Source organism: Nitratireductor aquibiodomus, assembly GCF_900105565.1.
Taxonomy (GTDB): Bacteria; Pseudomonadota; Alphaproteobacteria; order Rhizobiales; family Rhizobiaceae; genus Nitratireductor; species Nitratireductor aquibiodomus.
The window spans coordinates 3,204,637-3,262,307 of record NZ_FNSL01000001.1 but is presented as its reverse complement, the minus strand read 5'-3'; the positions used below and the strand labels follow the sequence as shown (position 1 = coordinate 3,262,307).

The following is a 57,671-nucleotide window of genomic DNA, read 5'->3' as shown; positions in this document are numbered from 1 at the left end:
TCCGCGATATGGTTCCAGTTCGGGTCTGCGATCATGACCGGCACATCCATGTCGCGCAGCTTGCGCGCCAGATCGATGGCCCATCTCGGCCCGCCGGCAATCAGGAGCCCGGGCTTGTCAGCGCTTTTCAGGTTCAGAAGCGAAGCCAGCGGGCCGAGTGTGAAACCGTGTAGCACGATCGTTGTGACAACCACGGCGAAGGTGAAGGACACCATACGGTTTGCATCGGCGATCCCTGCATCTGCCAGGGCACCGCCAAACAGGCCCGACACGGCGACGGCCACCACACCACGCGGCGCGATCCAGCTTGAAAGCGTGCGCTCGGCAAGGGTCGCGCCGGATCCGACCGTTGCGGTCATGATCGCCACCGGGCGCACAACAAAAAGAACGGATCCGACAAAGAGAACCGCGCGCCAGTCGAGGCTTAGGAAATCCTCGACGGTGAGCGAGGCCGTGAGCAGGATGAATATCCCCGAGACCAGGAAAACCGTGATCGTCTCCTTGAAACGCCGCATCTCGGCAAGGCTCGCAATGCGGGTGTTCGCCAGCACGATGCCCATCACCGTCACCGTCAGAAGCCCCGCCTCCTCGAGCACGAGATTGGTCAGCGCATAGGCCAGGAGCACCGTGGCAAGCAGGATCGGCGCCTTGAGGAATTCCGGCACAACACCGCGCACAAACGCCCAGTGGATGGCCCGCGCCGCCAGATAACCGCCGGCAACCGCAACGACGAAAGCTGCGGCCACCACATAGGCAAGGCCCCCACCCTGATGCTGCCCGATCAGCACGAGAACGACCTCAAACGCGACAACGGCAAAGAGCGCCCCGATCGGGTCGTTGACGATGGCCTCCCATTTGAGCAGCGAGGCCGGGCGCGCGGCGAGCTGCGCCTGACGCAGAAGCGGTGTGATGACGGTGGGGCCAGTTACCACCAGAATGGCGCCGAGCACAACGGCTGTCGGCCACGAAAGCCCGCCGATATAGTGTGCCGAAAGCGCGGTCATCACCCAGACCATCGGGCCACCGATGATGATAATGCGGCGCACCGCGGTCGAAGTCTCACTGATCTCCTTGAAATTGAGCGTGAGCCCACCCTCGAACAGGATAATCGCGACCGCAAGCGAGACGAGCGGACGGTAGATGGTGCCAAAATCCTCGGTCGGGTTTACGAACCCGGTGGCCGGACCGGCGAGAACGCCGGCGAGCAGCAGAAGCACGATGGCCGGAAGACGCAGCCGCCAGGCGAGCCACTGCGCGCCCATGCCCATCACGCCGATCAGCGCGATCTTCAATCCGATGTCATGCATGGAGCAAATCCGTTTATCCGAGAAAGACTGGGGCAGCCGGGCGGCCAATGAGCATCATGGCAACAATAGTCAATCTTCCGGCTCCGGTCGCGGATCAATTGCGGATACGGGAGAAATCAAAGCGCGTTGCCGAAATATTCAAGCCGCAGCTCTTCGACGGCACCGCTTTCCTGGAGACTGAGTATTTCAAGCGTGACCGGCGTCGTCAGATCGCTCTCGAGAGGGAAGGCGAAGCCGTACTTATTGGGATGGAACAGGCTGCCGACGACTTCCATCTCCTGCTGGGGATGGACATGCACATAGTGCTCAAGGGTTGGTGCATCTGCCACGATCGCCTCGATCCGGCCCGCTTCAAGGGCCGCAACCGCTTCCCCCAGCCCCGGGTAGGAGTGCGTTCCGATACCGATCTCGTTCAGATAGTCCTCCGACGCGCTTCCGGTGAAAACGCCCGATGTTTTGCCGGGCAAATCGGCCAGGGACGTGACGCCCTGCTCGATTGACACCGCCGTCATGACGCTCGTCACGGAAGAGGTGATGTAGGCAACAACCGCGACACCGAAAACCATCCAGATTGCCGACCAGATGCGCCCTTGCCATCCGAACAGATTTTTCCGCGTGGCCTTTCCGGAGGTTGCGACCGACATGACCTGGTAGAAGCTCTCTGCCAGGCCCTCGCGCCAGCGCCGGGGAAAATCCCTGTCAAATCTGCGGTCGAACAGGGTGATGAGAATGGTCGCCAGAACGATGACGAACGCAAGCCATGCATAGGCGCGCAGATGCCCGGCATTTCTTAACCCCGTTATGACGCTCTGAATGCCGGCAGACCCGCTTTCCGGCACCATGATGCGCAGACCGGTATCGTACCAGGGCTGCGTATAGGACAAGATTCCCGCACGCTTGTGCGTGATCGTCAGGTTGGTAACGGCGGCATCGACCTGGCCCGTACGTGTGGCCTCGACCAGATCCTTCAGGTTTGTAAATGCCACATAGCGGGTGGCGAGGCCCAGCTTTCCGGCGACGATCTCCCAGAGATCGATGGCCATGCCGTCATATTTCCCCGACTCCTCGCTAACGAAAGGCGGGCTGACATAGACACCCACATCGACACTTCTTCTCCCTTCGTCTGCACCGGCATCCGCCTGTGCCTGCGCCTTCTGCCCCGCTCCAAGCATCAATGACAGGCAGAGAAGGGTGAGAAACCCAAGGGAGCGCGATGTGCGGGCGGTGGAGACAGACGAAATCCGCAACCTGTTCTCCACGTCGATTTCGGGATGATGGGAATTCAGGAATGACATGAGATGACGGCTTCTCTGGTTCAAATCAGCAAATGTCCACTGGACATGACCCTGCGCATCTGGGGTCAGGCGGTGACGACTGTCCTGCCTATGGTGCAAATCATATGTCCGGCTGCAACCCCGTCATGGCAGTCTTTTGTCCGCAGCCCTGTGGAACGGTGCCAGATTTTCCGTCCACCGCGGTCGGCTCGCATCCAGCCGTTGCAATGCCATTTAATATGACTATAAAACTCCAATTAATTTTCAAAAGCAGGATCTCTTCATGACCACGCATGGTTCGTTCCGCGCACAGTTACGCCTCCCATTCAATCCGGAAAAGCAGTTGCTGGAGGCCTTCGCGGCAGGCGATGTAGGGGCGGTGGTGGAGGAAACCACGACGGGATGGCAGTTACAGCACTCCCTCGGGCGCATCGCCCTAAAGCCGCAGTCTTCTAGCATGGACATCCTGCTTGACGCCGAAGACCGAACGTCCCTCGCCTATCTTCAGCTCGGAATCACCCATCGCCTGCAATCCCTCGACAAAAACCTCGATCTTGACTGGCAGAGCGACAACACACCCGGCATGCTGCTTCCCTATTTTCGGGAGATGCGCGTCGTCTCCGCGGAAAACCTGACACCCTTCATGAAACGGGTCCGCCTTGCGGGGGAAAACCTCGCGCGTTTCGCACGTGGCGGCCTTCATATGCGGCTTCTGTTTCCTCCCGCCGGCACCGCCAACCCTTCATGGCCCTGCATCGGCAAGAACGGTGAAGCGATCTGGCCCGACGACGAGAACAGGCCGGTCGCCCGCGTCTACACGATCAGGGCAATCGACGTGGACCGGGGGCATGTCGATGTCGATATGGTCCTCCATGAAGGTGATGCCTATCCGGGCGCTGGCTGGGCCGCGCAGGCGAAACCGGGCGACATTGTCGGCATGACGGGCCCCGGAGGCGGCGAGGCGCCCGAGGCGCACAGGCTGGTGCTCCTCGGCGACGAGACCGCCCTGCCGGCAATTGCCCGCATTCTGGAGGGGCTGTCCAGCCAGACGAAGGCGATCGTTCGCGTGGAGATTGCCAACCAGTCCGAAACCCAGCCCCTGGCGACACGCGCGGAACTCGATCTCGAATGGCTGGTGCGCGATGACCGAGCAGCCGGCAGCACGACGCTTCTGGAAGAAGCGGCGAAGGCGTTGCCCATCAAAGGTGACGACCCCGACCTCTTTGTCTGGGCCGGATGCGAATTCTCCGCATTCAAGGCCATACGCGGCCATCTGCGTAAATCGCTACGGCTGCCGAATGCGCAGCATCTGGTTGTGTCCTATTGGCGACGCGGTGTGGCTGGTGTGCATTGAGCCGCAACCAAAAGCAGAGGGAAACCGTCTGGTGGGACGGTTTTAAGTTGACTCGCATTATCAGGTAAAAATATATAGCACCGCTATTTAAAATCGCGGATGAGATCAGATATGCGCAGGTCCAGTTCCTCTTTACCCACCAGCCGTCTGGCGGCAGCACTGCTTTTGTCAACGGCGCCCATATTCACTGCACATGCACAGGACAGTGCGGAGAAAAGCACCACTTTGGATCGTCTTGTGGTCGAGGGTGACAGCATCTCCGCTTCACCCGTTGGGCCAGATGACGGGTTCGTGGCAGATAACAGCGCCACAGCCACCAAAACGAACACGCCGATCGACCGCGTGCCGCAGTCGATCTCGGTTGTCACCCGCGACCAGATGGACATGCAGGGTGCCGACAGCGTCGGCGCGGCGGTGCGCTATACGCCCGGCATCCGCAGCGAGGCGTATGGTGCCGACACGCGCTATGACTGGTTCTTCATGCGCGGGTTCTCGGCCCAGGCCCGCGGTCTCTATCTGGACGGCCTGCAGCTGCGCTCGCAGGCTTTCGCCAATTTCCGCGTTGAGCCCTACGGCCTCGAGCGCCAGGAAGTGTTGCTCGGACCGAGCTCCGCACTGTTCGGGGCGGGAAGCCCGGGCGGGCTCATCAATCTGATTTCCAAGCGCCCGCAGGAAGACACGTTCTATCGCGCGTCGGTCGCGGGCGGCTGGCCAAAAAAAGGAGAGGTCGCCCTCGACCTCAACGCCGCCCTGCCCGGCCATGACGGGGTCTATGCCCGTTTCACTGCGCTCGGCCGCCTTGGCGAAACGCAGGTCGATCATGTCGATGACAACCGGCTCTATCTCGCCCCTTCCATAACCTTCAAACCGCAGGCGGGAACCGAACTCACCATCATGGGCAAGTTCCAGATGGACCGCACCGGCACGGTGACGAGCTTTCTGCCCTACGATGCGACCGCGCGCCCGGCTTCCTTCGGGCGCATTCCGACCGACTTCTTCAGCGCCGACACGAATTTCGACCGTTACGACCGCAATCAGATGATGCTCGGCTACGAGTTCGAGCACGAATTTGAGAACGGCCTGAAATTCTCGCAGGATTCGCGCTATTCTTACATTTCAACCGAATACGAAACGCTCTATGGCGTGGGCCTCGTGAGCAGCTACCTGCCGGGTTACCCCGACAATTTGCTCGCCCGCCAGGCGCTTGCCACGGATGACAGCATCGGTGCCTTCCAGACCGACAACCGCATCGAAAAAACGTTCGACACGGGCCCGGTAGGTCACCAGCTTCTGGCCGGCCTGGACTACCGTTACGAGGTCTTCGACAACCGCTCCGGCTATGGCGACGATCCGAGCGGAAATTTCTACATTATCGACATTCTCAATCCCGTTTACGGGATCAACGTCCAAAGACCCGCCTACTCGACGGATTCGACCACGCGCTCGCACCGCGTCGGCCTTTACGTGCAGGATCAGATTGCGCTGACCGACCGCCTCGATGTGACGGCGGGCCTGCGGCACGACTGGGTATCGAGCCGGTTTGACAACCATCTGACGGGATCGCGCACCGACCGCGACGACACGGCGCTCACCGGCCGCATCGGTGCAAGCTATGAGGTGCTGCCGGGTCTGCGCCCCTATGCGAGCTATGCGACCTCGTTCGACCCGCTGTCCGGCACCGACATCAACGGCAATCCGTTCGACCCGGAAACCGCTGAGCAATATGAGGTCGGCGTTAAATATCAGGATCCCCTCGACCGGTTCCGCCTCACTGCGGCGTGGTTCGACCTGACGCGCGAAAACGTTCTGACCAACGACCCGGCCAATCCGAACTTCAAGGTGCAGACCGGCGAGGTGCGCTCGCGCGGCATCGAACTGCAGGCGCAGGCAAACCTCGCCGAACGCTGGGACATTGTGGCCTCCTACACGAATTACGATCTGGAGATCACCCGTTCCAACAATGGCGATCAGGGCATGGTGCCGATCGGTGTTCCGCAGCAGATGGCCTCGCTGTGGGTCAACCATCGTTTCGGCGGGCAACTTGAGGGCCTGCGCGTCGGTGCGGGCGTGCGCTATGTGGGCAAATCCTACGCCAACGCCGCCAACACGCTGACCGTGCCTGATTATGTGGTTGCGGATGCGAGCATCGGCTACCGGTTCGACAAGACCGAGCTGTCACTCAATGTGAGCAACCTTTTCGACAAGCACTATGTCGCCGCCTGCGCCGGCCAGAACGCCTGCTACTACGGCGACCGGCGCAATGTGAAAGCCAAACTGACCTTTGAATGGTGATGGGCGCGCCGGCGCGCTTTTCTCCCAAACGCTGATGGAATGCCGATGAATGCACACAGTCTGACGGGATTTGAGGTTGAAAATCTGGAATTCCGGCCAAACGGCCGGGCCATTCTCAGCGACCTCAACGCTTCTTTCAATTGCGGGCGCATCTACGGCATCATCGGCCCCAATGGCGCGGGCAAGAGCACGCTGATGAAACTGCTCGCCCGCCACCTTCGGCCAACCGCGGGCAAGGTCCGTTTTGCTGGAGACGATGCGAATGGCTGGAACGGCCGCGCCTTTGCGCGCGAAGTCGCCTATCTGCCGCAGAGCCTGCCGACGGCCGAACACCAGACCGTGCGCGAACTCGTCGCGCTCGGTCGCTATCCCTGGCACGGTCCTTTTCGCAAGCTCTCAACCGAAGACCGGAACGCGGTCGATACCGCGCTCGATGAAACCGGCAGCCGCGAGCACGAAAACCGGCTGGTGGGTACACTTTCAGGCGGTGAGCGCCAGCGCGCGTGGATCGCAATGGTGCTGGCGCAGGCGCGCCACTTCCTGCTGCTCGATGAACCGACCTCGGCGCTCGATCTCGCGCATCAGGCACGCATTCTCGCCCTTCTGCGCGACATCGTTGACAGGCGCGGCATTGGCGTTGCTCTGATCGTTCATGATCTGAACATAGCCGCCCAGTTCTGCGACCGCATCCTGGCTCTGCGCGACGGCAGGCTGATCGCCAGCGATGCGCCCTCGCAGATCATGACACCAAAGGTTCTGACGGATCTCTACGATATTCCCATGGAGGTGTTCGCGCATCCGGCCGATGGCCGGCCAGTGGGGTATATCGCGTCATGAGGCGTATCGTTCTCGCGCTGGCCCTGGCGCTCTCCGCGACAATGGGTGCCGAAGCCGGAGAAACCGACAAGCCACGCCTCATCGCGCTCGACTGGGGTCTTGCCACCACGCTGCTCGGCATTGGGGTCGAGGTCAGAGGTGTGCCGGAGAAACCGGCCTTCCTCGACTGGGTTCAGGACCCGGCGCCCGCCCCTTCCTCCCGAGATCTCGGCCTGCGCCTTGCACCCGACATGGAACGGCTCGAAGAGGCAGACCCCGATTTCATTCTCATATCGCCTCAGTTCGCCAGTATCGAAAAGCGCCTGGAAAGCATCGCTCCCGTGCGCTCTTTTGCAATCTTCACGCCGGAAAAGACGCCGCTGGCCAATGCACGCAGCGTCACACGCGCGCTTGGCGATCTCGCAGAAAATCCTGAAGGGGCCGAGGCCCTTATCGCCGACACCGACAGGGCCATTGCCGCTCTGCGGGAGAAAGCCGAGGCGCAACGCGAGACCTGCGGGTTTCTCGTCGTCAATTTCGTTCGCGGCGGGACCGTTCGCGTCTTCGGTGAAGGGAGCCTTTACGGCGGGGTTCTGGAAGAAGCCGGCCTCGCCAATGGCTGGACCGGAGCGACGAATTTCTGGGGGTTCGCCACCGTGCCGGTCTCCGAACTCCTCCACCACCCGGATGATGAACTCATCATCGTTTCACCAGTCCCCGTCGAGGTTCGCCAGATGCTCGCGGCTGAGGACGACGTCCTTTCGAACGGGCTTTTTGGAAAGATTCCTGCGCTCCGCAAGGGCCGCTACACGATGATGCGGCCGGTCTGGTCGTTTGGCGGGCTGACCGAGGCACGCACCTTCGCGCGGGAACTTTCCGCAACAGACCTGCCGGACTGCAGCAATGACAATTCGTAAGAGCCGTCCCCTTCCGCTTTTGCTGGCGCTGGCGAGCCTTGTGCTGCTTGGCCTCTTCATCGCCGGGAACACGGCCGCAATCCGTGGTGAAGAATCGCTCACCGCGCTCATTTTCGGGCAGACGGAGAACCCCTCGGTTTCCATCGAATACTGGTATGCCTATCTGCCCCGGCTTTCCGTGGCCCTGCTCGCCGGTGCGGGGCTTGGCATCGCCGGTGCGGTGTTCCAGCAGATCCTCCAGAATCCACTCGCCTCTCCGGCCACGCTCGGTGTGTCATCGGGTGCGCAGCTTGCACTGGCCGTGGCCCTTCTGCTCGCCCCCGAACTGCACGCCGACCACCCTTTTCTTGTCGCGCTGGCCGGCTCCTTTCTGGCCTGGGGGCTTGTCAGCCTTCTCGTGGGCCGTCGCATGGACGATCCCGTCAGCCTCGTCCTGACAGGCATGGTGGTGAGTTTCACGGCAGGGGCCGTGACCACATGCCTTTTGCTGCTCAAGAACCAGTATCTCACCAGCCTCTTCCTCTGGGGCTCGGGCGATCTGACCCAGTATGACTGGCAAGGCGTGCATTTTCTCCTGCCCAGGCTGGTGCTGGGCGCTGCCGCTCTCCTTCTTCTCAGCCGCCCTCTCGCACTGATGGGGCTAGGGCGGGAGAGCGCGCGTTCTTCCGGGCTTTCCACCGGCCTGTTCAGCTTTCTCGCTCTGGGAATTGCGATCTTTCTCGCATCGGCGGTGACAGCGACGGTCGGCCTGATCGCCTTTGTCGGTCTTGCAAGCCCGCATCTGGCGACGATGCTGGGCATGCGCAGGATCGGTCCGCGTCTGCTCACGGCAGGCTTCGTCGGTGCATTGCTTCTCGGCCTTGTCGATCAGGGCATGCAGTTCGGCCTGAGCGGCCTTGGCCGCTTTCTGCCCGCGGGCGCCCTGACCGGGATTCTCGGAGCGCCGCTGCTACTCTACCTCCTGAAGCGCCTGCCGCCGGCCAGCGCATCCTCGGCCGGGGAAGTTCTGCCCGTTTCCGCCGGCCTTTCGGGGCGCGGCGAGCGCTACTTCCTTGTCCTTCTCATGACGATCCTCGCGCTGGCGATCCTGATTGCGCTCGGCCTGCCCTCGATTGGTTTCGAAACCATCATGGACTGGCGTGCCGCGCGCGTTTTCGCGGCAGCCCTTTCCGGTGCTGCGCTCGGCCTTGCCGGCTGTCTGGTCCAGCGCCTGCTTTCGAACCCGATGGCAAGCCCGGAGATCATCGGTGTTTCCACCGGCGCCGTCATGGGCGTGATCGGGATCATGATCGCGCTCCCTGCCGCCACGGCCGGCATGCAGATGACCGGCGCCCTTTTCGGAGCGCTGGCAATCCTCCTGGCAATCCTCGCCTATGCACGCAGGCACGATCTCGAGCCGCGCCGGCTTATTCTCGCCGGTATTGCCATCACCGCCTTTGCCGACGCGCTCGTACTGACATTTCTGGCAACCGGCGACCCGCGCGGCAATGTTGTGCTGGCCTTCATGTCGGGGTCGACCTATCGCGTCGGCATGGGTGATCTGGCCCTGCCCGCCATCATGGCGATGGCAGGCGCCGGCATCGCGCTTTCGACGCTGCGCTGGCTTGATATTCTGACGCTCGGCGGCGCCGCGGGCCGTTCGCTCGGCCTGCCCCTTGGCGCGGCGCGCTTTTTCATCATCCTCGCAACCGCACTCCTGACAGCATCCGCCTGCCTGTTTCTGGGCCCGATCAGCTTCGTCGGACTGACGGCACCACACATTGCCCGCCTTTGCGGATTGCGCCGAACAACGGTGCAACTGCCCGGAGCCGCCCTGACAGGCGCCATTCTGGTCGTCATGGCCGACTGGACCGGCCGCCAGATATTCAGACCGTATGAACTGCCGGCGGGCCTGCTATCGGTTCTCCTGGGAGCGCTGATCCTTGGGATAATCATGTGGCAATATGGAAAACGCGCGCAACCACACACCCGTACCCAGACGACTGCCTGAACGATCCTTTGAAGAGATTTCCACTGACGGCAAGATCGCGTAGAGATTGACCTTTACGGATAAGGATGCGAGCCCGTTGGATCAACGTGACGTCAAATCGCTCGAAAGGCAGACCGCCCTTGCGCTCGAGCGCCTCGCCATAAAACTGGGGCAGTACCGTCCGGCCGAGGCGCGGACCCACCGGCTCAGCAACCAGCAGATCATCATCATGGCCGCGATTTTCGACAGGCCGGGATGCAATGTGAAAGCGATCACCGAAGAGACCGGCATGTTTCAATCGACGATCAGCCGCAGTCTGGAAGGGTTGATCGCGAGTGGACATGTCCGGCGCGGACGCTCAAATCTCGATTCCCGCATGACGGAGCTCCACCTGAGCGAGACAGGAAGCGACATACTGGCGGCAGTGCGCAACGAATGGCGCAGCCGCGTTTCCGCACTCCTGTCAGGCCTCCAGCCTGCCGACAGGCGTGCTGCGGCCGCGGGCATTGAACTGCTCTCAAAGGAGCTCGACCTCCAGTAGAGAGGCCCGGCAACGAGACCTGGTGTCATCAAAGGTCGTATTGACAGATCCGCTCCGGCAGAGAAACTTCACAAACGATCACCAATGAGCCCGGCAAAGGAAACGGCGTGGAGGACGCCAGCGGGGCATGGGAGGAACGCCATGGACGGACGTGGCCTGTCGTATCATGCTGACCGGGTTCTGGCCGCGGTGGAGTCGGATCGCGCTGCCAAATCGGCGCTTGTCGCTTCGTGGCAGCGTTCGTGTCGGCTGCACCGGCTCGACCCAGCCGAACGGCGGGGGCCCCAGCGCATTTCCGATATGGAACTGGCCGCCGCCCGCGCGCGGCTCGAACCGCTTCTTCGCTCCGCGCAAACCCCGCTCGACCAGCTCTTCCTCGCCGTCGGCAGCTCCGGCTGCTGCGTGGTTCTGGCCGACCGGCAGGGCATATTGATGGAGCGGCGCGGCACGCCGGGCGATGACGAGACCTTCCGCCAGTGGGGGCTTTGGACCGGCACGGTCTGGAGCGAGCAGAGCGAAGGCACCAATGGCATCGGCACCTGCCTTGTGGAGCGCCGCACGCTGACAATCCACCGCGACCAGCACTTCCACTCCCGCAACACGCTTCTCTCCTGCACCACCGCGCCCGTCTACGACCATGAGGGCCATCTAGCGGGCGCACTCGACGTTTCCTCCTGCCGCGCCGACCTGACCGAGGGCTTCGTCAGCCTCATCGCCACCGCAGCCGGTGACGCCGCCCGACGCATCGAAGCAGAAGCGTTTCGCCTCGCCTATCCGCAGGCGCGTATCATGCTCCTGCCGGCAACAGACCCCGCAGCTCTCATCGCGGTCGACAGCGATGATCTGGTGATCGGCGCAACCCGCTCGGCCCGCGCGCTTCTGGGCCTCCCACCCGGCCCGCTTGCCAATCCACTGCCCGCGTGCGACGTGCTGGGCGACCCGCAAACCGCGTCACCCGGCCTTGCAGGGGCCGAGCGCAGCGCCCTCCAGCGCGCGCTTGTCAGCGCCGGCGGCAATGTTTCCGAGGCCGCGCGCCAGCTCGGCATTTCCCGCGCCACGATGCATCGCAAGATGGCCAGGCTCGGCATCGGCCGCACCCATTGAAGCTTTCCGGGGAGACTTTCCGCAACGTTTCGATGCGTCACCTGTCGCAGATCTGAGACAGTTGACGCACGCCCCCGCGCCTCCCCCTCTGACGCACCGGGAAACCCGCGCCTACCCTTCCCTTCATGCCGCATGACGCGGTTTGAATTCGGGAGGATTTCATGAACAAGGTTGAATTCGCACGCAGCGCGAAAGCGCCCTTCGCCAAGCGTTATGACAATTTCATCGGCGGCGCATGGGTCGCGCCGAAATCCGGGCGCTATTTCGAAAACACCTCGCCGGTCACCGGCCAGCCGCTGGGCGAAATCGCACGCTCCGACGCAGCCGACGTGGAGCTGGCGCTCGACGCCGCCCACAAGGCCAAGGACGCCTGGGGCCGCACCAGCCCGGCCGAACGCGCCCTGATGCTCAACCGCATCGCCGACCGGATGGAAGAAAACCTCGAACTTCTGGCGCGCGCCGAAACCTGGGATAATGGCAAGCCGATCCGCGAGACGACCGCAGCCGACGTACCGCTGGCCATCGATCATTTCCGTTATTTTGCCGGCGTTCTTCGCAGCCAGGAAGGCTCCATCTCGCAGATCGACGATGATACGGTCGCCTATCATTTCCACGAGCCGCTGGGCGTGGTCGGCCAGATCATTCCGTGGAACTTCCCGCTTCTCATGGCCTGCTGGAAGCTCGCGCCCGCGCTTGCCGCCGGCAATTGCGTGGTGCTGAAGCCCGCCGAGCAGACCCCGGCGTCGATCATGCTCTGGGCCGATCTCATCGGCGACATCCTGCCGGAAGGCGTTCTGAACATCGTCAACGGTTTCGGCCTTGAAGCCGGCAAGCCGCTCGCTTCCTCCAGCAGGATCGCCAAAATCGCCTTCACCGGCGAGACCACCACCGGCCGGCTCATCATGCAGTACGCCAGCCAGAACCTGATTCCGGTCACGCTGGAGCTTGGCGGCAAGTCGCCCAACATCTTCTTCAAGGATGTCACCGCCGAGGACGACGACTTCTTTGACAAGGCCATTGAGGGCTTCGTCATGTTCGCGCTCAATCAGGGCGAGGTCTGCACCTGCCCCAGCCGCGCCCTCATCCATGAGGAGATCTATGACGCATTCATGGAGCGCGCCCTGAAGCGCGTGGAGCAGATCGTGCAGGGCGACCCGCTCGACCCGGCCACCATGATCGGCGCGCAGGCCTCTTCCGAGCAGCTTGAGAAAATCCTGAGCTATATCGATATCGGCAGGCAGGAAGGCGCAGAAGTGCTGACCGGCGGCGAGCAGGCGCATCTGCCCGGCGATCTGGCTGGCGGCTATTACGTCAAGCCGACGGTCTTCAAGGGCCACAACAAGATGCGCGTCTTTCAGGAAGAAATTTTCGGCCCCGTCGTGTCGGTCACGACCTTCAAGGACGATGCCGAGGCCATGGAAATCGCCAATGACACGCTCTATGGCCTGGGCGCTGGCATCTGGAGCCGCGATGCCAACCGGCTCTACCGGTTCGGCCGGGGCATTCAGGCAGGCCGCGTGTGGACCAATTGCTACCACGCCTATCCGGCCCATGCGGCCTTCGGCGGCTACAAGCAGTCCGGCATCGGCCGCGAGACGCACAAGATGATGCTCGATCACTACCAGCAGACCAAGAACATGCTGGTGAGCTACAGCCCCAAAAAGCTGGGCTTCTTCTGAGTTCAGGCGATACGGCGATCTGACCGACTCTCTACCGGTCAGACGTTACGAGATGCTTCTTCCCGTTCCGGGAAGAAGCTGCCCCGGCAGGCGGGAGGCTTTAGCCGCCAGCTTTCGGCCCCCGCCTGCCATCCTCCGAAAGGGTTGCGCATGTCCATAAACGACAAGGTTTCAGCAACGCCCGAAGCACGCGAGCTTCTTGCCGAGATCATCGCCGATCACGGCCCCGTCCTCTTTCATCAGTCGGGCGGCTGCTGCGACGGCTCTTCGCCCATGTGCTACCCGCGCGGTGATTTCATCGTCGGCGATCAGGATGTGCTTCTGGGCCATATCGGCGAGACGCCGGTTTTCATCAGCGCATCGCAGTTCGAGGCGTGGAAGCACACCGACCTGATCATCGACGTGGTGCCGGGGCGCGGCGGCATGTTCTCGCTCGACAACGGGCGGGAAAAGCGCTTCCTCACCCGCTCACGCGTCTGCGCCGCGCCCGTCCGCGAATAGGCGCTATTCGGCGGCCTGCGTGTAGGAGGCCGGCAGATAGTTGAGAACCGGCCCTATCCAGCGCTCCACCTCGGCCACATCCATGCCCTTGCGCGCCGCGTAATCTTCCACCTGGTCGCGCTCGACCTTGGCAACACCGAAATAATAGCTTTCTGGATGCGAAAGGTAGAGACCCGACACCGAGGAGCCCGGCCACATGGCCATGCTTTCGGTCAGTTCAACGCCCGCATTCTTCTCCGCATCCAGCAGCCTGAACAGCGTCACCTTCTCGGTGTGGTCGGGCTGTGCCGGATAGCCAGGAGCCGGGCGGATGCCGAGATACGGTTCCGCAATCAGCTCTTCAGGGGTGAAGTTTTCGTCGCCGGCATAGCCCCACAACTCCTTGCGGACCTTCTCATGCATGCGCTCGGCAAAGGCCTCCGCGAACCGGTCGGCCAGCGCCTTCACGAGGATCGAATTATAGTCGTCGTTTGCCCGCTCGAAACGCTCGGCAATTGCCACTTCCTCGATGCCTGCCGTCACCACGAACCCGCCGATCCAGTCCGGCTTGCCGCTGTCCGCCGGCGCAACGAAGTCCGAAAGCGCGACATTCGGCTTGTCGCCGCGCTTGGTGAGCTGCTGGCGCAGAGTGAAGAAGGATGCAAGTTCCTCCTTGCGCGTCTCATCGGTGAAAAGGCGCACATCGTCGCCCACCGCATTGGCCGGCCAGAACCCGACCACGGCGCGCGGCACAAACCATTTTTCGTCGATGATCTTTTTCAGCATCGACTGCGCGTCGGCAAAGAGTTGCCGCGCCGCCTCGCCCTGCTTCTCGTCCTCAAGAATTTTCGGGTAACGCCCCTTCAGTTCCCAGGTCTGGAAGAACGGCGTCCAGTCGATGTAGCGCGCCAATTCCTCGAGATCCCAACTCTCGAACACTTTCGTGCCGGTGAAAGCGGGCTGCGGCGGCGTGTAGTCCGCCCAGTCGATCCTGTGGGGATTGGCGCGCGCCCTGACGATCGGCAGACGCTGCTTCTCACGCTCGGAGCGCTCATGCGCCTCCGTCACCTTGCGATATTCCTCGCGCACATTGGCGACGTAACCGTCACGCGCTTCCGGCGAAAGCAGGTTCGAGACCACGCCCACCGCACGGCTTGCATCGTTCACGTGAACCGCCTGCCCGCGATCGTAGCTCGGGTGGATCTTCACCGCCGTGTGCACACGGCTGGTCGTCGCGCCGCCAATCAGAAGCGGAATGTCGAACCCTTCGCGCTCCATCTCGGCCGCTACATGCACCATCTCGTCCAGCGAGGGGGTAATGAGACCGGAAAGCCCGATAATGTCGACCTTCTCTTCGCGCGCGGTCTCGAGGATCTTCGCCGCCGGCACCATCACGCCCAGATCGACGATCTCGTAATTGTTGCAGGCGAGAACCACGCCGACGATGTTCTTGCCAATGTCGTGCACATCGCCCTTCACCGTGGCCATCAGGATCTTGCCGGCGCTCTGGCGCTCGCCGCCGCCATTGGCCTTCTTCTCCTCCTCCATATAGGGGAGCAGAACGGCCACGGCCTGCTTCATCACGCGGGCGGATTTCACCACCTGCGGCAGGAACATCTTGCCCGCGCCAAACAGGTCGCCGACCACATTCATGCCGGCCATGAGCGGCCCTTCGATCACATGCAGCGGGCGCTCGGCGTTCAGCCGTGCTTCCTCGGTGTCCGCGTCGATGTATTCCGTTATGCCGTTGACCAGCGCATGCTCCAGCCGCTTTTCGACCGGCAGCTCACGCCAGGAAAGATCTTTCTCCTTCGCCTCGCGCCCGCCGGTGCCGCGAAAGCGCTCGGCAATCTCCAGCATGCGCTCCGTTGCCGTGCCGCCGGCCTTCGGCGTGCGGTTCAGAACCACATCCTCGCAGGCCTCGCGCAACTCGGCATCGATGGCGTCATAGACGGCCAACTGACCGGCATTGACGATGCCCATGTCCATGCCCGCCTGAATGGCGTGATAGAGGAACACCGCGTGCATTGCCTCGCGCACGGGCTCATTGCCGCGGAACGAGAAGGAGAGGTTCGACACGCCGCCCGAGATATGGACATGCGGCAGGGTGCGAATGATCTCGCGCGTCGCCTCGATGAAGTCGACGCCGTAATTGTCGTGCTCCTCGATACCGGTCGCGATAGCGAACACATTCGGATCGAAGATGATGTCTTCGGGAGCGACACCGGCCTTCTCGGTCAGGAGCTTGTAGGCGCGGGTGCAGATTTCCACCTTGCGCGCCTCAGTGTCGGCCTGACCGGTTTCGTCAAAGGCCATCACGACCATTGCCGCGCCATACATGCGGCACAGATTGGCCTGATGCAGGAACGCTTCCTCGCCTTCCTTGAGCGAGATGGAGTTCACCACAGCCTTGCCCTGCACGCATTTCAGGCCGGCCTCGATCACCTCCCATTTGGAGGAGTCGATCATCACCGGCACCCGCGCGATGTCGGGTTCCGCCGCCACCAGGTTGAGGAACTCGATCATCGCCTTCTTTGAGTCGATCAGGCCCTCATCCATGTTGATGTCGATGATCTGCGCGCCGCCTTCCACCTGGTTGCGCGCGACATCCAGAGCGGTCGCGTAATCACCCGCGGTGATGAGCTTGCGGAACTTCGCCGAGCCCGTGACATTGGTGCGCTCGCCCACATTGACGAAGGGAATATCGTCGGTCAGCGTGAAGGGCTCAAGGCCCGAAAGACGCATCTGCGGCGCACGCTCGGGAATCTTGCGCGGCGGATGCTTCGCCACCGCGTCGCGGATCGCGGCAATGTGCTCCGGCGTCGAGCCGCAGCAGCCGCCGACCACGTTGATGAGCCCCTCGCGCGCGAATTCCTGGACCTGTGCGGCCATGGTTTCCGGGCTTTCGTCATACTGGCCGAAGGCGTTCGGAAGACCGGCATTCGGATAGGCGCAGATCAGCGTGTCGGCCACGCCCGAAAGCTCCGCCAGATGCGGGCGCATGGCCGCAGCACCCAGCGCGCAGTTCAGACCGATCGTGACCGGCTTGGCGTGCCGCACCGAATGCCAGAAGGCCGTCGGCGTCTGGCCGGAAAGCGTGCGTCCGGAAAGGTCGGTGATCGTGCCGGAGATCATTACCGGCAGGCGGATGCCCCGCTCTGCGAAGATTTCCTCGCATGCGAAGATCGCCGCCTTGGCGTTCAGCGTGTCGAAAATCGTCTCGATGAGAACCATATCCGCGCCGCCATCGAGCAGCCCGCGCAGCTGTTCGCCATAGGCAATGCGCAGATCGTCGAAGGTCACGGCACGGTAGCCGGGATTGTTCACGTCCGGCGAGATGGAAGCGGTGCGGTTGGTCGGCCCGAGTGCGCCTGCCACGAAGCGACGCACGCCATCCTTTTCTTCGGCACGCTTGGCCGCACGGCGGGCAAGCCGCGCGCCATCGCGGTTAAGCTCATAGACCATCTCCTCCATGCCGTAATCGGCCTGCGCGATGGTCGTGGAAGAGAAGGTGTTCGTCTCGAGAATGTCCGCGCCCGCCATCGCATAGCGGAAATGCTCTTCCTCGATAGCCTTGGGCTGCGTCAGGTTGAGCAGGTCGTTGTTGCCCTGCTGATGGCAGGCGCAGCCGATGAACCGGTCACCGCGAAAATGGTCCTCGTCGAAGCCGAGCACCTGAATCTGCGTGCCCATCGCGCCGTCGAGGATGAGAATACGCTCGCGCGCAGCCTTGTGCAGCGCGGCGAAGATTTCAGATCCATCCGGCTTTTCGCCGACGGGGCCAAACAGTTCATCGATAGACGACATACGCGACGCTTTTCATCCTTGAATTAAGTTGGGCCTGCATCACATAAAGATATCTTTATGTCAATATGCACGCCCCGACCATATCATGGATCAGCGTCGCGTTCACGCAGCGTTTCGTCCGGCCCCTGAAGGCCTCAGTCGGCCCGCGCCACTGCCTCGAAACTCTCTTCCAGAACGCCCAGCAGATGGTCCGCATTGGCTTTGGAGAAGATCATCGAAGGGCGCATCTTCAGCACATTGTCATAGGGGCCTTCGGTGCCCATCAGCACCCCGCGCGCCCGCGCCTCATTGCAGATCGCGCGCGCCGTCGCCGTGGCCGGAACCTTGGTCTCGCGGTCCTCCACCAGCTCGATGCCAAGGAACAGCCCCATGCCACGCACATCGCCGATCAGCGGATAGCGACGCTGAAGCTCAATGAAGCCTGCCTTGAGATAGGTGCCGATTTCCGCCGCATTCTCCCGCAGGCCGTCGCGCTCGATCGTGTCGATCACCGCAAGCCCCACCGCACAGGAGACGGGGTTGCCGCCGAACGTGTTGAAATACTCCATGCCGTTGTGAAAGCTTTCGGCGATCTCGCGCCGCACCACCAGCGCGCCCATGGGGTGACCATTGCCGATGGGCTTGCCCACCGTGGCGATGTCGGGCACCACGCCTTGCGTCTCGAATGCCCACCAATGGCTGCCGATGCGGCCAAAGCCCACCTGCACCTCATCAGCGATACAGAGGCCGCCTGCTGCCCGCACCATGCGATAGACCTCGTCCAGATAGCCTTCCGGCATGAAAACCTGGCCGGCCACGCTCGGGATGGATTCGGCGATGAAAAAGCCCGGAGCCTCGCCCTTAGCCGCCATCGTGTCGATCTGCTCGGCAACGCTTGCGGCAAACCGCTGCGCCATTTCCTCCTGCGACCAGTCGGCCGGCGCGCGATAGGCATCCGGCAGTTCGGCTACATGCACATGCGGCTTCGGTCCCTGCCCGCCCTTGCGGCGAAACTTGTAGGGGCTGAGGTCGACCAGCTCCTGCGTCGTGCCGTGATACGACCAGTCGAGAACGATGGCGTTCTCCCGGCCCGTATGCGCCCGCATCATGCGCAGCGCCAGGCTGTTTGCCTCCGAGCCCGAGTTGACGAAGGCCGCGATGGAGAGCTCCTCCGGCATGGTCGCCGTCAGCCGCTCCGCATAGGCGACGATGTTGTCGTGCAGATAGCGTGTGTTCGTATTGAGCGTCGCCGCCTGCCGCGCCAGCGCCTCCACCACCGCCGGATGGCAGTGGCCCAGATGGCAGACATTGTTGAAACAGTCGAGATAGGCGCGGCCACGGTCGTCAATGAGCCACACGCCCTCGCCCTTCACAAACTTGATCGGCTCCTCATAGGAAATCGACAGGTTCGGCAGAAGCAGCGACTGGCGCTTCTCCACGATCTCGGCCTTGGAAAGCCGGCCCGCATCCACCGCCACGAGCCCGGCAAAATCGCTCGCATCGGGGAAGAGCTCGCCCCATGTTTCCAGATAGCGCGTTTCGCCGACGCCCAGAATGTCGTCAGCGCTCATCGTCGTGTCGCAGGCAATCTGCAAATGCAGATGCGGCATCCAGCCGCCGTTTTCCTTCGGCCCACCCATATGGGCCAGAAACGCGCCCGCCTCGACCCGGTCGCCCACCTTCAGCCGGTCTGCAACCTCATGGGCAAGATGCCCCCATAGCGACAGGAAGGCCGGGCCATCTTCCGGCCTGTGCTCCAGCACCATCACCGCGCCATAGCCAAGCCGCGCGGCCTCCACGCCCACTTCCTTCACCATGCCTGCAAGCGGCGCATAAAGGGCTGCGCCCGCCGGCAGGAAAAGGTCGAGCCCCAGATGCCGTGTGCGGCGGGTGCCGGTGATCAGTCGGGATTCGAAAATCTCGCTCGTATAGACACCGCGCTCCTCCCCCCAGGGCCCAATGCCCAGAATGCGCCTTGCGTCGCCCACCGCTTCTTCCCAGAGCGCCTGCGCCTCGTCTGGCCGTTCCTCGGCGGAGGCGATGGCAATTGCATCGCTCCGGTCGCCAAGCGGCACATGGGCTGTCGGATAGCTCGCAGCCGGTCGCGAAAGCACCGGCGCGAAACGGCGGCGATTTTTCGCCAGCCAGCTTTTCACCCTGCGCGAACCCGCCATGGCCTCGAAACCGCTGGCATTGCGCAGGATGGCGGTGGCGAAACGCGGGTCCATGGCACCAAGCCGGCGCAGCAGCTCCCAGGCAGGCTTCTCGCTGACAGCAAGATAGGGATTGTCGGCCACTTCCGACTGGCGGCTGGCCGAGATCGTCACCGAGGTGACAAGCCGCATGGCAACGAGATCGAACAACAGGTCGACCTCTTCTTCACGCAACGGATACTGCGCATGAAAACCGGCCGCCAGCGCACCGATGGCGCCCAGCGGGTCGTCGCAGTCGAGCGCGCCATAGGCCCCGGCAATTGCCACCTCGCAGATCAGCGCGCTGTAAAGCGCATCCCCGAAATCGATCAGGCCGCAGATCTTCGTGTGATCCTCCGGATCGACCAGCACGTTCCAGTCATTGGCGTCATTGTGGATCACCCCACCGCGCAGACGCGAAAGCCGTGGCAGCACATCCGCCTCGAAGCGCGCGATGAAACGCTCCGCAAGCGCCCGGTCATCCGCATCGCGGATATGGTCAAGCCGCGCACGGCTGTTGCCGGCAAGGCGCAGATCCCAATCAAGCGCCCGCACGGCGCCCGGATGCATGAAACCCTTGAGTGCATTGTTGAAGCGGCCAAGCAGTTCGCCGAGGCTTTCCATGGCCGCTTCGCTGCGCGGCACTTCGGCAAGCGGCGTGCCCTCGATCCAGCTCACGAGCCGCAGCCGGTGCGTCGCACCGTTTGCGCCTTCGACAACCCCTAGCGCCTCGCCCTTTAGTGTGGGAAGAAGCTGCGGCACCGGCAGGTCAGGCGCAGCGGACTGGATATGCTGCAGGAGCGCCGTCTGGAAATCGCTCTCCTCGACCGGCTCAGCCGCATTGACGATCTTGAAGATGAACGCGCCTTCCGGCGTCTTCACCTTGAAATTCTGATCCCGTTCGCTTGCCAAAGCCGAGAACGCGCCCTCAATGCCATAGACATCCTTGAGGAGCCCTGCCGCCTCTTCCTCAGAAAAGCGCGGAACCGTGTCGAGAATTGCGGTCATGCTGAACCCTCCCGCGTGCCGTTTCCGGCCGTGTCATCCATGCAGCGATCTAGACCACTTCCGGGGTCGTTGGGAACTCCTGATCTAGGACAGTTCCGCGATCAGCTCTTCCGTCGTCACCTGCCGGCAATAGCCCTTGATGGTGCGCAGCGAGTTGTCGTGGCGCTCCTGGCTGTAGGTGAGGCAGGCGTCCGTCACCTGTGTCACCAGATAGCCCAGATCGCAGGCATCGCGAATGGCGCTCTCCACGCACTGATCGGTGATCAGCCCACAGATGATGAGCTGCTTCACACCCAGATTGCGAAGAATGTAGTCGATATGGGTCGAGACGAAGACCGAGGATGAGGATTTCGGCAGAACGATCTCGTCTTCGCCCGGCGCGATCTCGTCGATCACCTTGCCGTCCCACGAGCCCTTGGGCACATTGAAGCCCGTGATCTTGTAATCGAGGCTGCGGTCGCGACCGTCGAGCGTCAGGCTTTCGATTGTGGTGTACATCACCTCCACGCCGGCCTTGCGGCAGGTCGCCTGCAGCTTCTGCATGCGCGGGATCACCTCACCCTCAAGCCGGTCGAAATACCAGCCATATTTCTCGCTCAGCGTCTTTTCGTCGAGATCGACGAACTCGGCGCCATTCTTCTTGGCGCTGAAATTCTGCACATCCACATAGAGGATTGCCGCCTGAGCCGGCTCGATGGGAACGTTGCGCGTGAGTTCCATGTCTATAACTCCGTTACGAAGCGATGCACGACGGCGGCCATGAGCTTTGCCCATTCTGCCTGTCCCCCGGCATCTGCAATGAGGTCGTTGCGAATTTCAATGAGGCTGTGCGGCAGGCCGCTTTCTTCGCCGTGGCGTGGCACGAACCAGTCCGACTCATCATCGATCTGGTAGGGCTCGTTCATGCCAATAGTCAGGTTCGGCGCATTCTCCAGCACGAGTTGCCTCAGCCGCTCGGAGGTCGCTGTGTCCTTGCGATAAAGGAAACTGATTTCCCATGGCCGCTTTACGCCATCGCGAAGCTGCGGGTTGAAACTGTGGATCGACAGGATCGCCCGGCAATGCGGCTGGCTGCGCAATTCTTTCACGGCGGCATTGAACGGGTCGAAGATCTCCCGCCTACGCATCGCGCGCCCTTCTTGCGTCACGCCCCGGTTTCCCGGCACCGGCACACCATCGCTCACCTCCGGCATCGCATCGGGAGCTTCGGGCGGGCGGTTGCAGTCGATCACCAGTCGGCTGTAGCTCTGCATCACTGCGGTTGCGCCGATCCTGTCAGCGAGAAGCCGGGTAACTCCGGCAGCACCGATATCCCAGCCGATATGCGCATTGAGCGCATCCGCACTCAGCCCCAGGTCACCAAGCGCCTGCGGCACCGTCTTCCCTGCATGCTCGCAAACAAGCAGAACTGGGAGGGTGCTGTCCCCGTTGATGATCGTGACCGGATCCGGGTCGAGCGGTGACAGAAGCCGACCGCTTTCCCCGACAGATGTGTGAAGGCTCATACTTTCTCCGCCTTGAGGGCTGGCGACGGGATAAGGCCGTTCGGGCGGAAGATCAGCACAAGAACGACCAGGCAAAGGGCGATGGGATCGCGGAATTCCTGCATGCCGGACGGCAGGTAGGCGGCCAGATAGATTTCGATAAAACCCAGCAGGAAGCCGCCGGCCACGGCGCCACGCAGCGAGCCGAGCCCGCCAAGAATGGCCGCGATGAAGGCTTTCAGAACGGGCGTGAAGCCCATCAGCGGATCGACCGAGGCACGCTGGCTCACCCAGAGAACCGCTGCGACGCCGGCCAGAAAACCCGACAGCGCGAATGCGCCGGCAATCACCGTATTTGCGCGGATGCCCATAAGGCGCGCGACGGAGAAGTCTTCCGCCGCCGCCCGCATGGCAATGCCGATGCGGTGGTGCTTCATGAAGCGGTCGAGGAAGATCAGCATCACGATGGTGGTGACGATGGCGGCAATCTTGTTGACGCCGATCACAAGCCCGCCGAAACGCACGCTTTCAGACAGGATTTCCGGCACCAGAACAGCCTGCGAGCGGGCGGAAATGAAGTTCTGAAACAGAACCTGCAAGATCATCGACACCGCGAAACTCGTCACCAGCATGGTCGCGCCGGACGCGTTTCTGACCGGCCGGAAGGCAATGCGTTCCATGACGATTGCGGCCAGCACCGCAGCCGCAATGGCCAGAAGAATGGAAAACGCGAAAGGTACACCCGCCAGCCCGCAGGCCATCAGGATATAGCCGGCGATGGTCATCAGTTCGCCATGCGCAAAATTGATTAGCCCCATGGTGGAGAAGACCATGGCAAGGCCCAGCGCCAGCAGCGCATAGGTGCCGCCCAGTGCAAACGCATTGACGGTTTGCTGTAGAAACAGATCCATTAATCGGCCCCCAGATAGGCAGCTTGCAGCGTGTCGGAATTGCGCAGTTCGACGGCCGTGCCGGAGGCAGCGATGCGGCCGCTGGCCATCACGTATCCACGATCCGCGACCTCGAGCGCCATCGAGACGTTCTGCTCGACAACCACCATGGTCACCCCCTGCTTACGCAACACGGTGATCAGCTCGAAAACCTGCTCGACGATCTTCGGCGCGAGCCCCAGCGACGGTTCGTCAAGCAGTAAAAGACGCGGATTGCTCATCAACGCACGGCCAACGGCCAGCATCTGCTGCTGGCCGCCCGAAAGCGTTCCAGCAAACTGTTCACGACGCTCCCGCAGGATCGGAAAAAGGTCGAAGACCCGTTCCCAGGCCGTCTTGATCTCGACCTTGTCCCGCATGGAATAAGCGCCCATGAGCAGGTTTTCCTGCACGCTGAGCGTGCCGAAGACGCGCCGCCCCTCGGGCGACAGCGTCATGCCAAGGGAGGCGAAACGCTCCGACGCACTGCCGGTTACATCCTGCCCCCTGAAGGTGATCGTGCCTGCGCTGGCCGGTGCCAGACCGACCAGCGCATTGAGCGTCGAGGACTTGCCCGCGCCATTGGCGCCCAGCAGCGCGATGATTTCGCCTTCACGCACCTCCAGATCGATACCGCGCACCGCATTGACGGCACCGTATTGAACCTGAAGCGACTGGACTGTCAGTAGCGCAGACACGTCATGATCTCACTGAACGCGGGGTTCGGGGATGAGGGAGGCGTCCGGCGTCGGCTGGCCGACCAGCTCACGCCCACCATCCTTCACCCGGATCAGGCTCACCTCGCGCAACGGCATGCCATCCGTGCCCTTGTAGGTGATGGTGCTCGTCGCACCCTGCACGTTCTCCAGATTGGCGATGGCATCGCGCAGCGTCTGCGCATCGGTGGAACCGTCCGCCGCGATCACTGCCGCCTCGATGACCTTGATGAGGTCGTAGCCAACCGCATTGAACACGGTTTCCGGTGCCTTGCCGTTCACCTCTTCGAACTTCTTGTTGAAAGCTTCCAGCGGGCTGCCCTCGGTCGGGTGACCTGCGGTGGTGAAGACGAGCCCTTCGGCCACGGCACCCAGCGAGAAAGTGGTCGGGCTGTCGATGCCGTCGGAACCGATCATCTGGCTTTCCACGCCCGCCGCGCGCAGCGCCTTCAACATGGAGGGGAAATCCGGCTCATAGGTCGAGGTCATGATCACGTCGGGCTGCGGATCGAGCGCCGCGATACGCGTTGCAATGGCCGAGAAATCCTGCTGGCCGATCGTGTGCGTGTCCTCGCCAAGCATCTTGCCGCCAAGCTTCTCGAACACTTCGGCGAAGTAGAGCGGCATGGTCGTGTACTGCGTGTCGGGCGAATAGATGATGTAGGCACTGCGGTGGCCCTCATCATAGGCCCATTTGGCAGAAACCGTGGCCTGCACATTGTCGCCGGGGAAGTTGGCGAACATGTAGTCGCCGCCGATCTGCGGCAGGGTGGGTGAGGAGGCGCAGGTGGAAATGGCCGGGATCTGCGCCTCGGTGATGACGCCAATCGCCGCCAGTGACGGGTCAGCATCGCAGGGCAGCACGATCACGGAGACGCCTTCATCCACCAGTTCCTGGGTGGCAATGGAGGTCTGCGCCGCGTCGGAACGCACATCCTTTTCCAGAAGCTCGATCTTGATCTTGCCATCGATGCCGCCGGCCTCGTTGATCTCGTCCACGGCGATGTGGATACCGTCGATAACGGGCGTGTCGAAGGGCGCGAGCGCGCCGGTCTGCGCGGTTGCGACGCCAACGCGCAGCGTTTCGGCCGCAGCCGGAAACGCCATCACACTGGCGAGAAGCGTGGATATGAGCAGCTTGTTCATGTCGGTTCCCTCTTTCTTTTTCATTCGTTTGTCAGGCGGCCTTGCCCGGCCCGAGATACGCCTCGATGACCGCCGGGTTCTCCCGGATGGCGGCCGGGGCGCCATCCGCAATGAGCTTTCCTTCGTTGAGCACGACGATGCGGTCGCACAGTTCGTTGATCAGTTTCAGATCGTGGTCGACGAGCACGACGCCCAGTCCCAGATCGGCAGAAAGCACCTTCAGCCGTTCGATCAGATCGTCGGTCTCCTCGCGGTTCATGCCGGCAGCCGGTTCATCGAGCAGAAGCAGCGTCGGTTCGCAGGCGAGCGCGCGCGCAATCTCCACCCGGCGCTGTTCACCATATGACAGCGTGCCCGCATCCTCGCCGGCGCGTTCCTCGATACCGAGGCGGGCGAGTGCTGCACCGGCCCGCTCCTCCGCATTCTTTCCGCCATGGGTGGAAAGGGCCGCCGCCAGAACGTTCTGATAGACGGTCAGCGTCGGGAACAGACGGATGTTCTGGAATGTGCGGGCGATGCCGGCGTCGGCAATCTTCTCCGATGCCACGCCGGTGAGAGACTTCGAGCCCAGCACCACATCGCCTTCGGTCGGCTTCAGCACGCCGGAGATGATGTTCAAAAGCGTCGTCTTGCCAGAGCCGTTGGGGCCGATAAGGCCCAGGATCTCGCCCGGATTGACGGAGATGCTCACATCGTCCACCGCGCGCAGGCCGCCGAACTGCATCGACACATGCTCGACTTTCAGCCGGTCGTCGCTCGTGCGTTTGCCAAGCGCCTCGGCCCGGCCCCGCTTCGGCCTGAACGGGAAAACGCGCTCTTCCCATTCCTTCAGCCCCATCACGCCTTCCGACATGCGGAACATGGCAAACAGGATGAGCAGGCCAATGCCGATCTGCGTCGTGCCAAATACGGCAGGCAGCTCGAAACCGCCAATGGAAAGACCGCTTTCGAAGCGGCGCAGGATTTCGGTGATCACCGTGATCAGGATCGTGCCGGAGATGGCGCCCGTCACCGTTGTCATGCCGCCGACGATGAGCATCGCCAGAAGCAGGAACGTGTCGTGGAAATAGAATTTCTTGGGGCTGAACGCGCCCAGAAAATGCGCGATCAGCGCACCTGAAAGCGCCATGATCGCAGCACTCAGAACCCATGAAACAAGGCGTTCGCGCTGCACATTGATGCCAACGGCCTTGGCCGCAATGGCGTTCTCACGGCCCGCCCTCAAGCGCAGGCCCGAAAGCGAATCGCGATACCAGCGCGCCGCGATCAGCGCGATCACGCAGGCCACCGCGGCGATAATCAGCGTCGTGTCGCGTGGAACGCCGAAAAAGGACTGCGCGCCGCGCGTCACATCGCGCCAGCCGATGATCACGCCATGCACGATCACCAGAAGCCCCAGCGTCGCAATCGAGGCGGCAGAGCCTTCAAGCCTGCCGATGGCAATGCCGATCAGAAGCGCAATCACTGCCGTCACCAGAACCGCGACGACAATGGCGGGAATGAGCGAGAGCTCGGTGGCCGCAAGCCAGTCAGGCAGCCCGCGCAGCGTCGCCATCTTCAGCCCCGCCGGCAGCGTCAGAAGGCCCGAAACATAAGCGCCAATGCCCATGAAGGCGACATGGCCAAAACTCAGGATTCCGCTGTTGCCGCTGTAGACGCCAATGCCCGTGACGGCGATGAGCGAGATGAAGAAAACAGTCAGCACACGCTCGGCAGCGGCACCGAAAAGACCGGCAACGACAACCCCCACCACCGCCAGAATAATTGTGGCGAGAGCGGCTGCAGTGAAATGCTGGCGCGATGACGTGAACATGAATTCCCCTCTGACTCCCTTCCTCTAGCTTTGATATTATTTTTTCATAGTCAACCAGAATTTTTCATATTGACTTATGATTTTCAAAATCGTCTCTTCGCCTCGGAGGAGATCAATGCAAGTCAGACAACGGCTGGAGAACCTGTCGAGCGAGCTCACGGCGACCGAAAGGAAGCTGTGCACCGCGCTGCTGCTCGATTATCCCTATGCAGGCCTCGACACGATCCAGGACCTCGCGAAGAAGACCGGCACCTCATCGCCGTCCATCTCGCGTTTCGTCACCAAGCTCGGCTTTCAGGGTTATCAGGATTTCCAGCGTCATCTGATCGACGAAATCCGCCAGTCGAACCGCTCGCCGCTCGATCTTCATGTGGGCGACCGCCCCATTCAGGGCGACTATCTGGAGGATTTCGTCTCCCGCGCCGTCAACCTCATTTCCGCCTCGGCATCCGCCATTACCAGCGCTCAGTTCGAGCGCGTCTGCGATCTTCTGGGCGATGAAAAGCGCAACGTCTATCTGATCGGTGGCCGCATAAGCGACGCCATCGCGCTTTACGTCTCGCGCCATCTGCGCCAGGTGCGCAGCGGCGTCTTTCACCTGCCGGCGGACCCGGAAATCTGGCCGGAATACATGCTTCGCATGCGCTCGAAAGACGTGCTGTTCATGGTGGACTACCGCCGCTATCAGCGCAATCTGGCCGAGCTTGCCCGCCGCGCCAGGGCGCAAAGCGGCGTCCAGATCGTTGTCCTGACCGACAAATGGATGTCACCCGCCGCCAACCACGCCAACGAGGTCTTCGCCACCCCCATCGAAAGCGGCACCGTCTGGGACAGCTATTCCGGCGCCATGGTGCTGATGGAGGCGATGCTGACCCGCATTGCCGAAACCAACTGGGACAAAACCCGCAAACGCATCGAAGCCTGGGACTCGCTCCGCTTCGATCATGGAGCACGCGACGATGATCAGTAATCCCTTGATGTTTGCCGCCACTTCGGACTTTTCCGGCGTGACGCGCGGCAAGGCCTTTCCGTTGAAGGAAATGGAAAAGCGCTTCCGCCAGGGCGTCGGCTGGACGCCCACCAATGTGCAGATCACCTGTTTCGACACGATTGCCGAGAGCCCGTTCGGCTCCTTTGGCGATCTGATCCTCGTGCCGGATGCCGACACGGCCGTCACGCTCGATCTCGAAGATGGCGGCCCTGTCGAGCGCTTCGTGCTTGGCGACATCCTCCATCTCGACGGCGATCCGTGGAGCTGCTGCACACGCTCCATTTTGAAAACCGCGCTGAAGCGGCTCGAAGATGTCTCCGGCCTGCGTCTTGTCGCCGCCTTCGAGCACGAATTCCAGTCCCGCAATCCCGCGCAAGGGCCGGGCGAAGCCTTCGGCCTTGCGAGCTTCGGCAAGCACCGCGCGTTCGGCGAAACGGTCATGGCCGCGCTTGAAGTGGCCGGTGTGAAGCCGGATACCTTCCTGAAGGAATACGGCACCGACCAGTTCGAGGTCACCAACGGGCCCGATCTCGGCGTCACCGCCGCGGACACCGCCGTCAAGGTGCGTGCGGTCACAAAGCTTGTCGGCGAGCGCATGGGCGAGCCCGTCACCTTCGTGCCGATCCGCGATCCCGCCGGCGTCGGCAATGGCGTCCATGTGCATATGAGCTTCGTCGATGAAAACGGCGCACCCGCCACCTACTACCCGGACGCACCGTGGGGCATGGCTGAAAAAACCGGCTCCTTCATCGCTGGCATCCTAAAATATATGGACAGCATTGTCGCGCTGACCGCACCTTCGGCCATTTCGTACACACGCCTCACGCCGCACCGCTGGAGCGCGGCCTTCAACAATCTGGGCTATCACGACCGCGAGGCCGCCGTGCGCATCTGCCCGGTGACGAGCGCCAGTGCGGAAAGCGCGGCAAAGCAGTATAATTTCGAGTATCGGGCAGCCGATGCCACCGCTTCCCCCTATCTGGTTCTCGCAGCCCTTGCCCATGCCGGTGCACAGGGCATTGAAGAAGGCCTTGCCGCACCGCAGGTCACGGAAGAAGACCTCTCCGAACTGCCGGCAGCAACGCTTGCCGAGCGCGGCTTGGTACGCCTGCCGCAGTCGCTCGGTGAAGCGCTGGATCGCCTCGAACGAAACCCGCGCGTGGCCGAGTGGATTGGCGCGGAAGCGCTCGACGTCTACCTCAAGCACAAGCGCGGCGAGCTTGCACAAACCGCCGATCTCTCCGAGGCGGAACGCTGCGCGCGCTACGAAGCCGTCTACTGATCAGCCGTCCAGGGGGGAGAACCAGAATGACCGGTCTCTACGAACGCGAAAGCCGCAGCGTTTCCACGCTCGCTCATCTGCGCTTTTTCCCGCAGGCGGTGACAGGCGGCAAGGGATCGATGCTGCGCGGCGATGATGGGCGCGACCTTCTCGACTTCGCCGCCTCCTGGGGGGCGGCCAGCCTCGGCCACGGGCACCCCGCGCTTGCCGACGCCGTCAACCGGGCGCTGACCGATCAGGCCGGCGCCAGCTACCTCTCCACCGCCAACGAGCCCAGCGTCCTCCTTGCCGAGAAACTGCTCTCGCTGGTGCCGGAGCGCGCCGCCGGCCGCGTCTGGTTCGGCCATTCCGGCTCGGACGCGAACGAAACCGTTGCCCGCGCCGTTGTTGCGGCAACCGGCCGCCCGCGCATCATCTCCTTCAAGGGTGCCTATCATGGCGGCACGGTCGGGTCCGTTGCTATTTCCGGGCACCCCGCACAGGGTGGCATCGAAAAGGCTTCCGGCCTCAGCCTTGTCCCCTATCCGGATTCCTATGCTTCGGGCAGCCCGGAAGCCGCATCGAAGGCAGCGCTCGCCCATATCGAAGAGCTCTTCGCCACCTCCGTCTCACCGCAGGACGTGGCAGCCTTCTTCATCGAGCCGATCCAGTCGGATGGCGGAATGCTTGTGCCACCACCGGGCTATTTCAGAGAGATCGAGCGGCTCTGCCGCAAGCACGGCATTCTGCTTGTCTGCGACGAGGTGAAGGTGGGTCTCGCCCGCACCGGACGCCTCCACGCGTTCGAGCACAGCGGCATCGAGCCCGACATCGTCGTGTTCGGCAAGGGGCTTGGCGGAGGCCTCCCCATATCGGCGGTCGTCGGCCCCGAAGCCATCATGAACCACGCCTCGACCTTTTCCTTCCAGACCCTGCATGGCAATCCGGTCTGCGCGTCGGCGGGCCTCGCCGTGCTTGAAACCATCGAGCGCGAAAATCTGGTCGCCAACGCCGCAAAGGTCGGCGACACGATGCTTTCCACCCTGCGCGCTTTGCAGGAAAAACACCCCCTCATCGGCCATGTGCGCGGCCACGGGCTTGCCATCGGCGTCGAGCTTGTCAGCGACCGCGAAGCCCGCACGCCCGCCATCGAGCAGACGGCGCTCACCGTCTACCGCGCCTTTCAGCTCGGGCTTGTCATCTACTATGTGGGCCTCAATTCCAACGTGCTGGAATTCACCCCGCCCCTGACAATGAGCGAGGACGAAGCCCTTCGCGGGATCGCCATTCTCGATCAGGCCTTAAGCGATGTGGAAGCCGGCAAGGTGGACCCGCAATTGCTGGAGCGCTTTGCCGGCTGGTAAGTGGGTCAGCTCTGGGCGATGGCCGAAATCTGCTCCAGTTCGGCATAGCTGCCGCCGGTGGCTGCAAGCACACGCGCCGGTGCGTGGAAGCCATCGCGCGGGAATGGCAGAACCGTGCCGCCGGCCTCGCTGACGAGGCAATAGCCTGCCATGCAATCCCAGGCATTCATGCTCGGCTCCGCATAGCCGACCAGACGGCCCGCCGCCACATAGGCTAGCATCAGCGCACCGGAACCGTTGCGTATGAACGTACCGCCGATCCTGAAAAGGCTTTCGACGATGCGCGCGGCATCCGCTGGCGCCACGCGATCATTGGAGCCAAGCCCCACCACGCCGTTGCGAAGATTGAGCTGGTCCGCAACACGGATCGGCTTTCCGTTCAGCGTTGCCCCACCGCCACGGCGGGCGCTGTAGCACTCGTCGAAGCAGGGCGCGACGATGACACCGAGCACCGGCTCGCCATCGACCGCGGCACCCACGGAAACACACCAGTTCGGCATGCCGTTCAGGAAGGCGCTTGTGCCATCGATCGGATCGATCACCCAGGTCAGCCCGCTCGTGCCTTCGGTCAGCCCGTATTCCTCGCCAAGCACGCCGTCTGAGCCAAAATGCTTTGCGATCTCGGCCCGGATCAGCTCTTCGACCTTCTTGTCAGCCTCGGAAACCAGATCCTGCGGGTTGCGCTTGGTCTCGATGACCAGTTCATCGCGCCGTGTGAAATAGTCGAGGGCGGCAGCCCCCGCAGCCTTTGCCATGGTCTCGGCAAAACCAAGCCGGTCGGCAAGGTCGGTATCGGAAAGGGACACGCGGTTCTCCTGAATGGTCATTGTCATGCGGTTATCAAGGCTATGCCGCGATCGCGGAAACCGATGGAAACATCGGTCGCCGGCGGCAGCGGGTCGGTCGTCGCATTGTCGACGACGAAGATTGTTCCGGATGCTAGTTCCACTTCATATTCGACATGGTCGCCGAGATAGGCCGAGCTCTGGATGCGGCCGGGCAGGCTGGCATCGCCGCCCGCCTCGAGGCGGATGGCGTTTGCCCTGACGGCCAGTTTTGCCGGCCCGGGACGTGCCGCCTTGCGTGTCGGCAGCGTGTGTCGCAAGCCGCCCACCTGAACCGTCGCGCGGCCCTCCGCGATGTCCAGCACTTCGCAGGCGAGCACATTGGCCTCGCCCATGAAGTCGGCGATGAACTCGGAGGCCGGCTCCTCATAGAGTTCGCGCGGCGGACCTTCCTGCGCAACCAGTCCGCTCTCCATAACCACGATCCGGTCGGAAACGGCCAAAGCTTCTTCCTGATCATGCGTCACATAGACGGCGGTGAATCCGAGCCGCTGCTGCAGCTCGCGGATTTCGGTGCGGACACGGCGGCGCAGCCTCGCGTCGAGATTGGACAAGGGCTCATCGAGCAGAAGCACCTGCGGCTCCAGCACCAGCGCGCGGGCAACGGCGACGCGCTGCTGCTGCCCGCCGGAAAGCTCCGCCGGCAGGCGCGCGCCATATCCTTCGAGCCCCACCAGCGCCAGGCCCGCATGCGCGTTCTCCCGCGCCTCCGCCTTCGACTGGCCGCCCGCCTCCAGCCCATAGGCCACATTGTCGAGCACGCTCATATGCGGGAACAGCGCATAGGACTGAAACACCATGGCGACATCGCGCTCATTGGCCGGCAGGCGCGTCACATCATGCCCGCCGATTTCGATCGTGCCCGCACTTGGCGTCTCCAGCCCGGCCAGCATGCGCAATGTGGTGGTCTTGCCGCAGCCCGAGGGGCCCAGAAGCGTCACCAGCGTGCCCGGCTCGATCTCCAGATCGAGATCGTGGATCGCCGTGAACGAACCGAAATCCTTGCGCACATTGCGAAAACGGACGGAACCACGTTGCGAATTGCTCATGCCTTTGCCTCCAGACTGGATCGGGCGCGTTTCTTCGCGGCCGGGCGACTGACTGCGTTTTCCCGTCTCAGCCGGCGCTCACCGACCAGAAGCTGGAACCCGCCTATCACGGTGATCATGACAAGGATGAGAACCGAGGAATAAGCGATGGCGATGCCGTATTCGCCGTTCTCCACCAGCCCCACGATATAGGCCGTTGCCATGTTGTACTTCGCGCTCACCAGGAAGATGACGGCGCTGATCGAGGTGATGGCCCGCACGAAGGAATAAACCAGTGCCGCCATGATCGCCGGCCGAAGCAGCGGCAGGATCACCCGTCGGATCGTGCGCGGGCTCCCTGCACCCAGCGTGATGGAGGCCTCGTCCAGGCTCTTGTCGAGCTGGCTCATCGCCGCCACGCCGCCGCGCACGCCCACCGGCATGTTGCGGAACACGAAGCAGGCAATCAGAATCAGCGCCGTGCCTGTCATTTCGATGGGCGGCAGGTTGAAGGCCATGATGTAACTGATGCCGATGACCGTGCCGGGGATGGCGAAGCTCATCATCAGCGCGAACTCGAAGGCATTCCGGCCAAAGAAATTCTGCCGCACGATGAGATAGGCCGTCAGCAGCCCCACCGCCGCCGTCAACGGCGCTGCGATCAGCGCGATTTCCATCGTGGTCCAGAAACTGTCCCAGGCCACGCCGGTCCACGCCAGCGCACCCTCGCGCCATTCGACCGAGAAGCCGCGTGCATAATGCTCCAGCGTCAGCGTGTGATCGAGGCCCCAGGTGGTGACGAAGCCGCCAAAGATGATCATGCCGTAGACCGCAAGCGTGAAGATGATCCACGGCACCACGATTGCATAAAGCAGGGCGACGAGTGGACCGGGCAACGCCGCGTGTTTTCCCGAATCCCCCTTGCCCGTCACTGTTGCGAAATTGCGCCCTGCGAGCCAGACCCGCTGCAACATGAAGGCGGAAAGCGTGAATGTCAGAAGGATGATCGCGAGCACTGCCGCGCGCGACGGATCTGTCTGCGCGCCGACCACGGCGAAGAATATCTCGGTCGACAGAACCCCGTGGCTTCCGCCAAGCACCAGCGGATTGCCGAAATCCGCCATGCTTTCGATGAAGCCGATCAGAAACGCGTTGGCGAGCCCCGGCGCCATTAGCGGCAGGGAGACCTTGCGGAAGGTGCGCCAGCGCCCGGCCCGCAATGTCTGCGAGGCCTCTTCCATGGATGGGCTCACGCCTTCCACCACACCGATGAGAACGAGGAAGGAGATGGGCGTGAAGGAAAGCACCTGAGCGATCCAGATGCCGGTCAGGCCATAAAGCCAGCGCCCGAGCTCGATCCCCGTCAGCGCCTCGATCCATCCGGTCACGAGCCCGGAGCGGCCAAGCATCATGGTCAGCGCAAGACCGATAACGAAAGGCGGCGTGATGATGGGCAGAACCGTGAGAAGCCTGAGACCCTTCTTTGCCGGAAAGCCCGTTCGCGTTGCCACCAGCGCGAAGGCGAGACCAAGCAGCGTCGAGGCGCTTGCCGTCATCACGGCCAGAAAGAGCGTCCGCCAGGCCACGCCGCACCGCGCCCCGCCGATCACGCAGTCGAGGCTCCAGATGGCCGGATCCTGAATGTTGCGAATGAAGCCGTCGGGATTGAAGGAGCCGTCGAAGTCCTGAAAGGAGCCGGCGAACATCGAAATTATGGGGTAGAAGACGAAGACGCCCACGAGCGCGATCAGAAGGATGATGGAGCCGACCGTGAAGGCGTCGCCCTTCATGGCTCCGCGTTCGGCCAGCCCGTAGGCGATGAAGGCCAGAAAGCCCAGTGAGAGAATGACCGCGCCCGCGCCAAAGGCCGGCTGGCCGGGGTCCAGCGGGCCGAACAGTGCATCGCCGATGCCCCAGGCCCACCCCCAGAAAGTGATGGCAAGCCCCTGCAGGGCCATGAAGCCGACCCCGATTGCTCCGATGAGAGCGAGTCGCGCTCCGCGCGCAGTTCCGGCGGGCATTGTAAACCGTGTGGCTATCGCTGCCGCGAACAGGGCGAAGGCGATTAAGAGCCAGAAGCGGCCCAGAAAGAGCTGCAGAAGTCCGGGATAGAGATCCGGTTCGCCTGCCATCTCCGCCACCCATTCAAGGGCGAAGAACCCGCCTTCAACCCTGTACCAGGGCAGAAGGCAAATTGCGGCAAGGCCGAGCCCGAACGTGAGGTCGAGCCGACGGTTTTCGCGCGTCATCATGTGCAGTCCTGTGCGTGAGAAGCGCCTCGGGTTCCGCCCCAATGGAACCCGAGGCTCCGGAACGCGAGATCAGTTGGCGATGGCGCCAACCTCACGATCCCAGCGTTCAAGCAGCGCCTTCCGCTTTTCCGAGCTGCCATAGGTGGTGAAGTCGTAGTCGATCAGCTTCACCTCGTCGAGGCTCGGCGCCTCTTCGGGCACCTCAGCCGAAGCATTTGACGGAATCTGGAACGACTTCGCTTCCTTCAGGAGCGACTGCACATCCGGCTTCAGCACCCAGTCATACCAGGTCTTGGCTTCTTCGACGTTGCGGGCGCGCTCGACAATCGACATGGAGCCGATCTCGTAGCCCGTGCCTTCACAGGGCGCGACAACGCCGACCGGGAAACCTTCGACCGCCTGCGAAACCGCATCATGCATGAAGACGATGCCGATCCCGGTCTCACCGCGGGCAGCAGCCTTCACCGGCGCGGAACCCGACTTGGTGTATTGCGAGACATTGTCGTTCATCTTCTTGAGGAACTCGAACGCCTCGTCTTCACCCATGAGCTGCACAAGAGTGGCCAGCGCTGTGTAGGCCGTGCCCGACGAGTTCGGGTTCGCCACCTGAATTTCGCCCTTCAGCGCCGGGTTCAGCAGATCCGCCCAGCATTTCGGCGGCTCGATGCCCTTTCCGGCCAACACCTCCTTGTTGTAGCCCCAGCCGAGTGCGCCGGAATAAACACCAACGGTCTTGTAGTCGGCACTTTCGGCCTGCTTGACCGCCCAGGGCAGAAGCTCATCCAGCATCGGCGACTTGTATGACATGGTCAGCCCGTCGGCCGCCGCCTGAAGATGCGGATCGCCGGTGCCTCCCCACCAGATATCCGTCTTCGGATTGCGCGCTTCCGCGCGAACCTTTGCATAGGCTTCGCCGGACGACAGCCGCACCATGGAAACGTCGATGTCGTGCTGGGCTTCGAACGTTTCGACGAGCAGTTCGCAGATCACCACATCTGCCGAGCAGATAAGGTTTAGTTCAGCCGCATTCGCCACGGCCTGCGACGCAAGAACCGAACCGGCAGCAAGCGCAGCCGTGGCCAGATAGTTTTTCCTCATTAAACCCTCCCTTGGTGCCTATCGATCTTTTTTGCACACGTGTGCAATGTTCATCCGGCTTTCCCTCGCTGTCAATGTGTTCGTCATAAAAATTTCACTTGAAATTATATTTTGAAACGAATGTTCTATTTTCCTTCCATGGAGCCGGGTTATAATCCACTCCGTCAAAGCCTGCATTCGGGGCCCGCATTCAGGAGCGAAAGTGCCGGGACGCAAGATCTCTGTCAGCGCAAAGGACGTGGCCGCACGCGCCGGTGTTTCACGAGCAGCGGTCTCCCGCACGTTCACCCCCGGAGCGAGCGTTTCGCAAGAAACCCGCAGCAAGGTTCTCGAAGCTGCGGAGGCACTTGGGTATCAGGTCAACCACCTGGCCCGTGGCCTCACCAGCCAGAAGACGGGCATCGTCGCGCTGATCGGGGCTGACCTGGCCACTCCCTATCGTTCCGAGCTGATCCGCGTTCTGACCGAACGGCTACAGGCCTCCGGTCGCGTGGCAATCCTCATCAACACCGACCGTTCCGACTCGACAGTCGATGTGGCGCTGCAACAGGCGATCCGCTACCGGGCCGAGGCTGCCGTGGTGCTTTCGGGCATGCCGGAAAGGTCGATCAGCGAACTCTGCCATCGAAACGGGTTACGGCTCGTTCTCATCAACCGGGACGATGCACACACCGGCTCGGTGCAGATCCGGCTCAATGATGCCGAAGCGGCGCGGGTGGCACTGGATTCGTTTCTGCGTGCGGGATGTCGCCGCCTGGCGCTCGCCTCGTCACAGGCCGGCACGCCAAGTCTTCTCGATCGGGAGAACGGTTTTCTTGCCGAGGCCGAAAAGCGCGGTCTCCCCGTGCTGTGCGAGCGGCTTGGCCCGACCAGCTATGAAAGCGGCCTCGCTCTCGGGGAGCGGCTTCTGGTGCGGGCGGAGCGGCCCGACGCGGTGTTCTGCACCACCGACCTCCTCGCATGCGGGGTGATGGATGCTGCCCGACACCGTTTTGCTCTCTCAATCCCGGACGACCTCTCGGTCATCGGGTTCGACGACATCGAGCAGGCCAGCTGGAATGCTTACGAGCTAACGACCTTCCGGCAACCGGTTGAAGAGATTGGCGCCGCCGCAGTCGACTGGCTTTCCGATCGCGACGCGGCCGATGGCTCCCGCATCATCCACCTTACCGCGCCCATGTCCTGGCGCAAATCTGTGCGCGGCGGCAATGGAAAATAGCGGCTGTTCCTAGAGATAGTGCAGGCCCAGCCTGTGCCCTTCCACTTCCCGCACCTGCACCACCGTATCGTAGATGTCCTGCAACACTGCTTCCTGCATCAGGTCACCCGCCCCGCCCTGCAGCATCACGCGTCCGTCACGCATCGCCACCACATGATCGGCATAGATGGAGGCGAAGTTGATGTCGTGGATCACCACAGTGATGGATTTGGCGAGTTCGTCGGCGGTGCGCCGCAGGAGCTTCATCATCGCCGCTGCATGTTTCATATCGAGGCTGTTGAGCGGTTCGTCGAGCAGCACATATTTCGTGTCCTGCGCCAGCACCATGGCGACAAAGGCGCGCTGGCGTTGTCCGCCCGAGAGCTCGTCCAGAAACCGGTTCCGCAGATCATCCAGCCCGAGATAGGAGATCGCCTCGTCGATGTGCCGCTCGTCTTCGACGGTCGGGCGGCCACCCGAGTGCGGAAACCGGCCGAAGGCGACCAGTTCACTCACCGTCAGTCGCATGCCGACCTGATTGTTCTGCTTCAGGATCGCCAGCCGCTTTGCAAGCACCGCACCCGGCGTTTCCTGCACGTCGAGCCCGTCGACCAGCACCCGGCCCGATGTCGACGGGATCAGCCGCGCCACCATCGACAGAAGCGTCGACTTGCCCGCACCGTTCGGGCCCACGATCGCGGTTATGCCGCTCTCCGGCAGGGCGAGACTGACGTCGTCGACAACCGTTGCGTCATCATAGCGCTTGGTGAGATTCTGGATTTCAATCATCGTTTCAGATTCCGGTAAAGCAGCAGCATGAAGGCGAGGCCGCCGGTAAATTCAATGATGACACTGAGCGCGGTGTCGAAGCCGAACACGCGCTCCATCACGGTCTGCCCACCCACCAACGCTATGACCGCGACCAGCGTCGCGGCCGGCAGCGTGTATTTATGCCGGTCCGTGCCCACCGCCTGATAGGCAAGACTGGCCACCAGCAGGCCGAAGAACGTGACGGGGCCGACGAGAGCGGTCGATACGGAGACAAGAACCGCGATCACGGCAAAGAGCATCATGACCACACTCCGATAGTCGATGCCGAGATTGATCGCCGCATCGCGTCCCAGCATCAGTACATCCAGCTTGGCCAGCAGACGACGGCTCACCCAGGCCGTAACCAGCACAATCACCGCTGAGACCGCCAGCAACTGCCGGTCGATCGCATTGAAGCTGGCAAACAGCATGTCCTGCAAAGCGATGAACTCATTGGGATCGAGAATGCGCTGCATCATGTGCGAGAGACTGCGGAAGAAGACACCGAACACCAGCCCCGCAAGCACCACAAGATGCAGGCTGCGCTGGCGACTGAGAAACAGCCAGTGAAAGAGCGCCATCGACATGGCCACCATGAGCACCGTCTCCAGCACGAAGCGGAGACGGATGTCGACATTCGCCAGGTCTCGCGTGCCGAGAAAGAAGACCAGCGCGGTCTGGAGCGCCACATAGAGGGAATCGAACCCCATCACCGCAGGGGTCAAAATCCGGTTCTGCGTGACGGTCTGGAACAGCACAGTCGCGGTCGCCACCGCATAGGCGACCAGAACGAGGCCAAGCAGCTTTCCACCACGAAAAGGCAGCACGAAATCCCAGTTGCCTCTCGCGCCCACGGTCATGAAGGCCGCCATCGCCGCGATTGCGCCAAGGGCGAGAACGGCCAGCGCCAGGCGCGGTCTTTGCCATGAAGCCTGCCTAGCCAAAGCGCGCCCGCCGCCGAAGGAGGAGATAGAGGAAGATGCCGGAACCGAAGACACCCGCCACCGTGCCAACCGGAATCTCATAGGGGAAACGCAACACCCGCCCGACAATATCGCAGGCGAGCAGAAAGCCCGCACCCGAAAGCGCCACCCACGGGAGGGCGCGCCGCAGATTGTCGCCCACGGTCAGGCTGACGACATTGGCAACAATAAGCCCCAGAAAGGGCACCGTGCCAGCTGTCACCACCGCCGAAGCCGAGACCATGGACACGATAACCAGACCGAAGGCGAGAATGCGCCCGTAGTTCAGGCCAAGATTGCGGGTGAAACTCTGACCGAGCCCGGCCACCGTGAAGCGATCCGCCGCCAGATAGGACAGCACGGCCAGACCGCCTGCGACCCACAGCAACTCGTAGCGTCCCCGCAGAACACCGGAAAAGTCACCGTTGATCCATGTGGCGAGCGACTGAATCAGATCATAGCGATAGGCGAAGAAGGTTGTTACCGCGTTGATCACGCCCCCGAACATCAGCCCGAGGAGCGGCACAATCAGGCTGGAGCCCGCTGGAATTTTCGAGACAAGACGGAGGAACATGAAGGTCGCTGCGAGGGCGAAACCCGAGGCGACGACCATCTTGGAGAAAATGGGCAGGCCCGGCGCGAGCAGTGCCACCACCAGCAGGCCAAGGCTTGCCGCTTCCACCATGCCGGTGGTCGTCGGCTCCACGAAGCGGTTGCGGAACAGCATCTGCATGATGAGCGCAGCAACCCCCATGGACATGCCCGAGAGCACCAGTGCGAGCGTGCGGGGTATGCGGCTGACAAGGAGAAGCTGAATGGCCTGCGCGCTGCCATCGCCGCTTATGAGATCGCCCAGCGGCATGTCGGCCACGCCGATGAGAAGGCTGATGACAGCCAGAACAGCAACGCACCCGACCGCCAGCACCAGGCCGGCGACGGGGCGAAAACGGACGGACATGCTGGCGGCGGCTTGCATGGCCCTGTCAGTCGACCGCGCTCATTGCCTTGGTGATCGCGTCGACTTCCGCCTGGAGGGCAGTCATGCCGCCACCGACCAGATACCAGCGGACCGCGTCGGCATAGTAGATATTGCCTTCCCTGGCGGCCGTGGTGGCGGCGACGAGTTCGTTGTCGAGAGTCTGTCTGGCCGACTGGCCGTCGCTGCCAACAGCCGAATCGCGGTCGACGACAAAGAGCCAGTCCGGGTTGGTCTTGAGGATGAACTCGAAGGAAACGGCCTCGCCGTGAGTGGCCGCCTCAACATCCTCGACGGCAGGCAGCACGCCAAGATCGTCATGCAGCCAGCCGAACCGCGAGCCGGGACCGTAGGCCGAAACCTTGCCGCCGTTTGTCAGAATGATGAGGCCCTTACCGGCATCCTTTGCGGTCTCGCGCAGCGCGGCAACGGATTTGTCGAGCTTTTCGATCAGTGCACCCGCAGCGTCTTCTTTATCGAAGATCACACCCAGCTTGCGCGCATTCTCTTCAGCGCCCTGCAAAAAATTGTCGGGATCAATGGTCAGGTCGATGGTTGGCGCGATCTTTGAGAGCGCCTCATACTGCGCTGCGGATCGAGCCGCCACGATGATGAGGTCAGGCCCTGCCGCATTCACGGCCTCGAAATCGGGCTCGAAAAGCGAACCGATCTTCGCGTAGTCGCCCCCTTCGTATCTGGAGAGATAGGCCGGGATCAAAGCGCTGGGAACGCCCGCAACCTCGACACCCAGCGCATCAAGGGTGTCCAGCGTGGCGAGATCGAATGTCAGCACCTTCTTCGGCGTGTCCGGCAAAACGGTTTCGCCCTGTGCATGTTTGACAATGATCTCCCCGGCATTGGCATAACCCGGCAGGAACGCCGCAAGCGCGATGGCGGAAGCCAGGAAACGCCCGGCGAGTAAGTTGAATTTCGAGATCATCGACATGCTCCAAATGTCTGGAAGGATGAAAAGGAGAAATCTGCCGACCCATGGTCCGGCCAACCGACAACGCCCTTGTCAGCATGTCGGTTAGCAAATATGATTGTGTTGTTCAACTTATCTGTATGGACAATCTGCCACACAGTTTCAGCATTGTTTTTTCCCGGAGACATTTCTCATGCTGCAATCCAAAGCCGTCGTGACCACGGAGCACGCCTCGAAATATCTGCAGCAGCTTTGCAAGCATTTCGCCCACAAGGTCAGCGTCGATTACGACGCCGCGCGGGGCAAGGTGGATTTCCCGTTCGGTGACTGCATCATGCGTGCGGATGAGGCAGCGCTTACCATCGAGTGCAGCGCCAAAACGGATGAGGAGCTTGCCCGTGCTCAAAATGTGATCGACGATCACCTCACACGCTTCGCCTGGCGCGAAAAGCCGGAGATTGCCTGGCAGGCCTGAGCGACAATCCGAATTTGACATAAAACAGAAAGGCGGCGGAACGCGAGCAATGAATTCCGCCGCCCCTCTTTACTCGGCCGCCTGTGGCAGCGCGAGTTGTTCGTTGTCCTGGACTGCAATACCGGCATCGGCTCCCTGCTCAGCGCCCGGCCGCCGGACGCGGTAGAAGGCGGCATAAAGCGCCGGCACGAACAGGATCGTCAGCACCGTCGCAACGGTCAGACCGCCCATGATGGCAAAGGCCATCGGTCCCCAGAACACATTGCCCGAGAGCGGCACCATGGCGAGGATGGCGGCAAGCGCCGTTAGAACCACAGGCCGTGTGCGGCGCACTGTCGCCTCGATGATCGCGGTCCATTCAGGCATCCCGTCTTCCTGATCGGCCTTGATCTGATCGACCAGGATCACCGTGTTGCGCATGATCATGCCGGCAAGCGCGATCAGCCCGAGCAGAGCCACGAAGCCGAAGGGCTGGTTGAAGATCAACAGCCCGAACGCCGCGCCTATGAGACCGAGCGGGGCGGTGGCAAAAACCAGGGCGAGCCGCGAGAAGCTCTGGAGCTGGATCATCAGGATGGTAAGCATGGCCAGCACCATGATCGGGAACACATCGAACAGGGCAGCGTTCGCCTTGGCGCTTTCCTCGATGGCGCCCCCCATTTCGATGCGGTAGCCCACCGGCAGGTTCTCCATCAGCGGCTGAAGGGTCGGCAGGATCTGCGAGGAAACATCCGGCGGCTGCACACCTGCAGGCACATCGGCGCGCACCGTGATCAGCATATCGCGGTTTTGCCGCCACAGGATCGGTTCTTCATGGCCATAGACCACCCTCGCCACCTGCGACAGCGGCACCGGCGCGCCGCCGCGCGTGGCAATCGTCAGGTCGCCCAGATGCTCGATGTCGAGCCTTTCGCTCTCCACCGCACGCGCCACAACATCCACCTGCTCGATGCCGTCGCGGACAGAGGTCACCGTCAGGCCTGAAAGCAGGGTCTGCAGCGTGCGGCCGATATCCTGCGGCGTCAGGCCGAGCGCCCGTGCACGATCCTGATCGACTTCGAGCCGGATGGATTTCGCCTGTTCGTTCCAGTCCAGATTGGGATCAAGCGCATTGGGGTTCTGCGCCATAACATCACGCACCTCGTAGGCGATGCGGCGCACCTCCAGCGGGTCCGCGCCAATGACACGGAACTGAACGGGGAAGCCCACGGGCGGACCGAACACCAGCTCCGTGACGCGCACCCGCGCTTCAGGCAGGCCGCCCTCGGCGATATAGGTCTGCAGCCGCTCCTTGACCCGGTCGCGCGCTGCCGCGTCCTCCGTGTACATCACGATGATCGCGTAATTCGGCTTCGGCAATTCGGGGTTGGAAGCGAGGAACCAGCGCGGTGCGCCGGCACCCGTGTAGGTGGAGTAGGTCAGCACCTCTTCGTCAGCCGCAATCACCTCTTCCATGACACGGGCAGAGGCTTCGGTGGCCTTGATCGGCGCGCCTTCCGGCAAACGGATTTCCACCATCAGTTCGGGGCGTGGCGAGGTCGGGAAGAACTGTTGCTGGACGAAGCCGAAAGACCAGATGGAGACGGCAAAAAGCCCAATCACCGCCGCAATCACCACCCAGCGCCAGGAGACACACCATTCCACGATCCGGCGAAGCGCGTTGTAGAGGCGCGTGTCGTAGATATCGTGATGATCGCCACCCTCTGCCACGGCAGCGCCGTGCTTGTGAAAATCGGGCAGGAGCTTGACGCCGATATAGGGCGTAAAGATCACCGCCACGAACCACGACGCCACCAGCGCAATGCCGACCACCCAGAAAATGCCGCCGGCATATTCGCCCGCCGTCGACTGCGCAAAGCCGACCGGCAGAAAGCCCGCTGCCGTTACCAGCGTCCCCGTCAGCATGGGAAAGGCCGTCGAGGTCCAGGCGAAGGTCGCCGCCTTCAGCCGGTCATAGCCCTGCTCCATCTTCACCACCATCATCTCGACGGCGATGATCGCATCGTCCACCATAAGACCAAGCGCGATGATGAGCGCGCCGAGCGTGATGCGCTCCAGGCTCATGCCCAGAATGTCGAGCACGATCATCACGATGGCGAGCACCAGCGGCACCGCCAGCGCGACAACGATGCCGGTGCGCCAGCCGAGCGACAGGAAGCTCACCGCCAGAACGACAGCCAGCGCTTCCAGAAAAACCTTGATGAACTCGCCGACGGAGTCCTGCACGACTTCCGGCTGGTTGGCGATCATGTCGAGTTCCAGACCGACCGGAAGATCGGCCTTGATCCCGTCCATTGCCTGATCGAGATTTTCACCCAGCGTGAGAATGTTAGCGCCTTCGGCCATGACCACGCCTATGGCGAGTGCCTGCTCTCCCTCATGACGCGCGGTGAAGCTTGGCGGGTCTTCATAGCCACGCCGCACATCCGCGATATCGCCAAGGCGGAACACGGTGCCGTTTACAGCAACAGGCACCGAGGCCACGGCCTCCACGCCCTTCAGTGCCCCTTCCACGCGCAAAAACACCCGGTCGGATGCCGTCTCGATCTCGCCCGAGGGCGTCACCGCATTCTGTGCCGCGATGGAATTAAAGATCACCTGCGGGTCGATGCCCAGAGTGGCAAGCTTGGAATGGGAAAACTCGACAAAGATGCGCTCGTCCTGAGCGCCGTAAAAACGCACCTTCTCCACGTCCGGCACGCGCAGAAGCCGCTGGCGGATGTCTTCCGCCGCGTCCTTCAGATCGCGCATCGTCGCGCCGTCGCCGGTCAGCATGTAGAGCGCGCTGTCCACATCGCCGAATTCGTCGTTGAAGAAGGGGCCGATCACGCCCTGCGGCAGCGAGGCGCGAATGTCGCCGACGCGCTTGCGGATCTGATACCAGATGTCGGCCACCTCGCCCGGCGGCGTCGTGTCCTCCAGCTGCACCTGCATGAAGGTGGAGCCGGGTTTGGAATAGGTGCGCACCTTGTCGAAATAGGGCACTTCCTGCAGCGTCTTCTCGATCGGGTCGGCGACCTGTCGCTGAACCTCCTCGGCCGTGGCGCCCGGCCAGATGGCATTCACAACCATGACCTTGATCGTAAAGCTCGGATCCTCTGCACGGCCCAGCCGCGCATAAGAATAGGCGCCGCCCAGCGAAAGAACGATGATTAGAAACAGGACGAGTGTCTGGTGGGTGACGGCCCACTGCGAAAGGTTGAAACGCTGCATCATGGCCTCCGGTCAGTCAGCGCTGGCAGACTGGATTTCGGCGAGCCGGACGCGTTCGCCATCCTGCAGCTTCTGGACACCGAGCGTGACGATCCTGTCGCCATCCTCAAGGCCCTCCGCGATAATCGCATTGCGCGACTGATAGGCCTCGACGACGACCGGGCGGCGTTTGAGTTCGTGCGAGGGGGGATCGACTACGAACACGACCGGGCCCCGGCCATCGTCGAGAACCGCCGTCATCGGTATGCGCGCGACCGGTGACGGATCTCCTTTGGTGAGCGAAACGGTGGCGGTCATGCCGAGCCGGACATTTGCATCCGCCTCCGGCACGGAGAAGCGCACCGGATAGGTCCTGCTCGTGCCGTTGGCCTCCGGCGCGATCTCGCGCACCTTTGCGGCGTAAAGGCCGTCACCGGCCCACAGCGAAACCTCCGCGGTGGGGCCTTCCAGATCAGCGAGGCGGCTTTCGGGGATCGAGACCTCGACCTCCTTTTCATCCAGCCGCGCCACGCTTACCACCATCTGACCGGGCGAGACGACCTGCCCGGCCTCCACACCCACGGCACTCACCACGCCGTCGGCGGATGCCGTGAGTTCGGCATAGCCCATCTGGTTTTCGGCAAGGGCGACCGCGCGCTCGGCCTGCTCGAAGCGCGACCGCGTTTCGTCGACGGCCAGCGCTTGTGCATCAAGCGCTGCCTGGGTCACGTGCCCGCGCTTGAACAGTGTGCGCGCCCGCTCGAGATCGGTCTTAGCCTTGGCGAGGCTTGCCCGCGCTGCCGTAAGTGCTGCCCGCTGCTGCTCAAGCTGCAAGTTGAGATCGATTGGGTCGAGCCGCGCCAGAACCTCTCCGGCCTTCACCGCGTCCCCCACATCGACACGCCGTTCAGCCACCTTGCCACCGACGCGAAACGCCTCAGCCACTTCGGTGCGCGGCACGATGGTGCCCGTATACGTGCGTGTCTCCGCAAGCGGGGAAAGCCGCACCGTCGCCACCCGCACGACGGGATCGGGACGCTCGGCCACCTCCTCTTCCTGGCAGGCGGCCAGTGAAAGCGCCATCGCGCCCAGAAGAACAATCCGTTTCGGTATCGTCAGCGGCATGAGCCCCTACCTTGTAAACGTTGTTAACTGATGATTCTCAATATTTATCATTATTTGAGCGCGCGCATACCAGTGCCGCCCCGCCTTTCGTGGCGTCAGCCTGTCTTGCCCAGCCCTTTCAAAATGAAGCGAATCTGCTCTCGAAGACCCTCTTCCGTGTCCTCGCCATGCAGAATGCAGTGCTCGATCATCTGCGGATGCATAAAGGTCATGAAGGCCCGCTTCACACTGCGTGAAGCCTCCGCCGGGTCATCGACATCGAAATCGCCTGCCTCGACACCCTCGCGGATGATGCCTTCGAGGATCGTCGTCATGCGTTCGATATGCGCCTTGATGATCGACCAGTTTTCCTGCATCGCAGCCGCAACCATCTCGTGGGTGCGCTTTTCCTTAATCAGCGTCGCCTTGTTGTGCTCGTGGATCGACGTCAGAAGCCGCGACAGCTTCTCCGGCGCCGGCGCGTTGGTCCGTGCTATGGAAAAGGCGATCGCCGCCACTTCCTCGACGATCCGCCCGCAGATGCACTCGTTGATCGCGCCTTTTGAAGGGAAAAACCGGTAGACATTAGCCGGACTCATACCCACTTCCGCCGCAATATCGGCAACGGAGGTCTTCTGATAGCCAATGCTGCGGAAGAAATTCTCGGCCACTTCCAGAATGCGGCTGCGGGTTTCCTCCGGATCGGTGCGGGTGCGCGTAATCTGTTTCATCATCCTATTCCTGATGATTTTCAATAATCGTCAGAATTCAGGAAGTCAACAGCTATTCGCCCCGCAAGACCATGGCGGCCGACCTATCGCGCGTCCTCAAGGATCATCGCCGCTGCCTTTTCCGCAATCATCAGCGTCGGCGAGTTGGTGTTGCCGGAAACGATGGCGGGCATCACCGACGCATCGGCGATGCGCAGGCCATGGAGCCCACGCATCCGAAGCCTTTCATCCACCACCGCCTCCTCGTCCGCCCCCATCCGGCAGGTGCCAACAGGATGGAAGATCGTGGTACCGATCTGGCCCGCCGCTTCAACGAGTTCTTCCTCGCTCTGATAGCCCGGCCCCGGCTTGAACTCTTCGGGCCGATAGCGCTGCAGGGCCGGTTGCGCGACGATACGGCGCGTCAATCGGATTGCATCGGCGGCCACCTGCCGGTCGCTCTCAGTCGACAGGTAATTGGGTCGGATGGCCGGCTGCTTCCGAAAATCCTTCGAGGTGAGATGCACGGAGCCCCGGCTATCTGGCCGCAGGTTGCACACACTCGCCGTAAAGGCCGGGAAAGGATGGACAGGATCGCCGAACTTGTCGAGCGAAAGCGGCTGCACATGATATTGCAGATTGGCCGTTTCGCGCGTTTCGTCCGAGCGCGTGAAAAGACCAAGCTGGCTTGGCGCCATGGACATGGGCCCCGACCGTTTCAGAAGATATTCGAGCGCAATCGCCGCCTTGCCGGTCAGCCGGCTTGCCTGTTCGTTGAGCGTGCGGATGCCCGAAACCCTGTAGGCGCAGCGCAGTTGGAGATGGTCCTGCAGGTTTTCGCCCACCGAATTCTGCTCGAAGACCACGGGGATGTCCGCCGCCTGCAACACCTCCCCACGCCCAATGCCCGACAGTTCGAGAATGTGCGGCGAGCCAATGGCCCCGGCCGACAGAACGACCTCAGCCCGGCAATGCGCGTCACGCACCTCCCCGTTCTGCTCATAGGCGACACCCGTGACGCGCCCCTCCTCCACGATGAGCCGGCGCACATGCGCGCCTGTCTCAACACGGAGATTTTGCCGGTGCCGCACGGGCTTCAGGAAGGCTTTCGACGCATTCCAGCGTATGCCGCCGCGCTGGTTCACGCGGAAATAGGACGAGCCTTCATTGTCGCCGCGATTGAAATCGTCGACCTTTGGAACACCAAGCGCTTCAGCCGCATCCTGAAAGGCATCGAGGATGTCCCAACGCACACGCGCCTCTTCCACGCGCCATTCGCCGCCGGCGCCATGCATGTCGTCCGCGCCCCGGTAGTAGTCTTCGGGTTTCTTGAAAAAGGGCAGCACATCGTCCCAGGCCCAGCCGGCGCAGCCCATCTGCCGCCAGCGGTCGTAATCGCGCGCCTGCCCGCGCATGTAGATCATGCCGTTGATGGAGGAGCAGCCACCCAGAACCTTGCCGCGCGGATAGGCGAGCGAACGCCCGCCCAGCCCGGCCTCGCTTTCGGTGGTAAAGCACCAGTCGGTGCGCGGGTTGGAGATGCAGTAGAGATAACCAACCGGGATATGCACCCAGGCGTAGTTATCCTTACCGCCCGCCTCCAGAAGCAGCACCGAAACCTTCGGATCGGCAGACAGGCGGTTGGCCAGAAGGCATCCGGCCGTCCCCGCGCCGACGACGATATAGTCGAATGTCTCCGTCATCACCGTCAGCGCGCATCGCTCTCCCCGCGCGAAAACCGCGCGAGGATTTCGCCCACAATGCCGCGCCGGAACAGAAGCACGCAGATCATGAAGATCGCGCCGGTGATCACCGTTACCGGGAACTCCGACGTGGCAAGATAGTTCTGCAGCGTCACGACCAGCCCGGCGCCGACAATGGGGCCAAGCATCGTGCCGATGCCGCCGAGCAGTGTCATGAGGATCACCTCGCCCGACATCTGCCATGTCACGTCCGTCAGCGTTGCGAACTGGAAAACCAGCGCCTTCATCGCGCCCGCCAGCCCCGCCAGCGTCGCCGACATGACGAAGGCTGCAAGCTTGTAGCGCGCAACGCTGTAGCCGAGCGAGATTGCGCGATTCTCGTTCTCGCGGATCGATTTCAGGATCATGCCGAAAGGCGAATGCACGATGCGCCAGACGGCAAAGACGCCGATCAGGAAGCCGCCCAGCACGAAGAAATACATGTTGAGTGGCACGCTCAGATCGATGAAGCCGAAGAGGTGACCGCGCGGCACGCCCTGAATGCCGTCCTCCCCCTTGGTGAAGGGAGCCTGCACGCAGAAGAAGTAGAACATCTGCGCCAGCGCCAGCGTGATCATGGCGAAGTAGATGCCCTGCCGCCGGATGGCGAAAAAGCCGATGATCAGCCCCAGCACCGCCGCGCCGAACACGCCGAGAAGCACGCCGAATTCCGGCGTCCAGCCCCATTCCTTCACCGCATGGGCGGTGAAATAGGCCGCTCCGCCGAAGAAGGCCGCATGGCCGAAGGAAAGCAGGCCCGTATAACCAAGCAGCAGGTTGAACGCCGCCGCAAAGAGCGCAAAGCACAGCATCTTCATCAGGAAGACGGGGTAGAGGAAAAACGGTGCAGCGATCAGCGCCGCAATGCCCAGCCCCACGAGAAGCCATTCGGTGCGGGCACGGGTCTGCCGGTCGATGCCGGTACTTGTCAGTTCAGCCATGTCACGCATCCTTCCCGAACAGTCCGGCGGGCCGCACCAGGAGCACGATCGCCATGATCACGAAGATCACGATGTTGGACGCTTCCGGATAAAACACCTTGGTCAGCCCTTCGGCGAGACCGAGCATATAGCCGGTCACGATGGCGCCGAGGATGGACCCCATGCCGCCCACCACCACAACGGCAAACACCACGATGATGAGGTTCGACCCCATCAGCGGGCTCACCTGGTAGACGGGCGCGGCCATGATGCCGGCAAGGCCGGCAAGTGCCGAGCCGATGCCATAGGTCAACGTCAGAAGCAGGGGCACGTTCACGCCGAAGGCCTGCACCAGCGTCGGGTTTTCCGTCGCCGCGCGCAGATAGGCGCCAAGCTTGGTCTTTTCGATCAGAAGCCATGTGCCGATGCAGATGATGAGCGACGCCACCACCACCCAGCCGCGATAATTCGGCAGGAACATGAAGCCAAGATTGGTGCCGCCGGAAAGCTGTGATGGCGGCATATAGGATTGCCCCGATACACCATAGAAATAGCGGAACGCGCCTTCCAGCACGAGCGCCAGCCCGAAGGTGAAGAGCAGGCCATAGAGCGGGTCCACATTGTAAAGCCGGGACAGGGCAACCTTCTCGATCGCCATGCCGCTCAGCCCCACCAGCAGGGGCACGAGGATCAGCGCCGGCCAATAGCCGATGCCCAGATGCGCCAGAAGCAGGTAGCCGATGAATGCACCCAGCATGTACTGCGCGCCATGGGCGAAATTGATCACCCGCAACAGGCCGAAGATGATGGCGAGCCCAAGGCTCAGCATCGCATAGAACGAGCCGTTGATGAGGCCGACCAGCAATTGGCCGAGAAAGGCCTGGATCGGGATTCCGAAGATCATGGTCATGTCATCAAACTCCAATCACCTCGTGCAATTCCTCCATGCGCTGATCCAGCTCGGATGCCGGGAAGCTCGCGGTGATCTGGCCGTGTTCCATCAGGTAGAAGCGATCGGCAACGCGGCTTGCAAAACGGAAATTCTGCTCAACCAGCAGGATCGTCATGCCGCGCGCCTTGAGCGTTGCCAGCACCTCGCCGATGCGCTCCACGATCACGGGCGCAAGCCCTTCAGTCGGTTCGTCAAGCAAGAGCAGCTTCACGCCGGTGCGCAGCATACGGGCAATGGCCAGCATCTGTTGTTCGCCGCCGGAAAGCTTCGTGCCCTGGCTGTTGCGCCGTTCCTTCAGATTGGGGAACAGCTCGAAGATTTCGTCAATGCTCATGCCTCCCTCAGAGACAACAGGCGGCAGAAGCAGGTTCTCGTCCACCGACAGCGTGGCGAAGATGCCGCGCTCTTCGGGCACGAAGCCAAGCCCGGCATGCGCCGTGCGATGCAGCGGCGTGTGGATCAGATCCTGCCCCGCAAAGTCGATCACGCCCTTGCGCTTGCGGATAATGCCCATGATCGCGCGCAGCGTCGTCGTCTTGCCGACGCCATTGCGGCCAAGCAGCGTGACGGTTTCGCTCTCCGCCACGTCGAGGTTCACACCGTGCAGTGCGTGGCTCTCGCCATACCAGGCATGCAGATCGCGGACGGAAAGAAGCGGCTTTTTGCCGTGCTCACTCGTCATAGGCCGTCCCCATATAGGCCACCTTCACCTGTTCGTCCTGGCTCACGGTCGCGTAATCGCCGGCGGCGATGATTTCGCCACGCTGAAGCACCGTGATCCAGTCACAGAGATCGGCAACAACCTTGAGATTGTGCTCGACCATGAGAACCGCCCTATCCTTCGCTACATCGCGGATGATGTCGGCGACCGTCTCCACATCTTCATGCCCCATGCCGGCCATCGGCTCATCAAGCAGAAGAACCTTGGGATCGAGCGCCAGCGTGGTGGCAATTTCCAGAACGCGCTTGCGGCCATAGGAGAGGTCGCCCGCCATTCTGTTGCGTTCGTTTTGAAGCCCGACCGTCTCCAGCAATTGTTCCGCGCGTGGGGTCAAGAGGTCGAGGCTGCCGAGCGAGCGCCAGAACTGATAGCCGAGCCCGCCCGGGCGCTGCAGCGCGACACGCACATTGTCGAGCACGCTCAGATGCGGAAAGATAGCCGAGATCTGGAACGACCGCACCAGCCCCAGCCGCGCCACCCTGGCGGGCGGGGTGCTGGTGATGTCGCGCCCCATGAACTCAATGCGCCCGGCACTGGGCGCCAGAAACTTGGTCAGGAGATTGAAAACCGTGGTCTTGCCGGCCCCGTTCGGGCCGATCAGCGCGTGAATCTTCGCGTGCCGTACGTCGAGATCGACATCCTTGACGGCTACGAACCCGGCAAAATCGCGCCGCAGACCACGGGCGGTAAGCACCACCCGCGGCTCTGCATCACTGGCGGCGCCGGAAACCGGCGCTTTCGTCATGATGGCCTCCGTCACTGGCTGGCCAGAGAGCAGCCACTTTCAGAGGGTTTGATATAGGCTTCCTCGCCCGGAATGGTGGCAAGGACGTTGTAATAGTCCCACGGTTCCTTGCTGTCGGCGGGCTTCTTCACTTCCATCAGATACATGTCGTTCAAGAGACGCCCATTGGCACCCACCGTCGCATCACGGGCGAAGAGGTCGTCTACCTTCATCTCGTGCAGAAGCTTGGCAACGGCGTCCGTCTCATCAGTGCCGGCTTCCTTGATGGCCTTCAAATACTGGGTCACCGCCGAGTAGGTTCCCGCCTGGATCATGTTGGGCATGCGGTTCGTGCGCTCGTAATAGCGCCGGCTGAACTCACGCGATTCATCATCACGGTCCCAGTAAAAGCCTTCCGTCAGTGTCAGGCCCTGCGCGGCTTCAAGGCCAAGGCCATGAACCTCGGCCAGTGTGAACAGAAGGGCTGCAAGGCGCTGCCCGCCGGCAACGATGCCGAACTCCGCAGCCTGCTTGATGGCGTTCGCCGTATCGAGACCGGCATTCGCCAGACCGATCACCTTGGCGCCCGAGGCCTGAGCCTGCAGGAGGAAGGACGAAAAGTCGGTGGTGGCGAGCGGATGGCGCACGGCACCCAAAATCTCACCGCCCTTGGACTTGGCGAAATTGCCGGTCTGCTCTTCCAGCGAATAGCCGAACGCATAGTCGGCAGTCAGGAAGAACCAGGTGTCGCCGCCCTGCTCCACCAGCGCGCCGCCGGTGCCGACCGCGAGAGCATGCGTATCATAGGCCCAGTGGAAACCGTAGGGCGAGCACTGTGCGCCGGTCAGTTCCGTGGTCGCCGCGCCGGTGACCATGTTGATCTTCTTCTTCTCTTTCGAGATGCCCTGCACGGCCAGAGCCACCGACGAGGTGGTCAGTTCCATGATCGCATCCACCTGTTCGGTATCATACCACTGGCGGGCGATGTTGGCGGCAATGTCGGGCTTGTTCTGGTGATCGGCGGTGATGACCTCAATGGGCTTGTCGAGAACCGTGCCGCCGAAATCCTCGACCGCCATCAGCGCGGCCTCATAAGACCACTTTCCACCAAAGTCGGCATAGACACCCGACTGGTCGTTCAGGATGCCGATCTTCACCTTTTCATCGGAAACCTGGGCCATAGCCGGAATGGCGGTGGCCGTCATCAGGGCCATGGATGCAAGCGCAAGTAACTTCATAATCGATTTCTCCTCCCAAAACGGTGATCCGCAAGCCAGTGCAGCGCGCCCGGAAGCGGTTATCCTGAACCGCAGGGCGTGCTCGTGCTCCTCCGCACATCTCCCTGCAGGAAATCGGCATGGCAATTCTGGGGGCTGGAGCCGGTGCGAACCGGGCCTCCCTTCCCTCATGCACGACCATGCCTATAGTCATAGCATTGACCTTTCCGTACACAACTCATTATTTTTGCACAAATACGGTGCAAAAACGTACAGAGCGATGCGACCATTTTCCTGGGACGACCTGCAGTATTTCCTCGCCGTCGCGCGAACGGGGCAGCTTTCGGCGGCGGCGCGCAAGCTGCGGACCAATCACGCCACGGTTTCGCGCCGCATCGACAGGCTTGAACAGGCGCTGGGAACACGGCTCTTCGAGCGCAACCCGCGCGGCTATCTTCTGACGGCGGCCGGCGAAAAGATGGTGGAGCGGGCCGAAGTGATCGAGCGCGAAGCCGCTCACGTGCAGAGCGAACTCGCAGGTGACGCCACCTCGGTCAGCGGCGTTGTGCGCATCAGCACGCTGGAAGGGTTCGGCAATTTCTTCCTGGCCGACCGCCTGCCCGATCTCGCCAGCTCCCTGCCCTCTCTGTCGATCGAGCTCCTCATTATCCAGCAGATCGTTTCACTGTCGCGGCGCGAGGCGGACATGTCGGTGACCCTGTCCACCAACCGGGCGGGCTCACATCACTATGAAAAAATCACCATGTACCGGCTGTTTCTTTATGGGACACGGGAATATCTTGAAAGCCACCCGCCGGTGCGCCGGAGGTCCGACCTGGCCTCCCACCGCATCATCGGCTACATCGAAGACATGATCTTCACGCCCGGCCTCGATTACCATCGGGAGATTCTGCCGGGCGCCCGTGCCTTCTATCAGAGCTCCAGCATTCATGCGCAGCTTGCCGCCACGCGAAAGGGGCTGGGGTTATGCGTGATGCCGAACTTCATGGCGCGGCATTATCCCGACCTTGTCCCAGTCATTCCGAAGGAGATTCATCTCGAACGCTATTACTGGTGCATCGCCCATCAGGACGTCGCTCACACACCGCGCATACGGATGCTGACGGACTTCATCAAGACCGAAGCGGAAGCCGCGAAAGATGATTTTCACGGGCAGAATCTTTTGGCGTAAAATGACGTCGTTTTCGGGGAAACGACCGCGTTTCCCTTCGAATTCCGGAATTCCCGGGACTTTTCGGCAATTTTGTCGCAAGCTGAATTGTCACATGGCCACGCAGTCTTCTTTCGATGAAACTGCACCCTGAAATGGAGAGGCCGCGATGAAGAACGCCCAGTATACACCCACCGACAACCCGATGCTGACGGGGACCCTTGGCCGCTGCCCGCAATGCCAGCAGGGCCACATCTTCAAAGGCTATCTCCAGCTCGCGGAAAGCTGCGAAGTCTGCGGGCTCGACTACTCCTTCGCCGATCCGGCCGACGGTCCGGCCTTCTTCGCCATGACCATTGCCGCCGTTCCCGCGCTCGCCTTCGGCGTCTGGTTCCAGATGGCGTTTGAGTTGCCGCTATGGGTGCATGTGTTCACGACCGTGCCGCTGACGATCCTGAGCTGCATGGCGCTTTTGCGCCCACTCAAGGGCTGGCTCGTCTGCTCGCAATATTTTCACAAGGCCGAGGAAGGCTCCATCGACCACGCCTGGCACAGCGAGGCGGCGGCCAAGAAGGCCGATCAGACCTAGATCGCCATGCGTCCATCCGGACGCACAAAGGACGATCTAGGTAGTCTATAGTTAGAGCATCGGAGTAATCCGAAAACCGGATTCCACTTTTCGGTCCGATGCTCTAAACTATCAGGTTCTCCGCCATCATTTCCTGAAGCGCGTCATAGGCGGCGAGCACCGTTTGGGTCTGCGCTTCATGGGCGAGCCGAAACGCATCACCATAGACCGTCTCGTCCGGATATTCGGTGATGAGCGTCATCGGTGCGTCGTGGCGGTCGACTTCCGTGATGGTGATCGGGAAGCCGTTCAAAACCTCGAACTGAAGCGCGCCGGCGTGGATTTCATAAAGCCGGATCTGCGCTTCATTAAAGGCGACGAGACCCGGAACCTTTGCAAGTTCAGCCGTCACTTTTTCGATGAGACGACGCGTGCGCTCGGCCCAACCGGGCTGGTGGCGGGCGACCAGGAAAAAGCCCTTTGGCACCGTCCACATCTCGAAACCACGCGGAATGTAACCCGTCAGCGGTCGCGTCCATTCATGCGCGGGATAGCCGTGCAGATTGACGTGGAGCGTGGCCTTCGTGCGTGAATAGGCTTCGCGGCGAATGGATTTTTCATAAAGCGGTTCGGTCTCGCGGTATTCGAGATCGTCGCCAAGAGCTGTGTAACGGGCGGCGTGGTGCATGTGGTGCGGCTGGCTCTGGCACAGCGCATAATGCAGCGCATAACCGTCCGGATTTTCGAGTGGCGAAACCGTGAAATGCGCGCCTTCACGCTCGGAAAGCAGCGAAGCACCGCGCAACGCGCCTGCGACACCGGAAATCTCGTTGGGATGCTGTCCGCCGCTCAGCATGATCGGATGATCGGTTCCGCGCACATGGCGCGCCGGGACAGCGCGGCCGGAACGCGATGAAACCTCGAACGCCTCGCCGCCGATCTTTTCAAGCGTTTCAGCAACCATTGAGACGGAGAATGGTCCCGTGGCCTCATGCAACGGCTGCGCCGGCCAGAGCGCGGGTTCGGTGGTCAGCGGTCGGGTTTCGACATTGACGGTGAGCGGTCCTTCGCCGGCCGAAATCGTGGGGATGATCTGACCGGGCTGGAGCCCACGCGACCCAAGCTTGCGGCCCGACTTCTTCTGGAAGAGTTCAAGCAGCGAGAAATAGAAGTCCTCGTGCAGCGCTTCGTGCACGCTGATCGCCTCTTCGCCGACCGGGAGCCGCCGGTCCGCACCCGGCATGGAAACACGGATGTGAAGCGCGTCGAAGAATGGCTCTTCCTCACCCCACGGGTGGGCATCGATGGCGGCCATCGTTTCGTGGAAGAGACGCTCGAAATCGGTTGCGAGCGCTTCATCAACAATGCGGCCATCCGGGTGACGCACGCGAAGCCAGCCACAGGGCGAGAGAAGCTTTTCGCCAATGTGATCTTCGGCAAGCCGGTTGGGCGCGAAGACCGCATGGCGCGAAACGGAGCCATCCGCCGCCGTTATCTCAACGCCATATTCGAGCGGGCCATCGACCGGAGCGGGGGTGAAGGCGATTTCCGCCTCACCCACCATACCGGCAAGCGGATAGGCCTCCAGCAGGAAGCGCTGTTCGGCAGCGGCAGGGCTTACCGGATAAGTGATGGCGATGCGCGGTGCGAGGGGCGCGTCTTCCAGAAAAAAATGAACGAGCGGCTTGTAGGCGCTGTGAAGCCGGGCGGTGACACCCGCTGCCTCGAAGCGCTTTTCGGCAGCGCGGCGCGCGGCCTCATCCTCGAAAAGCCATGCCTCCAGCTCCGCGCCGCGCCATGCCTCAATGGCGTATTCGGCGACCAGACGGTCGAGCGTGCGGTCGAAGGTCTTTTCGAAGATCGCGGTCATGTTTCTGTGCGTCCTGTTGGATCGAGGAGATCGCGCAGCCAGTCGCCAAGAAGGTTCAGACCGAGCACGGTGAAGAGGATTGCAAGCCCAGGAAAGACGCTGACCCACCATGCGTTCTGCAGATAGGTGCGCCCGTCAGCCAGCATGCCGCCCCAGCTCGGGATGGTCGGATCGACGCCGAGGCCAAGGAAGGTGAGCGAGCTTTCCAAGAGGATGTTGGTGGCGACGTTGAGCGTCATCAGAACGACAACCGGGCCTGCGAGGTTCGGCAGAAGGTGCTGGAACAGGATCTTGAAATCCGGCACGCCGATGGCCTTGGCCGCGTGGATGAACTCGCGGTCATTGAGCGACAGGACGGAGCCGCGCACAAGGCGGGCATACTGCACCCATTGCGACACGATGAGCAGGATGATCGTGTTGGTGATGCCTCCGCCCACAATGGCGATGAAGGTGATGGCAAGCAGGATGAAGGGAAGCGCTAGCTGCACATCGGCAAAGCGCATGACGAGCATGTCCCAGAAGCCGCGATAATAGCCCGAGACCAACCCCATGACGACACCGACCACCACGGCGCCGGCAACGGAGGTGAAGCCCACCAGAAGCGAGATCTTGCCGCCGGTTATCACACGCGCCAGCACATCTCGGCCGAGCGGATCGGTGCCCAGAATGTGCGCCCAGTCGGTGAACGGTTTTGTGAGACGTGCCGTCAGATTGATCTGCTCGCCGCCATCGGGAAAGAGCAGCGGTGAAAGCAGGACCAGCAGCGTCATCGTTCCGGCAAGTAGAATGCCGAGGATGAACTCGATGTTCTTGAAGTGACGCAAACGCGAAACAGCCTGTGCCATGATTGCGTCCTTTCCTATCGGTTGCGGATGCGCGGATCGACCAGCCCATAGGCGATGTCGACCAGAAGGTTGACGCCGATGATGAGCAGCGAAAGCACGGTGATCACCGCCTGCAGGACCGGATAGTCGCGACCCGCCACCGCATCGAAGGCAAGCGTGCCGAGGCCCGGCCAATTGAACACCCGCTCGATGACGACAATACCACCCAGAAGGCCGCCGAACTGGAGGCCGAAATAGGTGATCAGCGGAATGGCGCAGTTTCTGAGCGCATGTTTGTAGAGCACCTTGCTCTCGCTCAGGCCCTTGGCGCGGGCGACCTGGATGTATTGCGAGCGCAGCGTCTCGAGCATGGCGGTGCGCACCAGGCGCACATTGGTGGCGGTGAGAATGACGCCCATGGTGACCGCCGGCATGATGAAGCTTGCAAAGCCGCCCATGCCCGACGGCGGCAGCCATTGCAGCATCACCGAGAACACCAGGACCAGCATGATGGCGAGCCAGAAATTCGGGAAGGAAAGCCCGACCAGAGACAGGATGCGGATCACCTGATCAGCGGTCTTGCCCTTGTTGACCGCCGCGTGGATGCCAAGCGGGATGGAAATCGCGATGGAGACCAGCATCGAGGAGAAGGCCAGCGCCAGCGTGGCCGGCAGGGCCTTGGAAATGAGCAGGGAGACCGAGGTTCCACCAAGGAAGCTGCGGCCGAAATCGCCGACGAAAAGCCCTTTGATGAAGTCCCAGTACTGGGCGATGAATGGCTCGTTGAGGCCGAGCGCCTGACGGATGTTCGCCAGGTCCTCTTCCGTGACACTGCCCGCGCCCTGGGAGAGCATGAGTGCGGGATCACCGGTCAGCCGGATGGCGAACGACACCGTGAGGGTGACGACGAAAACGACGAACACCGCTTGCAGGATGCGTTTGAGAAGAAAACTGGCCACCAGAG

46 protein-coding genes (1 of these 46 running past the window's edge) are annotated in these 57,671 nt (G+C 62.2%); 16 read left to right on the top strand and 30 right to left on the bottom strand.

Annotation, left to right across the window (positions count from 1 at the left end):
• Both BLW55_RS15420 and BLW55_RS15415 read right to left on the bottom strand, forming a co-directional pair.
• Positions 1–1,307 carry the 5' portion of a cation:proton antiporter gene (locus tag BLW55_RS15420; RefSeq protein WP_090329386.1) on the bottom strand. Its footprint begins 523 nt before the window's first position, so the window shows 1,307 of its 1,830 coding nt (coding positions 1–1,307); its start codon is at positions 1,305–1,307; its stop codon lies beyond the left edge, outside the window.
• 116 nt (positions 1,308–1,423) lie between these two features.
• Positions 1,424–2,602: a transporter substrate-binding domain-containing protein gene (locus BLW55_RS15415; RefSeq protein ID WP_090329385.1), complete on the bottom strand. Its 1,179-nt coding sequence runs from the start codon at positions 2,600–2,602 to the stop codon at positions 1,424–1,426.
• Between the two features lie 262 nt (positions 2,603–2,864).
• Here BLW55_RS15415 and BLW55_RS15410 point away from each other — a divergent pair, with 262 nt between their 5' ends.
• From BLW55_RS15410 to BLW55_RS15370, 9 genes are all read left to right on the top strand, one after another.
• A complete protein-coding gene (locus tag BLW55_RS15410) occupies positions 2,865–3,935 on the top strand; it encodes a siderophore-interacting protein (RefSeq protein ID WP_090329384.1) in 1,071 nt (356 codons plus the stop codon).
• A 291-nt stretch (positions 3,936–4,226) separates the two neighbouring features.
• Positions 4,227–6,227 (top strand): TonB-dependent siderophore receptor, encoded by a 2,001-nt coding sequence (locus BLW55_RS15405; protein ID WP_244509096.1) that lies wholly within the window; start codon positions 4,227–4,229, stop codon positions 6,225–6,227.
• 45 nt (positions 6,228–6,272) lie between these two features.
• Entirely contained in the window at positions 6,273–7,064 is a 792-nt protein-coding gene (locus tag BLW55_RS15400; protein WP_244509095.1) for an ABC transporter ATP-binding protein, read from the top strand.
• Entirely contained in the window at positions 7,061–7,960 is a 900-nt protein-coding gene (locus BLW55_RS15395) for an ABC transporter substrate-binding protein (RefSeq protein WP_090329381.1), read from the top strand. Before BLW55_RS15400 ends, BLW55_RS15395 begins: the two co-directional genes overlap by 4 nt.
• Complete coding sequence (gene fhuB / locus BLW55_RS15390; RefSeq protein WP_090329380.1) at positions 7,947–9,950, top strand: Fe(3+)-hydroxamate ABC transporter permease FhuB; 2,004 nt, start codon at positions 7,947–7,949, stop codon at positions 9,948–9,950. Before BLW55_RS15395 ends, fhuB begins: the two co-directional genes overlap by 14 nt.
• A 76-nt stretch (positions 9,951–10,026) precedes the next feature.
• Positions 10,027–10,470, top strand: coding sequence for a MarR family winged helix-turn-helix transcriptional regulator (locus BLW55_RS15385; RefSeq protein ID WP_007006911.1), 444 nt, complete (start codon positions 10,027–10,029; stop codon positions 10,468–10,470).
• 141 nt (positions 10,471–10,611) lie between these two features.
• Positions 10,612–11,574 carry a helix-turn-helix domain-containing protein gene (locus tag BLW55_RS15380; protein WP_090329378.1) on the top strand — a complete coding sequence of 321 codons (963 nt, stop codon included), beginning with the start codon at positions 10,612–10,614 and terminating at the stop codon, positions 11,572–11,574.
• Between the two features lie 161 nt (positions 11,575–11,735).
• A complete protein-coding gene (adh, locus tag BLW55_RS15375; RefSeq protein WP_090329377.1) occupies positions 11,736–13,253 on the top strand; it encodes an aldehyde dehydrogenase in 1,518 nt (505 codons plus the stop codon).
• A 156-nt stretch (positions 13,254–13,409) separates the two neighbouring features.
• Positions 13,410–13,754, top strand: a complete 345-nt coding sequence (locus BLW55_RS15370) for a DUF779 domain-containing protein (RefSeq protein ID WP_025029555.1) — start codon at positions 13,410–13,412, stop codon at positions 13,752–13,754.
• A gap of 3 nt (positions 13,755–13,757) precedes the next feature.
• Here BLW55_RS15370 and metH read toward each other — a convergent pair whose 3' ends face one another.
• From metH to BLW55_RS15330, 8 genes are all read right to left on the bottom strand, one after another.
• A complete protein-coding gene (gene metH, locus BLW55_RS15365) occupies positions 13,758–17,540 on the bottom strand; it encodes a methionine synthase (RefSeq protein WP_090329376.1) in 3,783 nt (1,260 codons plus the stop codon).
• Positions 17,541–17,674: 134 nt separating this feature from the next.
• Positions 17,675–20,719, bottom strand: coding sequence for an aminotransferase class III-fold pyridoxal phosphate-dependent enzyme (locus BLW55_RS15360; RefSeq protein ID WP_090329375.1), 3,045 nt, complete (start codon positions 20,717–20,719; stop codon positions 17,675–17,677).
• 84 nt (positions 20,720–20,803) lie between these two features.
• Complete coding sequence (locus BLW55_RS15355) at positions 20,804–21,439, bottom strand: cysteine hydrolase family protein (protein WP_090329374.1); 636 nt, start codon at positions 21,437–21,439, stop codon at positions 20,804–20,806.
• Between the two features lie 2 nt (positions 21,440–21,441).
• A complete protein-coding gene (locus BLW55_RS15350; protein WP_090329373.1) occupies positions 21,442–22,224 on the bottom strand; it encodes an N-formylglutamate amidohydrolase in 783 nt (260 codons plus the stop codon).
• Complete coding sequence (locus tag BLW55_RS15345) at positions 22,221–23,114, bottom strand: branched-chain amino acid ABC transporter permease (protein ID WP_007006903.1); 894 nt, start codon at positions 23,112–23,114, stop codon at positions 22,221–22,223. The genes BLW55_RS15350 and BLW55_RS15345 overlap by 4 nt, the downstream gene beginning before the upstream one ends.
• Positions 23,114–23,830, bottom strand: a complete 717-nt coding sequence (locus BLW55_RS15340) for an ABC transporter ATP-binding protein (protein WP_090329372.1) — start codon at positions 23,828–23,830, stop codon at positions 23,114–23,116. The genes BLW55_RS15345 and BLW55_RS15340 overlap by 1 nt, the downstream gene beginning before the upstream one ends.
• A 9-nt stretch (positions 23,831–23,839) precedes the next feature.
• Positions 23,840–24,994: an ABC transporter substrate-binding protein gene (locus BLW55_RS15335; RefSeq protein WP_090330020.1), complete on the bottom strand. Its 1,155-nt coding sequence runs from the start codon at positions 24,992–24,994 to the stop codon at positions 23,840–23,842.
• 31 nt (positions 24,995–25,025) lie between these two features.
• A complete protein-coding gene (locus BLW55_RS15330) occupies positions 25,026–26,807 on the bottom strand; it encodes a branched-chain amino acid ABC transporter ATP-binding protein/permease (RefSeq protein ID WP_090329371.1) in 1,782 nt (593 codons plus the stop codon).
• A gap of 115 nt (positions 26,808–26,922) precedes the next feature.
• Here BLW55_RS15330 and BLW55_RS15325 point away from each other — a divergent pair, with 115 nt between their 5' ends.
• The 3 genes from BLW55_RS15325 to BLW55_RS15315 are packed head-to-tail and all read left to right on the top strand — an operon-like array spanning position 26,923 to position 30,423.
• Positions 26,923–27,777: a MurR/RpiR family transcriptional regulator gene (locus tag BLW55_RS15325; protein ID WP_090329370.1), complete on the top strand. Its 855-nt coding sequence runs from the start codon at positions 26,923–26,925 to the stop codon at positions 27,775–27,777.
• Entirely contained in the window at positions 27,767–29,080 is a 1,314-nt protein-coding gene (locus BLW55_RS15320; protein WP_244509094.1) for a glutamine synthetase family protein, read from the top strand. The genes BLW55_RS15325 and BLW55_RS15320 overlap by 11 nt, the downstream gene beginning before the upstream one ends.
• A 26-nt stretch (positions 29,081–29,106) precedes the next feature.
• Positions 29,107–30,423, top strand: a complete 1,317-nt coding sequence (locus BLW55_RS15315; RefSeq protein WP_090329368.1) for an aspartate aminotransferase family protein — start codon at positions 29,107–29,109, stop codon at positions 30,421–30,423.
• Positions 30,424–30,428: 5 nt separating this feature from the next.
• On the opposite strand, the gene BLW55_RS15310 is transcribed toward BLW55_RS15315, so the two are convergent.
• From BLW55_RS15310 to BLW55_RS15295, 4 genes are all read right to left on the bottom strand, one after another.
• Positions 30,429–31,256, bottom strand: coding sequence for an inositol monophosphatase family protein (locus tag BLW55_RS15310; protein ID WP_090329367.1), 828 nt, complete (start codon positions 31,254–31,256; stop codon positions 30,429–30,431).
• Positions 31,253–32,317, bottom strand: a complete 1,065-nt coding sequence (locus tag BLW55_RS15305; protein WP_065816465.1) for an ABC transporter ATP-binding protein — start codon at positions 32,315–32,317, stop codon at positions 31,253–31,255. The genes BLW55_RS15310 and BLW55_RS15305 overlap by 4 nt, the downstream gene beginning before the upstream one ends.
• Positions 32,314–34,545, bottom strand: coding sequence for an ABC transporter permease (locus tag BLW55_RS15300; RefSeq protein WP_090330019.1), 2,232 nt, complete (start codon positions 34,543–34,545; stop codon positions 32,314–32,316). Before BLW55_RS15300 ends, BLW55_RS15305 begins: the two co-directional genes overlap by 4 nt.
• A 72-nt stretch (positions 34,546–34,617) precedes the next feature.
• Positions 34,618–35,646, bottom strand: a complete 1,029-nt coding sequence (locus BLW55_RS15295; protein ID WP_007006894.1) for an ABC transporter substrate-binding protein — start codon at positions 35,644–35,646, stop codon at positions 34,618–34,620.
• Between the two features lie 202 nt (positions 35,647–35,848).
• On the opposite strand from BLW55_RS15295, the gene BLW55_RS15290 reads away from it, so the two are divergent.
• Positions 35,849–36,865 (top strand): LacI family DNA-binding transcriptional regulator, encoded by a 1,017-nt coding sequence (locus BLW55_RS15290; RefSeq protein WP_090329366.1) that lies wholly within the window; start codon positions 35,849–35,851, stop codon positions 36,863–36,865.
• A 9-nt stretch (positions 36,866–36,874) separates the two neighbouring features.
• Here the strand turns inward: BLW55_RS15290 and BLW55_RS15285 are convergent, their stop codons facing one another.
• The 4 genes from BLW55_RS15285 to BLW55_RS15270 form a co-directional block, all read right to left on the bottom strand.
• Positions 36,875–37,633: an iron ABC transporter ATP-binding protein gene (locus tag BLW55_RS15285; protein WP_090329365.1), complete on the bottom strand. Its 759-nt coding sequence runs from the start codon at positions 37,631–37,633 to the stop codon at positions 36,875–36,877.
• The gene (locus tag BLW55_RS15280) at positions 37,630–38,526 is read right to left on the bottom strand and encodes an iron chelate uptake ABC transporter family permease subunit (protein ID WP_244509177.1); all 897 of its coding nucleotides are present in this window, start codon (positions 38,524–38,526) and stop codon (positions 37,630–37,632) included. Before BLW55_RS15280 ends, BLW55_RS15285 begins: the two co-directional genes overlap by 4 nt.
• Before the next feature lie 64 nt (positions 38,527–38,590).
• Entirely contained in the window at positions 38,591–39,574 is a 984-nt protein-coding gene (locus BLW55_RS15275; protein WP_177175091.1) for an ABC transporter permease, read from the bottom strand.
• A 25-nt stretch (positions 39,575–39,599) separates the two neighbouring features.
• Positions 39,600–40,532, bottom strand: coding sequence for a siderophore ABC transporter substrate-binding protein (locus tag BLW55_RS15270; protein ID WP_090329362.1), 933 nt, complete (start codon positions 40,530–40,532; stop codon positions 39,600–39,602).
• 178 nt (positions 40,533–40,710) lie between these two features.
• Here BLW55_RS15270 and BLW55_RS15265 point away from each other — a divergent pair, with 178 nt between their 5' ends.
• Positions 40,711–40,992, top strand: coding sequence for a DUF2218 domain-containing protein (locus BLW55_RS15265; RefSeq protein ID WP_007006888.1), 282 nt, complete (start codon positions 40,711–40,713; stop codon positions 40,990–40,992).
• A gap of 69 nt (positions 40,993–41,061) precedes the next feature.
• On the opposite strand, the gene BLW55_RS15260 is transcribed toward BLW55_RS15265, so the two are convergent.
• The 9 genes from BLW55_RS15260 to BLW55_RS15220 all read right to left on the bottom strand — a co-directional run bounded on the left by BLW55_RS15260 (position 41,062) and on the right by BLW55_RS15220 (position 52,295).
• Positions 41,062–44,205 carry an efflux RND transporter permease subunit gene (locus BLW55_RS15260; RefSeq protein WP_090330018.1) on the bottom strand — a complete coding sequence of 1,048 codons (3,144 nt, stop codon included), beginning with the start codon at positions 44,203–44,205 and terminating at the stop codon, positions 41,062–41,064.
• A gap of 12 nt (positions 44,206–44,217) precedes the next feature.
• On the bottom strand, positions 44,218–45,309 hold the full coding sequence (locus tag BLW55_RS15255; protein WP_090329361.1) for an efflux RND transporter periplasmic adaptor subunit: 1,092 nt from the start codon (positions 45,307–45,309) through the stop codon (positions 44,218–44,220).
• A 95-nt stretch (positions 45,310–45,404) separates the two neighbouring features.
• Positions 45,405–46,019: a TetR/AcrR family transcriptional regulator gene (locus BLW55_RS15250; RefSeq protein WP_025029570.1), complete on the bottom strand. Its 615-nt coding sequence runs from the start codon at positions 46,017–46,019 to the stop codon at positions 45,405–45,407.
• An 83-nt stretch (positions 46,020–46,102) separates the two neighbouring features.
• Positions 46,103–47,701, bottom strand: coding sequence for a GMC family oxidoreductase (locus BLW55_RS15245; RefSeq protein WP_090329360.1), 1,599 nt, complete (start codon positions 47,699–47,701; stop codon positions 46,103–46,105).
• 5 nt (positions 47,702–47,706) lie between these two features.
• On the bottom strand, positions 47,707–48,690 hold the full coding sequence (locus BLW55_RS15240) for a branched-chain amino acid ABC transporter permease (protein WP_370671622.1): 984 nt from the start codon (positions 48,688–48,690) through the stop codon (positions 47,707–47,709).
• Complete coding sequence (locus BLW55_RS15235) at positions 48,683–49,570, bottom strand: branched-chain amino acid ABC transporter permease (protein ID WP_007006880.1); 888 nt, start codon at positions 49,568–49,570, stop codon at positions 48,683–48,685. The genes BLW55_RS15240 and BLW55_RS15235 overlap by 8 nt, the downstream gene beginning before the upstream one ends.
• 4 nt (positions 49,571–49,574) lie before the next feature.
• Complete coding sequence (locus BLW55_RS15230; RefSeq protein WP_090329359.1) at positions 49,575–50,294, bottom strand: ABC transporter ATP-binding protein; 720 nt, start codon at positions 50,292–50,294, stop codon at positions 49,575–49,577.
• Complete coding sequence (locus BLW55_RS15225; protein WP_090330017.1) at positions 50,284–51,078, bottom strand: ABC transporter ATP-binding protein; 795 nt, start codon at positions 51,076–51,078, stop codon at positions 50,284–50,286. The genes BLW55_RS15230 and BLW55_RS15225 overlap by 11 nt, the downstream gene beginning before the upstream one ends.
• Positions 51,079–51,089: 11 nt before the next feature.
• Positions 51,090–52,295, bottom strand: a complete 1,206-nt coding sequence (locus BLW55_RS15220) for an ABC transporter substrate-binding protein (protein WP_090329358.1) — start codon at positions 52,293–52,295, stop codon at positions 51,090–51,092.
• 259 nt (positions 52,296–52,554) lie between these two features.
• On the opposite strand from BLW55_RS15220, the gene BLW55_RS15215 reads away from it, so the two are divergent.
• Positions 52,555–53,466, top strand: coding sequence for a LysR family transcriptional regulator (locus tag BLW55_RS15215; RefSeq protein ID WP_007006875.1), 912 nt, complete (start codon positions 52,555–52,557; stop codon positions 53,464–53,466).
• 148 nt (positions 53,467–53,614) lie between these two features.
• Positions 53,615–54,034 carry a DUF983 domain-containing protein gene (locus BLW55_RS15210; protein WP_007006874.1) on the top strand — a complete coding sequence of 140 codons (420 nt, stop codon included), beginning with the start codon at positions 53,615–53,617 and terminating at the stop codon, positions 54,032–54,034.
• 103 nt (positions 54,035–54,137) lie between these two features.
• Here the strand turns inward: BLW55_RS15210 and BLW55_RS15205 are convergent, their stop codons facing one another.
• The 3 genes from BLW55_RS15205 to BLW55_RS15195 are packed head-to-tail and all read right to left on the bottom strand — an operon-like array spanning position 54,138 to position 57,666.
• Positions 54,138–55,883: a M14 family metallopeptidase gene (locus tag BLW55_RS15205; RefSeq protein WP_090329357.1), complete on the bottom strand. Its 1,746-nt coding sequence runs from the start codon at positions 55,881–55,883 to the stop codon at positions 54,138–54,140.
• The gene (locus tag BLW55_RS15200; protein WP_007006872.1) at positions 55,880–56,728 is read right to left on the bottom strand and encodes an ABC transporter permease; all 849 of its coding nucleotides are present in this window, start codon (positions 56,726–56,728) and stop codon (positions 55,880–55,882) included. The genes BLW55_RS15205 and BLW55_RS15200 overlap by 4 nt, the downstream gene beginning before the upstream one ends.
• Before the next feature lie 14 nt (positions 56,729–56,742).
• Positions 56,743–57,666, bottom strand: a complete 924-nt coding sequence (locus BLW55_RS15195; protein ID WP_007006871.1) for an ABC transporter permease — start codon at positions 57,664–57,666, stop codon at positions 56,743–56,745.
• Positions 57,667–57,671: the final 5 nt, after the last annotated feature.

Excerpts from the sequence above, each read along its gene's own strand:
- BLW55_RS15415 (WP_090329385.1), bottom strand. The coding sequence starts at position 2,602 with ATGTCATTCCTGAATTCCCATCATCCCGAAATCGACGTGGAGAACAGG.
- BLW55_RS15410 (WP_090329384.1), top strand. The coding sequence starts at position 2,865 with ATGACCACGCATGGTTCGTTCCGCGCACAGTTACGCCTCCCATTCAAT.
- BLW55_RS15400 (WP_244509095.1), top strand. The coding sequence starts at position 6,273 with ATGAATGCACACAGTCTGACGGGATTTGAGGTTGAAAATCTGGAATTC.
- BLW55_RS15395 (WP_090329381.1), top strand. The coding sequence starts at position 7,061 with ATGAGGCGTATCGTTCTCGCGCTGGCCCTGGCGCTCTCCGCGACAATG.
- fhuB (WP_090329380.1), top strand. The coding sequence starts at position 7,947 with ATGACAATTCGTAAGAGCCGTCCCCTTCCGCTTTTGCTGGCGCTGGCG.
- BLW55_RS15380 (WP_090329378.1), top strand. The coding sequence starts at position 10,612 with ATGGACGGACGTGGCCTGTCGTATCATGCTGACCGGGTTCTGGCCGCG.
- adh (WP_090329377.1), top strand. The coding sequence starts at position 11,736 with ATGAACAAGGTTGAATTCGCACGCAGCGCGAAAGCGCCCTTCGCCAAG.
- metH (WP_090329376.1), bottom strand. The coding sequence starts at position 17,540 with ATGTCGTCTATCGATGAACTGTTTGGCCCCGTCGGCGAAAAGCCGGAT.
- BLW55_RS15360 (WP_090329375.1), bottom strand. The coding sequence starts at position 20,719 with ATGACCGCAATTCTCGACACGGTTCCGCGCTTTTCTGAGGAAGAGGCG.
- BLW55_RS15355 (WP_090329374.1), bottom strand. The coding sequence starts at position 21,439 with ATGGAACTCACGCGCAACGTTCCCATCGAGCCGGCTCAGGCGGCAATC.
- BLW55_RS15350 (WP_090329373.1), bottom strand. The coding sequence starts at position 22,224 with ATGAGCCTTCACACATCTGTCGGGGAAAGCGGTCGGCTTCTGTCACCG.
- BLW55_RS15345 (WP_007006903.1), bottom strand. The coding sequence starts at position 23,114 with ATGGATCTGTTTCTACAGCAAACCGTCAATGCGTTTGCACTGGGCGGC.
- BLW55_RS15335 (WP_090330020.1), bottom strand. The coding sequence starts at position 24,994 with ATGAACAAGCTGCTCATATCCACGCTTCTCGCCAGTGTGATGGCGTTT.
- BLW55_RS15330 (WP_090329371.1), bottom strand. The coding sequence starts at position 26,807 with ATGTTCACGTCATCGCGCCAGCATTTCACTGCAGCCGCTCTCGCCACA.
- BLW55_RS15325 (WP_090329370.1), top strand. The coding sequence starts at position 26,923 with ATGCAAGTCAGACAACGGCTGGAGAACCTGTCGAGCGAGCTCACGGCG.
- BLW55_RS15320 (WP_244509094.1), top strand. The coding sequence starts at position 27,767 with ATGATCAGTAATCCCTTGATGTTTGCCGCCACTTCGGACTTTTCCGGC.
- BLW55_RS15315 (WP_090329368.1), top strand. The coding sequence starts at position 29,107 with ATGACCGGTCTCTACGAACGCGAAAGCCGCAGCGTTTCCACGCTCGCT.
- BLW55_RS15310 (WP_090329367.1), bottom strand. The coding sequence starts at position 31,256 with ATGACAATGACCATTCAGGAGAACCGCGTGTCCCTTTCCGATACCGAC.
- BLW55_RS15305 (WP_065816465.1), bottom strand. The coding sequence starts at position 32,317 with ATGAGCAATTCGCAACGTGGTTCCGTCCGTTTTCGCAATGTGCGCAAG.
- BLW55_RS15300 (WP_090330019.1), bottom strand. The coding sequence starts at position 34,545 with ATGACGCGCGAAAACCGTCGGCTCGACCTCACGTTCGGGCTCGGCCTT.
- BLW55_RS15295 (WP_007006894.1), bottom strand. The coding sequence starts at position 35,646 with ATGAGGAAAAACTATCTGGCCACGGCTGCGCTTGCTGCCGGTTCGGTT.
- BLW55_RS15285 (WP_090329365.1), bottom strand. The coding sequence starts at position 37,633 with ATGATTGAAATCCAGAATCTCACCAAGCGCTATGATGACGCAACGGTT.
- BLW55_RS15280 (WP_244509177.1), bottom strand. The coding sequence starts at position 38,526 with ATGGCGGCCTTCATGACCGTGGGCGCGAGAGGCAACTGGGATTTCGTG.
- BLW55_RS15275 (WP_177175091.1), bottom strand. The coding sequence starts at position 39,574 with ATGTCCGTCCGTTTTCGCCCCGTCGCCGGCCTGGTGCTGGCGGTCGGG.
- BLW55_RS15270 (WP_090329362.1), bottom strand. The coding sequence starts at position 40,532 with ATGATCTCGAAATTCAACTTACTCGCCGGGCGTTTCCTGGCTTCCGCC.
- BLW55_RS15265 (WP_007006888.1), top strand. The coding sequence starts at position 40,711 with ATGCTGCAATCCAAAGCCGTCGTGACCACGGAGCACGCCTCGAAATAT.
- BLW55_RS15260 (WP_090330018.1), bottom strand. The coding sequence starts at position 44,205 with ATGCAGCGTTTCAACCTTTCGCAGTGGGCCGTCACCCACCAGACACTC.
- BLW55_RS15255 (WP_090329361.1), bottom strand. The coding sequence starts at position 45,309 with ATGCCGCTGACGATACCGAAACGGATTGTTCTTCTGGGCGCGATGGCG.
- BLW55_RS15250 (WP_025029570.1), bottom strand. The coding sequence starts at position 46,019 with ATGAAACAGATTACGCGCACCCGCACCGATCCGGAGGAAACCCGCAGC.
- BLW55_RS15245 (WP_090329360.1), bottom strand. The coding sequence starts at position 47,701 with ATGACGGAGACATTCGACTATATCGTCGTCGGCGCGGGGACGGCCGGA.
- BLW55_RS15240 (WP_370671622.1), bottom strand. The coding sequence starts at position 48,690 with ATGCGTGACATGGCTGAACTGACAAGTACCGGCATCGACCGGCAGACC.
- BLW55_RS15235 (WP_007006880.1), bottom strand. The coding sequence starts at position 49,570 with ATGACCATGATCTTCGGAATCCCGATCCAGGCCTTTCTCGGCCAATTG.
- BLW55_RS15230 (WP_090329359.1), bottom strand. The coding sequence starts at position 50,294 with ATGACGAGTGAGCACGGCAAAAAGCCGCTTCTTTCCGTCCGCGATCTG.
- BLW55_RS15225 (WP_090330017.1), bottom strand. The coding sequence starts at position 51,078 with ATGACGAAAGCGCCGGTTTCCGGCGCCGCCAGTGATGCAGAGCCGCGG.
- BLW55_RS15220 (WP_090329358.1), bottom strand. The coding sequence starts at position 52,295 with ATGAAGTTACTTGCGCTTGCATCCATGGCCCTGATGACGGCCACCGCC.
- BLW55_RS15215 (WP_007006875.1), top strand. The coding sequence starts at position 52,555 with ATGCGACCATTTTCCTGGGACGACCTGCAGTATTTCCTCGCCGTCGCG.
- BLW55_RS15210 (WP_007006874.1), top strand. The coding sequence starts at position 53,615 with ATGAAGAACGCCCAGTATACACCCACCGACAACCCGATGCTGACGGGG.
- BLW55_RS15205 (WP_090329357.1), bottom strand. The coding sequence starts at position 55,883 with ATGACCGCGATCTTCGAAAAGACCTTCGACCGCACGCTCGACCGTCTG.
- BLW55_RS15200 (WP_007006872.1), bottom strand. The coding sequence starts at position 56,728 with ATGGCACAGGCTGTTTCGCGTTTGCGTCACTTCAAGAACATCGAGTTC.